Annotated in this window: 44 protein-coding genes and 2 pseudogenes (1 of these 46 running past the window's edge); 24 read left to right on the top strand and 22 right to left on the bottom strand. The window is 69.8% G+C overall.

From position 1 onward, the window contains the following. The 4 genes in view from ACWDO5_RS05925 to ACWDO5_RS05910 are tightly spaced (at most 19 nt apart) and all read right to left on the bottom strand, a layout consistent with a single transcriptional unit that may run on beyond the window. On the bottom strand, positions 1 to 645 hold the 5' portion of the coding sequence (locus ACWDO5_RS05925) for an epoxide hydrolase family protein (RefSeq protein ID WP_450528753.1). 558 nt of this gene lie to the left of the window's left edge; only the first 645 of its 1203 coding nucleotides appear in the window; the start codon lies at positions 643 to 645; its stop codon lies beyond the left edge, outside the window. Next, on the bottom strand, positions 629 to 1087 hold the full coding sequence (locus ACWDO5_RS05920; protein ID WP_450528752.1) for a hypothetical protein: 459 nt from the start codon (positions 1085 to 1087) through the stop codon (positions 629 to 631). Before ACWDO5_RS05920 ends, ACWDO5_RS05925 begins: the two co-directional genes overlap by 17 nt. 19 nt (positions 1088 to 1106) lie before the next feature. Further along, positions 1107 to 5372: a DUF6531 domain-containing protein gene (locus ACWDO5_RS05915; protein WP_450528750.1), complete on the bottom strand. Its 4266-nt coding sequence runs from the start codon at positions 5370 to 5372 to the stop codon at positions 1107 to 1109. Further along, positions 5369 to 5737: a hypothetical protein gene (locus ACWDO5_RS05910; RefSeq protein ID WP_450528748.1), complete on the bottom strand. Its 369-nt coding sequence runs from the start codon at positions 5735 to 5737 to the stop codon at positions 5369 to 5371. Before ACWDO5_RS05910 ends, ACWDO5_RS05915 begins: the two co-directional genes overlap by 4 nt. Before the next feature lie 238 nt (positions 5738 to 5975). Here ACWDO5_RS05910 and ACWDO5_RS05905 point away from each other — a divergent pair. Further along, positions 5976 to 6068, top strand: a pseudogene (locus ACWDO5_RS05905) (SAM-dependent methyltransferase); the annotation flags it as partial. A gap of 270 nt (positions 6069 to 6338) precedes the next feature. Here the strand turns inward: ACWDO5_RS05905 and ACWDO5_RS05900 are convergent. Both ACWDO5_RS05900 and ACWDO5_RS05895 read right to left on the bottom strand, forming a co-directional pair. Then, positions 6339 to 6578: a hypothetical protein gene (locus tag ACWDO5_RS05900; RefSeq protein ID WP_450528808.1), complete on the bottom strand. Its 240-nt coding sequence runs from the start codon at positions 6576 to 6578 to the stop codon at positions 6339 to 6341. Further along, positions 6575 to 6970 carry a hypothetical protein gene (locus tag ACWDO5_RS05895; RefSeq protein ID WP_450528747.1) on the bottom strand — a complete coding sequence of 132 codons (396 nt, stop codon included), beginning with the start codon at positions 6968 to 6970 and terminating at the stop codon, positions 6575 to 6577. The genes ACWDO5_RS05900 and ACWDO5_RS05895 overlap by 4 nt, the downstream gene beginning before the upstream one ends. Positions 6971 to 7110: 140 nt before the next feature. Between ACWDO5_RS05895 and ACWDO5_RS05890 the strand changes: the two genes are divergently transcribed. The 3 genes from ACWDO5_RS05890 (at position 7111) to ACWDO5_RS05880 (ending at position 16950) form a co-directional block, all read left to right on the top strand. Then, entirely contained in the window at positions 7111 to 7575 is a 465-nt protein-coding gene (locus tag ACWDO5_RS05890) for an ATP-binding protein (protein WP_450528745.1), read from the top strand. A gap of 277 nt (positions 7576 to 7852) precedes the next feature. Then, positions 7853 to 14704, top strand: a complete 6852-nt coding sequence (locus ACWDO5_RS05885; protein WP_450528743.1) for a DEAD/DEAH box helicase — start codon at positions 7853 to 7855, stop codon at positions 14702 to 14704. Beyond that, positions 14701 to 16950, top strand: coding sequence for a UvrD-helicase domain-containing protein (locus ACWDO5_RS05880; protein ID WP_450528741.1), 2250 nt, complete (start codon positions 14701 to 14703; stop codon positions 16948 to 16950). The genes ACWDO5_RS05885 and ACWDO5_RS05880 overlap by 4 nt, the downstream gene beginning before the upstream one ends. Positions 16951 to 17319: 369 nt before the next feature. Here the strand turns inward: ACWDO5_RS05880 and ACWDO5_RS05875 are convergent, their stop codons facing one another. The 7 genes and pseudogenes from ACWDO5_RS05875 to ACWDO5_RS05845 form a co-directional block, all read right to left on the bottom strand. Next, complete coding sequence (locus ACWDO5_RS05875; RefSeq protein ID WP_450528740.1) at positions 17320 to 18621, bottom strand: IPT/TIG domain-containing protein; 1302 nt, start codon at positions 18619 to 18621, stop codon at positions 17320 to 17322. 166 nt (positions 18622 to 18787) lie between these two features. Next, positions 18788 to 19534 (bottom strand): IPT/TIG domain-containing protein, encoded by a 747-nt coding sequence (locus tag ACWDO5_RS05870; protein ID WP_450528738.1) that lies wholly within the window; start codon positions 19532 to 19534, stop codon positions 18788 to 18790. An 832-nt stretch (positions 19535 to 20366) separates the two neighbouring features. Continuing rightward, positions 20367 to 20657 carry a hypothetical protein gene (locus tag ACWDO5_RS05865; protein ID WP_450528736.1) on the bottom strand — a complete coding sequence of 97 codons (291 nt, stop codon included), beginning with the start codon at positions 20655 to 20657 and terminating at the stop codon, positions 20367 to 20369. A gap of 457 nt (positions 20658 to 21114) precedes the next feature. Further along, a pseudogene (locus ACWDO5_RS05860) lies at positions 21115 to 21786 on the bottom strand (M20/M25/M40 family metallo-hydrolase); the annotation flags it as partial. Next, positions 21740 to 22777, bottom strand: coding sequence for a fibronectin type III domain-containing protein (locus ACWDO5_RS05855; protein ID WP_450528734.1), 1038 nt, complete (start codon positions 22775 to 22777; stop codon positions 21740 to 21742). The pseudogene ACWDO5_RS05860 and the gene ACWDO5_RS05855, both read right to left, overlap by 47 nt. Positions 22778 to 22949: 172 nt before the next feature. Further along, positions 22950 to 23384, bottom strand: a complete 435-nt coding sequence (locus ACWDO5_RS05850) for a DUF5959 family protein (protein ID WP_450528733.1) — start codon at positions 23382 to 23384, stop codon at positions 22950 to 22952. Positions 23385 to 23463: 79 nt separating this feature from the next. Next, entirely contained in the window at positions 23464 to 25728 is a 2265-nt protein-coding gene (locus ACWDO5_RS05845) for a hypothetical protein (RefSeq protein WP_450528731.1), read from the bottom strand. A 126-nt stretch (positions 25729 to 25854) separates the two neighbouring features. Here ACWDO5_RS05845 and ACWDO5_RS05840 point away from each other — a divergent pair, with 126 nt between their 5' ends. From ACWDO5_RS05840 to ACWDO5_RS05830, 3 genes are all read left to right on the top strand, one after another. Then, on the top strand, positions 25855 to 26457 hold the full coding sequence (locus tag ACWDO5_RS05840) for a TIGR03086 family metal-binding protein (RefSeq protein ID WP_450528729.1): 603 nt from the start codon (positions 25855 to 25857) through the stop codon (positions 26455 to 26457). Positions 26458 to 26585: 128 nt separating this feature from the next. Next, positions 26586 to 27680, top strand: a complete 1095-nt coding sequence (locus tag ACWDO5_RS05835) for a PP2C family protein-serine/threonine phosphatase (RefSeq protein ID WP_450528727.1) — start codon at positions 26586 to 26588, stop codon at positions 27678 to 27680. A gap of 528 nt (positions 27681 to 28208) precedes the next feature. Then, on the top strand, positions 28209 to 31130 hold the full coding sequence (locus ACWDO5_RS05830) for a SpoIIE family protein phosphatase (protein WP_450528725.1): 2922 nt from the start codon (positions 28209 to 28211) through the stop codon (positions 31128 to 31130). A 137-nt stretch (positions 31131 to 31267) separates the two neighbouring features. Here the strand turns inward: ACWDO5_RS05830 and ACWDO5_RS05825 are convergent, their stop codons facing one another. Further along, complete coding sequence (locus ACWDO5_RS05825) at positions 31268 to 32266, bottom strand: GlxA family transcriptional regulator (protein ID WP_450528724.1); 999 nt, start codon at positions 32264 to 32266, stop codon at positions 31268 to 31270. Further along, positions 32254 to 32901, bottom strand: coding sequence for an HD domain-containing protein (locus ACWDO5_RS05820; RefSeq protein ID WP_450528722.1), 648 nt, complete (start codon positions 32899 to 32901; stop codon positions 32254 to 32256). Before ACWDO5_RS05820 ends, ACWDO5_RS05825 begins: the two co-directional genes overlap by 13 nt. 242 nt (positions 32902 to 33143) lie before the next feature. Here ACWDO5_RS05820 and ACWDO5_RS05815 point away from each other — a divergent pair, with 242 nt between their 5' ends. Then, complete coding sequence (locus ACWDO5_RS05815) at positions 33144 to 33317, top strand: hypothetical protein (protein ID WP_450528721.1); 174 nt, start codon at positions 33144 to 33146, stop codon at positions 33315 to 33317. 75 nt (positions 33318 to 33392) lie between these two features. Here the strand turns inward: ACWDO5_RS05815 and ACWDO5_RS05810 are convergent, their stop codons facing one another. The 5 genes from ACWDO5_RS05810 to uraD all read right to left on the bottom strand — a co-directional run bounded on the left by ACWDO5_RS05810 (position 33393) and on the right by uraD (position 38508). Next, positions 33393 to 34796 carry a nucleobase:cation symporter-2 family protein gene (locus ACWDO5_RS05810; protein WP_450528719.1) on the bottom strand — a complete coding sequence of 468 codons (1404 nt, stop codon included), beginning with the start codon at positions 34794 to 34796 and terminating at the stop codon, positions 33393 to 33395. Positions 34797 to 35020: 224 nt separating this feature from the next. Next, positions 35021 to 36397 carry an 8-oxoguanine deaminase gene (locus ACWDO5_RS05805; RefSeq protein WP_450528717.1) on the bottom strand — a complete coding sequence of 459 codons (1377 nt, stop codon included), beginning with the start codon at positions 36395 to 36397 and terminating at the stop codon, positions 35021 to 35023. 230 nt (positions 36398 to 36627) lie between these two features. Continuing rightward, a complete protein-coding gene (gene pucL, locus ACWDO5_RS05800; RefSeq protein ID WP_450528715.1) occupies positions 36628 to 37560 on the bottom strand; it encodes a factor-independent urate hydroxylase in 933 nt (310 codons plus the stop codon). Between the two features lie 5 nt (positions 37561 to 37565). Beyond that, positions 37566 to 37964, bottom strand: a complete 399-nt coding sequence (uraH, locus tag ACWDO5_RS05795) for a hydroxyisourate hydrolase (protein WP_450528713.1) — start codon at positions 37962 to 37964, stop codon at positions 37566 to 37568. A 4-nt stretch (positions 37965 to 37968) separates the two neighbouring features. Next, positions 37969 to 38508 carry a 2-oxo-4-hydroxy-4-carboxy-5-ureidoimidazoline decarboxylase gene (gene uraD, locus ACWDO5_RS05790; RefSeq protein WP_450528711.1) on the bottom strand — a complete coding sequence of 180 codons (540 nt, stop codon included), beginning with the start codon at positions 38506 to 38508 and terminating at the stop codon, positions 37969 to 37971. 714 nt (positions 38509 to 39222) lie between these two features. Between uraD and ACWDO5_RS05785 the strand changes: the two genes are divergently transcribed. The 3 genes from ACWDO5_RS05785 (at position 39223) to ACWDO5_RS05775 (ending at position 43112) form a co-directional block, all read left to right on the top strand. Then, positions 39223 to 40968, top strand: coding sequence for an amidohydrolase (locus tag ACWDO5_RS05785; RefSeq protein ID WP_450528710.1), 1746 nt, complete (start codon positions 39223 to 39225; stop codon positions 40966 to 40968). 258 nt (positions 40969 to 41226) lie between these two features. Continuing rightward, complete coding sequence (locus ACWDO5_RS05780; RefSeq protein WP_450528708.1) at positions 41227 to 41529, top strand: hypothetical protein; 303 nt, start codon at positions 41227 to 41229, stop codon at positions 41527 to 41529. Then, a complete protein-coding gene (locus ACWDO5_RS05775; RefSeq protein WP_450528707.1) occupies positions 41526 to 43112 on the top strand; it encodes an amidase in 1587 nt (528 codons plus the stop codon). The genes ACWDO5_RS05780 and ACWDO5_RS05775 overlap by 4 nt, the downstream gene beginning before the upstream one ends. 318 nt (positions 43113 to 43430) lie before the next feature. Here the strand turns inward: ACWDO5_RS05775 and ACWDO5_RS05770 are convergent, their stop codons facing one another. Both ACWDO5_RS05770 and ACWDO5_RS05765 read right to left on the bottom strand, forming a co-directional pair. Beyond that, complete coding sequence (locus ACWDO5_RS05770) at positions 43431 to 43808, bottom strand: helix-turn-helix domain-containing protein (protein WP_450528706.1); 378 nt, start codon at positions 43806 to 43808, stop codon at positions 43431 to 43433. Then, a complete protein-coding gene (locus ACWDO5_RS05765) occupies positions 43805 to 44059 on the bottom strand; it encodes a thiamine-binding protein (RefSeq protein ID WP_450528705.1) in 255 nt (84 codons plus the stop codon). The genes ACWDO5_RS05770 and ACWDO5_RS05765 overlap by 4 nt, the downstream gene beginning before the upstream one ends. 161 nt (positions 44060 to 44220) lie before the next feature. On the opposite strand from ACWDO5_RS05765, the gene ACWDO5_RS05760 reads away from it, so the two are divergent. The 13 genes from ACWDO5_RS05760 (at position 44221) to ACWDO5_RS05700 (ending at position 57379) form a co-directional block, all read left to right on the top strand. Next, positions 44221 to 45306, top strand: a complete 1086-nt coding sequence (locus tag ACWDO5_RS05760) for a lytic murein transglycosylase (RefSeq protein ID WP_450528703.1) — start codon at positions 44221 to 44223, stop codon at positions 45304 to 45306. A gap of 52 nt (positions 45307 to 45358) precedes the next feature. Further along, on the top strand, positions 45359 to 46405 hold the full coding sequence (locus tag ACWDO5_RS05755) for an RNA polymerase sigma factor (RefSeq protein ID WP_450528701.1): 1047 nt from the start codon (positions 45359 to 45361) through the stop codon (positions 46403 to 46405). Between the two features lie 101 nt (positions 46406 to 46506). Beyond that, entirely contained in the window at positions 46507 to 47451 is a 945-nt protein-coding gene (locus tag ACWDO5_RS05750; RefSeq protein WP_450528699.1) for an ABC transporter ATP-binding protein, read from the top strand. Next, on the top strand, positions 47448 to 48218 hold the full coding sequence (locus tag ACWDO5_RS05745; RefSeq protein WP_450528697.1) for an MlaE family ABC transporter permease: 771 nt from the start codon (positions 47448 to 47450) through the stop codon (positions 48216 to 48218). The genes ACWDO5_RS05750 and ACWDO5_RS05745 overlap by 4 nt, the downstream gene beginning before the upstream one ends. A gap of 3 nt (positions 48219 to 48221) precedes the next feature. Continuing rightward, entirely contained in the window at positions 48222 to 49040 is an 819-nt protein-coding gene (locus ACWDO5_RS05740; protein WP_450528695.1) for an MlaE family ABC transporter permease, read from the top strand. Positions 49041 to 49047: 7 nt separating this feature from the next. Further along, positions 49048 to 50313: an MCE family protein gene (locus ACWDO5_RS05735; RefSeq protein WP_450528693.1), complete on the top strand. Its 1266-nt coding sequence runs from the start codon at positions 49048 to 49050 to the stop codon at positions 50311 to 50313. Then, a complete protein-coding gene (locus tag ACWDO5_RS05730) occupies positions 50310 to 51362 on the top strand; it encodes an MCE family protein (protein ID WP_450528691.1) in 1053 nt (350 codons plus the stop codon). The genes ACWDO5_RS05735 and ACWDO5_RS05730 overlap by 4 nt, the downstream gene beginning before the upstream one ends. Continuing rightward, positions 51359 to 52339, top strand: a complete 981-nt coding sequence (locus tag ACWDO5_RS05725; RefSeq protein ID WP_450528690.1) for an MCE family protein — start codon at positions 51359 to 51361, stop codon at positions 52337 to 52339. The genes ACWDO5_RS05730 and ACWDO5_RS05725 overlap by 4 nt, the downstream gene beginning before the upstream one ends. Positions 52340 to 52353: 14 nt before the next feature. Further along, positions 52354 to 53478 carry an MCE family protein gene (locus ACWDO5_RS05720; protein ID WP_450528688.1) on the top strand — a complete coding sequence of 375 codons (1125 nt, stop codon included), beginning with the start codon at positions 52354 to 52356 and terminating at the stop codon, positions 53476 to 53478. Continuing rightward, positions 53475 to 54758 carry an MCE family protein gene (locus ACWDO5_RS05715; protein WP_450528687.1) on the top strand — a complete coding sequence of 428 codons (1284 nt, stop codon included), beginning with the start codon at positions 53475 to 53477 and terminating at the stop codon, positions 54756 to 54758. The genes ACWDO5_RS05720 and ACWDO5_RS05715 overlap by 4 nt, the downstream gene beginning before the upstream one ends. After that, a complete protein-coding gene (locus tag ACWDO5_RS05710; protein WP_450528685.1) occupies positions 54755 to 56035 on the top strand; it encodes an MCE family protein in 1281 nt (426 codons plus the stop codon). Before ACWDO5_RS05715 ends, ACWDO5_RS05710 begins: the two co-directional genes overlap by 4 nt. After that, positions 56008 to 56583, top strand: a complete 576-nt coding sequence (locus ACWDO5_RS05705) for a hypothetical protein (protein WP_450528683.1) — start codon at positions 56008 to 56010, stop codon at positions 56581 to 56583. Before ACWDO5_RS05710 ends, ACWDO5_RS05705 begins: the two co-directional genes overlap by 28 nt. 100 nt (positions 56584 to 56683) lie before the next feature. Beyond that, positions 56684 to 57379, top strand: coding sequence for a hypothetical protein (locus ACWDO5_RS05700; protein WP_450528681.1), 696 nt, complete (start codon positions 56684 to 56686; stop codon positions 57377 to 57379). Positions 57380 to 57671: the final 292 nt, after the last annotated feature.

Below are 57671 nucleotides of genomic sequence, written 5' to 3'. Positions count from 1 at the left end.
CTCTGTCTGGGCCGCGTTCGGCAGCAGGTTCAGGTGCACGCCGATGACCCTGTCCGGCCGGGTGCGGCCGAGCTCGCGGGAGATGGCCGCTCCCCAGTCGCCGCCCTGGACCCCGTACCGCTCGTAGCCAAGCCGCTCCATCAGATGGGCGAACGCGGCGGCCACGCGCCGGAACTCCCAGCCTGTCTCTCTGGTCGGGCCGGAGAGCCCGAACCCGGGGATGCTCGGAAGTACCAAATGGAATGCGTCGGCCGGGTCGCCTCCATGCGCTCGCGGGTCGGTGAGCGGGCCGACGACCTCGGCGAATTCGACGATCGAGCCCGGCCAGCCATGGGTCATCATCAGTGGCGTCGCGTCCGGTTCGGGTGACCGGATGTGTGCGAAGTGGATGTTCGCCCGGTCGATCGTGGTGGTGAACTGCGGCCACTCGTTCAGTCCGGCTTCCGCAACCCGCCAGTCGTACTCGTGCCGCCAGTAGTGCACAAGCTCCTTGAGGTAGTCGCGCGGGATGCCGTATGCCCAGCCCACTCCGGGCAGCTCGTCCGGCCAGCGGGTGCGGTCAAGGCGCTCGTGGAGATCGTCCACGTCGTCTTGGTGGATGCCGATACGGAACGGATGGATGCTCTCGTCAGCCAACGTCGTCATGCCCGTCGACGCCCGCCAGGCTTGTGAAAGACACGATCGGACCGTCCACCGTGTCGGTCGCCTGTACGTCAAAGCTCCGTTGCGGAAATGCCTGCCCGAGAGAGAGACGCCACGAGGTCGCGATCTCCTGAGCCAGCGCGAAGGCATTGGCCTCGGATTCGGCATCTTCGTCGATATCGATGTATTGCCACATCCTGAATTGATTCAGGGTCGCTTCGATCGAGACAACATCCCCCTTCAATGTGTTGTGCCACATCCGAAAATTGTCGGGATCGTACGAGCGATCCCACAACACGCATCCCTCCACCTCGACGAACTCCGGCAGGAACACGCGCGACAGGGCGATCCATTCGGACAGCCCTACGTGCTGGGAGAGGAAGTCCAGGTAATCGAGGTCGACACCAGCGCCTTCCGTCCATCTCTTGATCTGCGGGTCCTTCATGGGGTCCATTCGATGTCCCTTATTGCGGCAATTCATCAGGCCTGGCTGCTCTCGGCATTTTATCCCAAGTGAGGAATACCTGGCCCGTTTTGGGGTTCACGTTCTTATGTGTTTCCAGTACGTGGGGTGCCGGTACCCCTCCGTGCGGCTTGGAGTCAGGGTCCACATCGACCCGCTTCAGCGGGAGCCCATCCTCGTCGTACACAGCGTAGGCAGTCACGCTCCCGTCCTCTTTGCGGCGCACCAGGACTTCGCCCGGATCGGCAGACTTGGGGAAACGCCCGCTGTGGGGAGTCGCATTCGAAAGGTCTATCCCGCACTTGGGCACCAGACCGAGCGGGTCGGTCCAGCCCAAGGCGTTCAAGACATAGGCGTGGTGGTTGTCTGCCGGTTCCAGGCCCAGCGGGTCCGGGCTGATGTACCGCGCGGTTTCGGGGTCGTAATAGCGGAAGTAGTTATAGTTCAGGCCGGTTTCGGGGTCTGAGTATTGGCCCGGGAAGCGGAGTGGGCAGTCCACGGACCCGGTGTCCGTCGGGGCGGGGAAGCTCGTGCCCCACAGGGTGGTGCGGCGCTGCCAGGCCAGTTCGCCGTCAGGCGTGAACAGTTCGGCCGGCGTGCCGAGTGAATCCGTGATGACGGCGTGAAAGCGGGTGCCGTAGTCGGTCGAGGTGTCCTCGGCCAGTTGGGAAAGCAGCGACGTGCCAGGCTCCCGGACCAGCGGCCTGTGGTCGGTCTGGGTGAGCGGGCGGTGGGTGCCCGGCGCGTAGTCCCAGGTGGTGACCCTGCCGTCGGGCATCTTCTGCTCGGCCAGGCGGGTGTCGTCCCAGGTGAATTCCGTGCGGTCGGCATTCGAGCCGTCATCTGCCAGGCGCTCCTTGGATATTCGGCGGCCCAGCGGGTCGTACGCGTAGCGCCAGTGCTCGTCGTCCGGCGTCACCGCCTCGGTCAGGCGGTCCTCCGCGTTCCAGGCGTACGTCCAGGTTCGTTGCTGCCCGTTGAGGAGTTTGCGGGTCTTGCGGATCAGGCGGCCCTGGGCATCGTGTTCGTACGTCGTGCGGCCGGCGCTGCTGATGAGGGTGCCGTTGAATTCACGATCACCGGAGGTTTCGTGTGCGGGAGCCGTGGCATGGGTGAGGTTGCCCGCGGTGTCGTAGGCGTACGTCTCGGTCCAGCCGTGCGCCCCTACACCCGTGACACGGCCCATGCGGTCGAGGTCGAACCGGCGAGTACCCGAAGTCAGTTCACGTATCTCGGTGAGGTAGCCGTCCTCGCGATAGGCGTAAGTACGGTGCTGGAGGAGGCGGTCCACCTCGTTCGAACGGCGTGAAAGGGACTGCTCGGTAAGGCGGTGGGCCGCGTCCCAGGCCTGAGTGAGCATGACGCCGTCGCCGAGGCGCCGCTGGGTCTCGCGGCCCGCGGCGTCGTACGCGAAGGTCAACGAGCCGGCCTCGGTGCCGATTCCCGCGGGCCGGCCTGTCGGGTCGTAGGTCCATTCCGAGCTCAGCCCGGAGGGGGTCGTTCGTCGGCTGATGCGGCCGAGGACGTCGTACGTATAGGCAGTCGCGCGGCCATTGACGGTTTCCGTGAGCGTACGTCCGAGCGCGTCACGCTCGATGACGACCTCTGCGTCCGCATTGGCCGTGTGGATCAGTGCTCCCGCCGTGCCGTACGCGTACGTGGTGACATCACCCGCGTCGGTGCGCTGCTCCGTGATACGATCGAGCGCATCGCGCGTGAAACGGATGGTCTCGCCCGCGCCGTTCGTACGGGACACCAGGCCGCCCGCCGCGTCATGCGTGTATGCCAGCGTCCGGCCGTTGAAGTCGGTCTCCGCGATCAGACGACCCGCCTCGTCGTACGCGTATGACCAGGTCAGCCCCTGCGGGTTGGCGACTTCCGTCAGTCGCAGCTCGGTGTCGTACGCGAAGGCGTAAGCCGTGCCGTCCGGGTCCGTCCGCGTGGCGGGGACGTCGAAGTGGGTGGCGGTGTGGCGGGTGGTATTGCCTGCAGGGTCAGTGTGGGTGAGGAGGTTGCCCTCGGGGTCCCAGATCCATGACTCCCGGGTGCCGTCCGCGTACTCGCGCCATGACGGCTTGCCCTCGGTCGTCCAGCCCATACGGGTGGCATGGCCCAGCGGGTCGGTCACCTCCATGACCCGCCCGAAGGTGTCACGGCGCGCCACCGTGATGTGTCCGAGCTCGTCGGTGACCGCGGCAGGCAGCCCGGCTGCGTCCGACGTGACGCTGCGCGTGTGGCCCAGGGCGTCAGTGACAGTGGACAGATGGCCCGACTCGTCGTAGCTGTAGTGCGTTTCGGTGCCGAGAGGATCGGTCGTGGTGAGCAGATTGCCGAGCTCGTCGTATGCGTGCCGCCAAGTCGCACCGCCGGGCTCGATGACCTCGGTAAGCCTGCCGAGGGTGTTGTACGTGGCCCGGGCGACGGACTGGTCCGGCAGGGTGACCGCGGTCAGGTTGCCGATGTCGTCGTACGTGTAGCGCGTCGTACGGCCCAGCGGGTCCGTGACCGAGAGGGGTTTGTCACCCCTCGCGTCCCACTCGGTGCGGGTGGTGTGGCCGAGCGGATCGGTCTCCTCGATGACCTGGCCCTCGGAGTTGTAGCGGTGTGTGGAGGAGCGGCCGAGGGAGTCGGTGTACTTGGTCGTGCGCGAGGCCTCGTCGTATGCGAGGGCCCCGGAGAGGAAGCCGTCGCTGCCCTCGGTGCGCTCGACGCGGCCACGAGCGTCGTAGAAGTACGCGAAAGAGGTGCCGTTCCGGTCCGTCCAGCTGGTGACCCGGCCCAGCGCGTCGTTGGTGAACCGGAGCGGCTCGCCGCTGGAGTTGATGACCTCGGTGAGGTTGCCTGCGTCGTCGTAGCCGTACCGCATCACGACCGCACCGCTGGCGGTGGACTCCGACGGTTCGTACCGTGACGGGGCCTCATCCAGCAGGCGCAGGGCCGTGATGCGCGGCCCCTGGGTTTCGACGGCCAGGTAGTAGCCGCCGGAATGGCGCAGCGCGGTGGGGATGCCGTCAGCCGTGCGTTCCACGTCGATGCGGGCGCCGTTGCGGTCGTGCCAGCTGTCCAGGGGGAGATGGACGACACCCAATGTGTCCGAGGGCACGGGGTTGCTGAAGCTTCGTACGACCCCTGAGACCGGATCGGTGATGGTCATGACACCGTCGGGCTTGCCGTCCCACTCGAGCGGCCACAGGGCGCCCTTCACCGGCAGGACGGGCTCGCTGGGCTGCGGCACCGGGTAGACCATGCGCATGCCGTCGGCTGCGGCGAAGACCACTCCTTCAGAGTCGAGTTGGATGCATTCGTCGAGGGTGGACACCCAGGTGGGGCCGAAACACATGCCCGCGCGGTACGTGGACAGGTGGGTGCGCTCGAAGACCAGCGGGAGGGAGGCCGGCAGCGTGAGATCGGTCTGCGTCATCAGCATGGCGCCGGTCGCCACGTCGATCGGCTCCCCGACGCACGGGGTTTTCTTCGCGTGCCGGGCAGCTGGTCCGAGTTCGACCAAGTCGGGCCGGAGGGTCGACGGCCGCAGCATCAGCGGCACCTCGTTGAACTTCCCGAACAGGTTCCCCTCGACGCCGGCCTTCGCCACGCCGCCGGCCGCGCCGAAGGCCCCGCCGTAGATCATGCCGTCCTTGGCCGCCTGATTGATCTCGTCCAGGCTGAAGCCCTGCTGCATGCCGGTGGCGATCTTCAGGGGCTGGGCGACAGCCACGTCGATGGTCACCGACTCCACGCTCCCGAAGGCCGCAGCAACGAGGGTGCCTGCGGCGATTTCGGCGACGGTGGTGGTGACTGCGATACCCATCGCGGCACCGAATTCAATGAGGGCCTCGGTGGCCAGAGCAGCAGCGCCCGCAGCGGCACCCGCGGTGAAGAAGGCCAGCGCGATGCCGCCCACGATGATGGCGGCGTCGATGCCAATCTGTGTCCACAGCTTGTTGATGGCGTCATCGACAGCATCGGCGAACTTGTCCAACGCCTCGGCCATCTTGCGGGACGCCTTCGCGATATCGCTCAGCCAGCCCGCATCCTTGCCCTTGGCGTAACGCCCCCAGAACACCTCGAACGCATCGATCGCCTCACCCGTGTTGTTGTGGATGAGCGAGGATGCCGCGTTATGGACAGGGGTCCGCACGTCATCGACGGCATCGGCGAACGTCCGCCAGGCATCGGCGGCGCTGCGCAGCGTGCCGGAGTTCGCATCCGGCCACCACATGCCCAGCTTGAGCAGAAGCTCCTTGGCCTCGTCCTCAATGCTCACTGGGCATCCCTGCCGTTGCCACCATCGATCTTCGCCTTCACCTTGGTGAACATCCCGGCGATCAACTCGTCGTTGTCGACATGCCCGTCCGCCATGTCCGCCATCGCCTCGTGAATGCTGATCAGACCGAGGACGAGGGTGCCGGCGGCCCGCTCGATCACCTTCTGCTGGGGGCGATAGGCCTCGCCGAACGCCTTACCCTGCTCGTCATCACCCCACGGTGAGCCGAGCCCGTCCAGGGTGGTGACAAGCGTCGTCAGCGCCGAGCTCAGGTTCTTGCCCTGTGTGTGGAAGATCGGCGCCGTCAACTTGATGTCGGCCGTGTTGATTTCCAGGACCTTGCCACTGTCCTTGCCCTTGCCCACGCGAAGCCCCCGTTATCCATTGCGAATCCCGACCCTAGGGGGTTCGGTTCAAGAGATCGCAAAGTGCTTGCCATACGTGGGCAACGGATCGTGTGAGGTGCGCTTCGCCTTCGACCGCACCCCTTCGACCTTCGCGGGAAACCGGTTCCAAGCCCAGTGCCTCGGCGATCTGCCTGCAGTTCATCGGGCTGCCGCCCGACGCCCGTGGCCGACCAGGATGTTCGTGATCCGCTGGTGCGGGAAGTTCTCCATCGCCTATCTGATCTTCAACACGATCACGAACCTGACGACACAGGCGGCCCAGGTGGCCTGCTTCCGCAACGTCGCGGCGGGGGCGACAACGCGGGCCGCGGCAGGAACTGGACCGGTCGCCTCCTCGAACTCGTCTGCTCCGAACTGCACGCGCGGCGAGCCGGGATCGTCTGACGGGCCGGGGCTGCCTGGTGCCCGCGGACTGGCTCAGCCCGCCGGGGCCGGTTCCGGCTCCCTCCACTTCGTCCGCCCGCGGCCCGCGGCACGGCGGAGAGGGCCGCACAGGGGCCGCCGCTGTGTTGCGTCACCGGAGATGGCCGCGACCCCAACTCGCAACCCTGCGGGTCGGTTACTGTACGGCAGCGGCCACGCATCCGGCGCACCAGCCACCCTCACTCAGCAGTTCGCGGTCCTCCTCGAAGAACTTCAGGACGACCGCGCGCTCGTGAACTGTGCACAGCAACGCGTGCTCGTCCACCTCTCGATGCCGGAGGTACTGGGCGTGGTGTTGCGGCTTGTCGTAGAGCACATCCCAACCAGGCAGTACCGAGGGACCGACTGAGGCACGCGTTCGTCGTGACGTAGTCATGCCTCCATCCTGCCGCCTCGGGCGGCAGGATGGAGATCCGTTCGTCGCCGCCCACCAGCCGAGGCCCGCCCGCCCGGAATGACGGTCTGGGCCTCAGTGGATTTTCTTCTCTGATCGCGATGAGTGGCGGGCAGCGCCGGCCTGTCGTCGTCGACCACATGGGTCTTCGCTGTCGCGCCCTTCGGGAAGAACACCCGTGCCACCCGCTCCCGGTTCCGGGTGCGGATCGCCCCGAGCGCGGACAGCAAGACGGCCGGCGCCACCCGCGGAACCACCCGCTCCAACGCGGAGACGACGGCGCGGGCGCCGTCGTCATCCCCCTCGCCGATGAGGCGCAGCAGGTGATCGAGGCGGCGGACGCCCGGCCGCCGCTCGGCGGTCCGGCGGAGCACATGCGGTGTCAGCAGGCCGCCCGCTCATGAAGTGACCGGCACCACGGCCGCGTACACCCCCCTCACGTGCGCGTACACCGCGTGTCCGTCCGCGCGTCACCACTGGTCAACGGTGATGGCGAGGCGAAAGCGTTGGCGGCATGAAACCGGCAACCACCCCGCCTGCGGGGCTCGTTCATGACCCGGCGACCATCCACGAGTTCACGATGCAGTTCACTTCGACACCGCGGGGCGCACGGCTCGCCCGGCGGCTCGTCTCGCACCGGCTGCACGAGTGGGGCCACCCGTACGACTCCACCGCCAACGAGACGGTAACGCTGATCACGGCCGAGCTCGTCGCCAACGCCGTGCGCCACGGGCACGTACCCGGCAGGGACTTCCACCTGCGCCTCGCGGCGACCCCGACCGCGCTGCGGATCGACGTCACCGACACCCGCACCGAGAAGCGCCCCTGCCGCGAGCCCAGACGCCCTGCCCCTGACGAGGAGTCGGGCCGCGGCCTCATCCTCGTCGACGCGCTCGCCACCCGCTGGGGCATCACCCCGCGCAGTGCCGCTCCCGGCAAGACGGTGTGGGCGGTGGTCGACGCGCCCGTGCCCCGTTGACTCTCCACGCAGGCCTCGCTCGAGGCGTCGGCGGTCACGCGCTCCGTGCGCGGTGGTCGCCAATCGTGCATCCGTTGACTCGACCATCGCAGCTCCCCCCAGAGCTCTGCGTCGTATCGCCCCTGGCCGCAGGGCGAAGTGTGATGTTTAATCGCGAAAGCGTATTAACGGTCAGGGATCATATCCCGTCATCACGGATACGGACCACGATGTCGGGGGTCGGATATACGGTTGATCCAGTTCACCCGCATGCCGCAGGACACCCAGGGAGCACGACGTGAGGCCGACGCTGGCCGCCGCGCAGTTGCGGGGCAGTCTGACCCAGTACCTCACGACGACGTACGCACTGGCCGACGAGGACACCCGGCTCGCGTTGGAGCGTTTCCTCGGGCATCCGGAGAGCGGGATCTTCCGGGGGCCGTATCTGCGGATCAGGACGCCGTTCCACACCGCGGACGACGGGTGGCAGCGCCATCTCGACTGGGTGCCCGCCTTCGCTCCGTACCGGCATCAGGCCAAGGCGTGGGAGCGGCTGAGCACGCTGCACGGGCCCGCGCGGCCGACGCTGATCACTACGGGGACGGGGTCGGGAAAGACAGAGTCGTTCCTGGTGCCCGTGCTCGATCACTGCCGCAGGCAGAAGGCGCTCGGGCGCGGCGGGATCAAGGCCGTGCTGCTGTACCCGATGAACGCGCTGGCGACCGACCAGGCAGGGCGTATCGGCGAGTATCTGGCACAGCCGGAGCTGGCGCAGGTGACGGCCGGGCTGTACATCGGCGACCGGCCGGACACCGACTTCCGGCGGGTGATGACGCGGCGCGAGGAGATGCGGGTCTCTCCTCCGGACGTGCTGATCACGAACTACAAGATGCTCGACCTGCTGCTGCAGCGCGGCGAGGACCTGCCGCTGTGGCAGGACGCCGACATCACGTATGTGGTGCTGGACGAGTTCCACACGTACGACGGCGCGCAGGGCACGGACGTGGCGATGCTGCTGCGACGGCTCGCCGCGGCGACCGGGCAAAGTCGGCCGGGGCGGCCACTCGGCGGGATATGTCCGGTGGCGACGTCGGCCACCCTCGGCGAGGGACGGAGCGACGGCGGGGGCACGGGGATACTCGACGTCGCGACGCAGGTGTTCGGGGTGGAGTTCGGGCCGGACGCGGTGGTCGGCGAGGAGCGGATGACCGCCGAGCAGTTCGCCGGTGAGGTCGACTATGAACTGCCCGAGCCGCCCGGGCCGAAGGAAGTCATCGAAGCGTCCGGCGGGCCGGGAGTGGAAGCCCACCCCGACCTGCTGGACCTCGACGGGCTCGCGGCGCGGCTGCTGGACCGGCATGGGTTGGACGCCTTCCAGATCGGCAGGCTGCTGGGGCGCCACGACTTCACGCACAAGGTGCTGTCCCTGCTCGACGGTGAGCCGCGCGGTGAGTGGGAGTTGCGGGACCTGCTGGGCAGTCTCGGCTACGCGTGGGGGCGCACCGCCCGGGAGAATCCGAGGCTCGCGCTCCAGGCGCTGTCCCGGTTCGTGGCGCTGCTGTCCGCCGCACGCGACCCCGAGTCGAGCGAGAAGCGGCCGAGGCCGCTGCTGCACATCGAGGCGCATCTGTGGGTGCGGCCGGTGACGCGGGTGCTGCGCGGGGTCGGGCGAGCGCCGGAGTTCCGGTGGTACGAGGACGACCGCACGGCCAGGCGGGCCGCGCTCGCCGCCGCGCCGCCCGCGGGTGGCGAGAGCGAGGATTCGGGCAGCCGACCGGCCGACTCGCGACGGCCGCAGGCCGTCCCGGGGACAGACACGGCGCGGCGGCCGGCGACGGTCACGCTGCCCGCCGTGTACTGCCGCAACTGCGGACGTTCGGGCTGGGCGGCGCTGTCGCCGGAGGCCGATCCGCAGCAACTCGTCATGGCACAGGACAAGGTGTGGCGGGCGGGGCTCGGCCGGGACAAGCGGCGTATCCGCTACTTCATCGCCGCCACCCCGGCGGAGGCCGAGGCCGCGCTGAACGCCCTGACGGGCGCGAAGCCGAAGTCCGGCGGCACCGATCCGCTGTCCGTGGTGGTGCTCGACGGGGCCCAGGGAACGTACCGGCTGCCGGCGTTGAGCGATGCCGAGGAGTTGCAGGACGCCTGGTTCGCACTCGCCATCACGGACAAGAAGTCGGCGGACAAGGCCGCTTCGGACGACCGCTGCCCGGCATGCAACACGGACAACGGCATCCGGTTCCTCGGCACCGCGCCGGCCGCGCTCGCCTCGGCGACCGTCACCCAGCTGTTCACGGGCGGGGACATCGCGCTCGCGCCGGAAGAGCGCAAGACGCTGCTGTTCAACGACTCGACGCAGGACGCGGCGCACCGGGCCGGATATGTGGCCAACGCGTCGTACAAGTTCTCGCTGCGCTCGCTGCTGGCGCACAACCTGGACGAGTCCGGTGCCCCGGTCGCACTCAACGACCTCATCGGCAACGTGCTGGATTCGGTGGACGACCCGCAGGCACTGGCCGCCGTAGTACCGCCGGACCTGCACGACGAACCGGGCGTGGACCGGCTGCTGTCCGGGCGGGGCACGGGCGACGCGCGGACCTGGAAGCTCATCGGCGAGCGGCTGGCGTTCGCCACGGTGATGGAGTTCGGACTGCGCTCACGCCAGGGGCGCACCCTGGAGCTGACGCGGACAGCCGCGGCCGAAGTCGTCATCGACAAGCCCGAGCGGATCGCCGCGCTCGCCCGGGACCTGCACCTGTCGCTGCCGGGGCAGCTGGTCGTGATGGGCGGGCTGCCGACGCCGGAGCGGTATCTCGCCTATGTACGCGGCCTGTTGGAGCGCATTCGGATCAGGGGCGGTGTGCGGCACCGGTGGCTGGAGCCGTGGATCAAGGACGCGGGTGTGGCCCGCTTCAAAATCTGGGGCGGCCGTCCCGACGGCATGCCCGCGTTCCCCGACGGGGTGGCCGCGCCACGGTTCCTGCTGGACGGGCAGAAGGACCGGTCGGTGTTCGACGCGGTGACGGGGCGGCTCGGCTGGTACCAGGACTGGACGAGGCGGTGCCTCGGCCTGGACGCGGCCGGGGCGACGGAGTATCTGCGCAGGCTCCTGCCCGTCCTGGTGGAGGAGCACGCCCTGTCGGTGCGTACCGCGCAGGACCGCACGACCAGGGTCTACGGCCTTCAGCCCGGCCATGTCGAGGTGCGGCTGCTGGACGACAACGTGGTCAACAAGGCGTTCGTGAGCTGCGCGGACTGCGGCTGGCAGCAGGTTGTGCCGCCGGAGCGCCGCACCCGCTGGTACGGGCACCCCTGCCCGCGCTACCGGTGCCAGGGCATGCTGCTGGCCCCGCAGGCCGACCTGAGCTCCACGGGCTCCGGGTCGGGCGGCTTCGGCGGGACGCGCGCCCGCGACTACCGCGACGACTACTACCGGCGCCTGTACCTGACCGGCGGGACCTTCCGCGTCGTCACCGCCGAGCACACGGGGATGCTGACCCGCCCCCAGCGCGAGCGCGTGGAGCGCACCTTCCGGTCGGGTACGCACTACACCGATCCCAATGTGCTGTCCTGCACGCCCACGCTGGAACTCGGCATCGACATCGGCGACCTGTCGGCCGTACTGCTGGGGTCGCTGCCCAAGGGCCCGGCCAACTACGTCCAGCGGGCCGGCCGTGCCGGCCGCAGGACGGGCAACGCGCTGATCATCGCCTTCGGCGGCCGCCGGGCCCGCGATCTGTACTACCTCGACGATCCGCGCGAGATGATCGCGGGCGACATCGTGCCGCCGGGCTGCTACCTCTCCGCGGTGGAGATCCTGCGCCGCCAGTACACGGCGCACCTGCTGGACCTGGCCGCCCGCGGCGCACTTACCACCTCCGACGGCGAGCGGCTGATGCCAGTGCCCCGGCTGGTGTCCGCGCTGTTCGGGTCCTCCGGCTGGTGCCAGGATCTCGCCGACGCCGCTGTCACCCACGGGGCCCGTCTGGTGGAGGAGTTCCTGTCGCTGTTCCCGGCCGGGGGTGCGGACGACGGTGAGGGCGTCACCCCCCATGCCGCCGGCGAGCTGCGGGCGTACGCGACCGGCGACATCGTGCGCGTCCTGCAGGAGGCGGAGGAGGACTGGACCGGGCGGCGCGAGGAGCTGCGGCGGCGCATCGCCGCCATCGACGAGGCCATGGTCGGGCTGGTGCGCGGCTACGACGAACAAGACCGCGAGTACCGCGAGCTGCTGGCCGAGCGCCGTACCACCGGCGACCTGCTGCGCGAGCTCAGCCGGGCCGGCGCTCATGGCGCCCTGGTCGACCTGGGTCTGCTGCCCAACTACAGCCTCGCGGACACCACCACCCAGCTGGAGGCCACCCTCTACTGGACCGAGGAGCCCACAGGAACCGACGCAGCGGAGGGCCGGAAGACCTACCGCAGCGAGGTGCGCGACTACGAGCGCTCACGGCGGCTCGCCCTCGCCGAACTCGCCCCCGGCAACAGCTTCTACGTCAACGGCTACCGCCACCAGGTGCGCGCACTCGACATCGGCAGTCCCGACCGCCGCGCCTGGTCCGTATGGCGGCTGTGCCCGGCCTGCGGCTACGTCCGTACGGACAACGCCCAGGCCGATGCCTCGCCCTGCCCACGCTGCGGCGGGCGGGAGATCGCGGACGCCGGGTGTGTGCAGTACGTGCTCCAGCCCAGGCGGGTCATCGCCCGCGACAAACGCGACGACGCCCGGGTACGGGACGACAAGGACGAGCGCGACCGGCGGCGGTACGCCATGCTCACCACTGTTGACATCGACCCCGTGCATCTCGCGTCGGGCTCCTGGCGGCACGAAACGGCCACATTCGGCGTCGACTTCACCCGGCGGGCGGTCATCCGCACCCTGAATCTGGGCGTCGACCGGCAGGACGGCAGCAGCACGGTCCCGCTCGCGGGCGACGACGTACGCATCAACCCCTTCTATGTGTGCGCGAGTTGCGGCGGCGCCACCGCCGACGGGCGGCCGGTGGCCGACAAGCCGCAGGAGGCGCTCACCGACTCGCTCGCCTCCAGCACCAAGGCCAGCGCCCACCATCTGCTGTGGTGTCCGCGCCGCAGGACGAAGGGCGGTGGCGAGGAGCAGGGCAAGGGGCAGGACCTTCCGCTGCTGCTCGCGCACGAGCTGACCACGGAGGCGGTGCGGATTCTCCTGCCCGCGTCCGTCGCCCGGGCCAAGGAGCGGCTCGCTTCCTTCACGGCCGCTCTGTTCGCGGGTATCGCGGCCCGTTACGGCGGCGACCCGGACCACATCGACATCGCGTCCGCGTCCATGCCCGACCGGGGTGACTCGGACTGGACCCGGCGCTTCCTCGTCGTGTACGACCGGCTGCCCGGCGGCACCGGGTATCTGCACCGGCTGGCGTCGGCGGACGGCTTTCGCGAGGTACTCCTCAAGGCCCGCGAGGTCATCGAGAGCTGCCCCTGCATCGAAAAGGGGCAGGACGGCTGCCACCGCTGTCTGCTGCGCCGCGTGCCGGCCGGCGACTACGACCGGGTCAGCCGCAACGAAGTCCGGCAGATGCTGGACGAGTTGCTCGGCAAGGACGGCGAGGCGTGGAAGACAGCGCGGGTCGGCACCACCCAGCACATTCCGCTGGAGCGGCAGGCCGAGAGCGACCTCGAGGTCATGTACGTCGAGACGCTGAAGGAGTGGGCGGAGCAACCCGACGCCAAGGCCGCCGCCGACGCCTACACGACGGCTGCCGGGACGTACTCCCTGGACCTGCGCCTGACCGGCGCTGACGGCACCACGGTCAGGTGGCGGGTATCCCAGCAGCGGACCCTGGACGGGACGCGCCCCGACGTGCTCTTCGAGCGCCTCGACGCCCCCGGACCGCGACTGGCCCTCTATCTGGACGGCTACGAGTTCCACGCCGGCCCCCGGCACAACCGGCTGGCCGACGACGCCGTCAAGCGCGCCCGGCTGCGCGCCGACGGCGTGCGCGTGTTCCAGCTGACGTACTACGACGTGAAGGAGTGGCGCACCCGCGTGCGCGAGACGGGCTACTCCCCCGCCGCCGCTGCCGACCCCGTGTGGCGGCCGTACGGCGAGCAGGCCCTCGCCCAGGCACGCGCCTACTACGCGAAGGTGCGGCGCGGTCTGCCCGGCGAACTCGCCGAGACGGTGTGGCTCAACCCGGCCGAGCTGCTCATCGCCTATCTGCGCGCGCCGGACGCCGACGGCTGGATGGCACGCGCGGAGGCCGCTGTGGCGGGGCTGACCGGGGCGCAGGCCGCGGCCGCCGTCGTCGGCGAGGGCTCGGTGGGCGCCCAGATCGAGGCCGCGCTGCGCGGCACACCTCCGAAGGCGGAGGCGGGCAAGCTGCGGCTGCTTGCCGCGACCGACGGCTCCGGCTGCCCGGTGGTCGCCGTGGCCGACGGCCGGGTGACACCGCCGGTGTGGTCCGCTATCACGGTGCTCGACGACAGCGACGCGGCCGTCGCAGAGGACGAACGTCATAAGCGGCGCTGGCGGGCGTGGCTGTACTGGAGCAACCTGCTGCAGTTCCTCGAGCGTGGCGGCGGCGACAGCGCCCAGCTCACCACGAGCCTGCTCGACGGGTTCTCGGCTCAGGAGTTCTCCGTCGCGGGCGGCGCGGGCTGGTTGGAGTCCACCCGTACCACGCTCGTCGAGGATGCCGCCCCTGCGCAGCCACCGGCGGCCACGGAACCGCCTCTGGTCGCGGCCCCGGTGGAGCCGGTCGTGGCAGGGGTGCCGGCCGGGGCGCGGGACGGCGGCTGGGGGTCCGTGCTGGAGCTGCTCGACCCCGACGAGCCGGGTCTCGAACTGCTGGCGGTCGCGCTCGCCTCCTTCGGCGCTCCCGCGCCGAGGGACGGCTACGAGCTCGACGACCGCGGCTGGATGGCCGAACTGGCCTGGCCCGACGCGAAGGTCGGGGTGGTCCTGGCCCCCAAGCCGGTCAACGGAGAACCCGACGCGGAGGCGGAGGACCGGGACCGGGCCTTCGCCGCGGCGGGCTGGGAGGTGCGCCCGGCCGGGGCCTGGTCGGCGAAGGAGCTGGCCGACCAGCTCGGTGTGCGAGGCGGCGGCGCGGCCGGACATCGTGATCAGCGCAACGACGGAACGACCCAGGGGAGATCCCACCGATGAGCGCGAGTGTGACTCTGCGTCTGCTGGACAAGGCCGACAAGGAGATCCTGAGACTCCCCCGTACGGTCAAGGGCGCGATCTACGACTTCCAGCACAAGTTCAAGGCCAACCCGAACGCCTCCGGGCTGCGGCTGAAGCAGCTGCGCGGCGACAACCGGCTGTGGTCCGCGCGGGTCAGCGACGACTACCGCGCGCTGCTGCTGCGCCTCGACTCCGACGACTGGCTGATCGTCTCGGTCAGGCACCGCAAGGACGTGTACGACCGGGTCGCCTACGGCGTCAACCCGGTCACCGGTGGCATCGAGTACGTCGATCTCCAGGTCGTCGAGGAGTCTCTCGCCAAGCGGCTGCTGCCGAGGACACCTCCTCCTGCCCAGGCCGAACCGGCACCGCCCGCTCAGGCCGAACCGGCACCGCCTGCCGCGCCTGTCGCGTTGTTCACCCATGTCACGGACGAGCAGCTCACTGAGCTCGGCGTGGCCGAGCCCCTCTTGCCGGTGGTGCGCACCCTCACCACGGAAGACCAGCTGCTCGGCCTCGTCGAGTACGCGCCGCAGCTGACCGGCGAGGTGCTGCTCTCCCTCTTCGACGGCAAGCCGTACCAGGAGGTCCTGGAGTACGTCACGGCCCCGGTCGCCGCGCCGGAACCGGTGGACACCGACGACTTCCAGGCAGCCGCCGAGCGTCCGGCGACCATGGTCACCACCACGGACGACTCGCTGCGCGAGGCCCTGGAGGGCGGCAACTTCGGCCGCTGGAAGGTCTTCCTGCACCCCACACAGGCCAAGCTGGTGGAGCGGAACTACTCCGGTCCGACGCGCGTGGGCGGCGGCCCTGGCACGGGCAAGACCATCGTCGCGCTCCACCGCGTCAGGCACCTGGTGTCACAACTGCCGCCCGGGCGCACCAAGCCCGTGCTGCTGACCACGTACAACAAGAACCTGGCGGCGGACCTGCGGGCCCGGCTGCTGGAGCTGGGCGGGGAAGAACTGCTCGCCCGGGTGGAGATCAGCCATGTCGACCAGCTCGCCCTGCGGGTGGTGCGCGAGGCGGAGCCGGGCAGCAGCAAGCAGACCATCGACGACAACCAGGCGCTGCGCGAGTGGCGGTCGATGCTCGACGAGCTGGACGAGACTGGCTGGGACGCGGAGTTCCTGCACGACGAGTGGAAGCAGGTGATCCTCGGCCAGGCCGTCGCGTCCCGTACGGATTACTTCCGCGCCCGCCGGGCCGGCCGCGGCCGGAACGTCACCCGGCCGGAGCGTGCCGAGATCTGGCAGCTGACGGAGCGGTTCGCCCAGCGTCTGGACCGGCTGGGCAGGCAGACCTGGGCGCAGGTCGCCGAGCGCGCGGCCCGGCTGGAGCTGGAGCGCGAGCAGCGCATCCAGGCCGTGGAGCGGCAGCGCGAGGAGGCGGGCGGCCTCGACAACATCCATCTGCAGGACACTTCCGCGGGCTGGCTGCGCTATCGCTACCGGCACATCGTGGTCGACGAGGCACAGGACCTGCAGCCGGGCCACTGGAAGATGCTCCGCGCGATGGTCGCCCGGGACCGCAATGACATCTTCCTCGTCGGCGACACGCACCAGCGCATCTACAGCAACCAGGTGACGCTGGGCAGCCTCGGCATCAACATCCGCGGCCGGTCGGCCAGGCTCTCGCTGAGCTACCGCACCACGCGCCAGATCCTCGGCTCCGCGCTGGAGGTGCTGCGCGGGGAGTCCTTCGACGACCTGGACGGCAACGAGGAAAACCTCGGGGGCTACCGGTCCGTGTTGAGCGGAGGCCGGCCGGCGTTCCACCCGAACACGGACTGGGAGTCGGAGCGGGAGGACATCGCCGCGCTGATCGCCGAGTGGGACGACATTCCGCCGGAGCAGATCGGCATCTGTGTTCCGACCAACACGATGGCGCAGGAAGTGGCCTATTCCCTCGCGCAGTTCGGCATTCGCGCGGTCGAAATCGGCCCCGACGGGCCACGCGGCGACGAGGGCGTACACATTGGCACGATGTTCCGCTTCAAGGGGCTCGAGTACCAGCGGATGATCATCGCCGGTGTGACGCAGGGGCTCGTGCCACGTGAGAACGTCCTGCGCCTGAGGACCGTCGATGCCCTGCGGCACCGCCGGGAGTTGCAGCGGGCCCGGTCGCTGCTCTTCGTCGCCGCGACGCGGGCACGCGACAGTCTCGACATCTTCTGGCACGGCAGCCCGAGCCAGTTCCTGCAGCCGCTGCTGTCAGCCTGAGGTGACGGGGGCCAACTTCGGGCGGAGCCGGACGCGACCGAGCTCCGCCACCTCCTGTCAGAGGGCGAGGTCCTCTCGCATCCGGACCAGGTCGGCGCGGCCGGGTGCGAGGACCGCGGCCACCGGTGGTGAGAGTCGCGATCACCTCCTCGGTGTCCGTCCGAACCACGACGCGGGTTGCTACCGCAGTCGTCGAACGGCCTCGGGCGTACCAGTGGGCTTGACGAGCGGCTGTGGGCCGCACGCCACCGCACAAGCGGCAAGCTGACGAGCTCAACGACCAGTCTGCGCGCCGCCCGCGCCGGAGGGAGTCCGGGCGAGCGGTGGAGCGTCGACAGCCGGGAGTTCGTCGACGCTCCATCGCCGGCATCAGATCCCGGGCGGGAGGAGCCGGGTGTAGCCGACACCGGCACTGCTGCCGCCCGGAGTTACCACCGTGATGTTCACTGTCCCGGGGAGGCCGGGCGGAACGACGGCGGTGACCATGGTGTCGGAGACCACACCGAACGCCGCCGTCAGGGTGCCGAAGCGCACCTCGGCGGTCTCGGCCAGGCCGGTCCCGGTGAGGGTGACCGTGTTGCCGCCCAGCGGACCCTGGTTCGGCGCCACCGCGCTGAGCGTGGGGGCGTTCAGGTAGCTGTACCAGCCGGGGTCGCTCGTACCGCCGGGCGATGTGACGGTGACGGCGACCGTCCCGGCGGTCCCGGCTGGTACCACCGCGCTGATCTCGAGGTCGGAGACCACCGTGAAGGCGGTGGCCGTTGCGCCGCCGAAGTCGACCGCGGTGGCCGCGACGAGGCGGGAGCCGGTCAGGATCACGGCGTTGGCTCCGGCCGTCGGCCCGGAGCCGGGGGTGATCGCGGTGATCAGCGGCACGCCGAGGTAGTGGTAGTAGACGTCGACGGTTGAGGTGCCGCCCGGTGTGGTGACGGTGACCGGGACGCCACCGGCGGTGGCGGGGGGCACGGTCGCGCTGATCTCGGTCGGCGACACCACGGTGAACGGGGCTGACACGGTGCCGAACCGCACCTGACTGGCGCCGGTGAGACCGGTCCCGGTCAGGGTGACGGTATCGCCGCCAGCCAGCGGACCCTGATCCGGTGTCACGGCGGTGAGGTCCGGCGCAAGGATGTAGGTGTAGGGGACGCCGGCGCTCGTGCCGCCGGGGGTGGTGATCGTGACACTCACCGTTCCGGCGGCACCGGCCGGCGCGACCGCGGTGACCTGGCTCGCCGACACCACGGTGAACGAAGCGGCTGCCGCGCCGAACCGGACCTGGCTGGCACCGTCGAGCCAACTGCCCGTCAGGGTGACGGTGTTGCCGCCGACGACCGGCCCCTGATCAGGCACCAGTGCGCTGATCACCGGGGTGGCGACCCGATAGGTGAAGTTGACGCCATTGCTGGTGCCGCCCGCGGCGGTTACCACGATCTGCACGGTTCCCGCGCCGGCCGGGGCCACCGCGGTGATCCGGGTGGCGGAGACCACCGTGTACGAGGTGGCCGGCACGCCACCGAAGGTGACCGCGGTCACCCCGGTGAAACCGCTGCCGTTCACGGTGACCGTGGTCCCCGCGAAGCCGGTGGAGGGGCTGATCAGGGCGATCGTGGGGGCGGCCAGGACCGCCGACCGCCGGGTGGGGTTGGGCGGTGAGCTGGCGGCGGTGTGCACAACGGTTCTCCTCACGGGACATTGCTCGGTCCGGTGACGCCTGCCGGAACACGGCGTCGGCACTTCGTTGACGGCGTCGCGGGTGATGTGTCCGCCCGGCGGTGAGCCGCACTCTCCCGCCGGGCGGACGGTCATACCCGGTGCGTGACCGGGTGGCCGGCGTGGATCAGACGCCGGGGGCGGCCACGTAGGTGAAGCCGCCCGTTTCGGTGTCGGTGCCGGCCGGGTTGGTGACGGTGACGTCGGCCGCGCCGACGGTTCCCGGCGGGGTCACGGCCGACACCGTGGTGGCGTTGACGACCGAGAACGGTGCCGGTGCGCCTCCGACGGTCACCTGGGTGGTGCTGGTCAGGTTGGTGCCGGTGATGGTGACCCCGGTGCCACCGGAGGTCGGGCCGGAGCCCGGAGCGACCGTGGTGATGGTGGGGACAGCGATGTAGGTGTACGACAACCCGTTGTTGGCGCCCCCAGCAGTGGTCACGCTGACCCCCACCGGCCCGGCCGCCGCGCCCCCGGGCACCACGGCGGTGATCTGGGTGTCCGAGACGACGGTCGGCGTGACCGAGTTGGCACCGAAGGCCACGCTGGTGGCGGTGGACAGCCCGGTCCCGTTGATGGTGACAGTGTTGCCGCCCGCGAGCGGGCCGGCGACCGCGCTCAGGCCGGACTTGAATGGAGCGCCGACGTAGAAGAACGGCGTCGGGTTGCTGGTTCCGCCGGGGGTGGCCACGGTCACGTCGACCGTGCCGGTGCCCGACGGAGAGATGGCGGTGACCTCGGTGGGCGAGACGTTGGTGACGGCGGTAGCCGGCCTGGTTCCGAAGTTCACCGCCGTGGTGCCGGTGAGATTGGTGCCGGTGATGGTGACGGGGGTCCCACCTCCGGTGGATCCCTGGTTCGGACTGATTGGCATGATCCTTCTCCTTTGCGTCACTTGAGGGGTGGCACGATCTGGCGCCGGTGGGGTGTGTTCGCGGTGGACGGGGCCGGCGGCCCGCCGCTCGGGTAACGGCTCACAGCGGTGGACCGACCGTCGGCGCGCCAGTGACGTCGTGTGATGGTGACGTCCTGGGGCGCCGGCTCGCTCGCGGCGGGAACGCCGCGTCGCGTGCCGTGGTGGCGGAGGCCGCGGTTGTGAGCGGGGGAGAGACCGAAGTACGCGTATGCCGCGCGCACCGCCTCATCGGGAGGCGGCGAGGGCCGCACACCGGCCGGCACCGACAGGCGACGGCGGCTGGTGGATCCATGTCCTCTTCGGGGTGCCCATCGCGACAGACGGCGCGTGACGCTGCCTGATCCCTGCGAGCAAGGACGGTCAGCGAGCAGGCTGTTGCCGCGCTCCCCGGAGAGGGATGGGCGGCCCACCGGTTCGTATGAATTCAGTGACCCATACAGGGGTAAGGCCCACAATCCCTTGGACAGCCTGTCACTCGAAAGGCGGAGCGCAGGCGCACGCCACCGTGCATATTCCCAGGCCAGCGCACGTGCGGGTACGCCCGCGGTTCCGGTATCCGCCGGGTGCAATCGCGGCCGGTTGGAGGCGGGCGACGGCCGCCCCCGGGCCGTACGCGATCCCCCAGGATCGCGCATGCGGCCGGTGCGGGCACCCGGCCGGCCACGTTCTTCGCACCCCCCGGCGGTGCCGGGGCCGGGCACGGCTTCGCCCCCGTCCACGAACGGAAGGGTCCGTGGACGGGGGCGGAGGGGCGGGAGGACTCCTGCTCGTTGATCGGTTCGGTGCGGTGTTATCCGTGCAGACCGTCGGACTCGGCATGGGCCGCGCGCCTTCTGCGGATGCCCAGCATGACCAGGCCACCCACCACGAGCAGTCCGGCAGCCGCGCCACCCAGTTGAGCGGCGAGGTCGTCGGGGCGGCCAGTGTCCGCCAGATGGCCGGCGCGCTGCTCCTTGTCGCCGGATTCCTCAGGCCTGTGCGCCCAGGGCCTGCCCCCGCTGTCCCCGCTGTCCCCGCTGTCCCCGCCAGGATCCTGGCCCCAACCGCCCGGAGGACCGGGCGGACCGCTCGGGCCGGGCACCCCCTGAGCACCAGGGAGACCACTCGGGCCGGTTGCTCCGGCCGCTCCGGACGGTCCCCTCGGGCCGGGCTCTCCCTGAGTACCGGGCTCTCCTGGCTCCCCTTGCGCGCCCTGTTCCCCAGCAGGACCCTGTTCCCCGGCAGCACCTTGCGGACCGGGCGGACCCACTGGTCCGAAGATGCCGGTCTGTGTGATCACGTTGCTGTCGAGCGTCACCACGCCGGTGCGTGCGAGCGCCCGGCCGGCGATCCGGGCTCCGTTGCCCGCCGTGTGGTTCGAGGGCGACACGGCGGTGAACGGCGGCGGTAATCGTGATTCTTGGGTGCCGTCGTCCGTGAGGGGGCAAGGACATGGACCGGGTCAACGGGACCCGGTCCGGCAACAACACACACTCATATGATCACCAGCAGTGGGTGCTTCCCGGGAGGCGAAAGAGTGGTGTCCCGCAGTGCACCGGTCAGCGACGGTCCGGTTCGGTGCCGGGCACCCTGCGCGCGTTCACCAGTCCAGCAACAAGGTTCGCCCGCTCGGCCATGGCTTCGATCACCAGGTACTCGTGGTCGGCGTGGGCACCGCCCCCGACTGCTCCAAGGCCATCAAGTGTTGGCACCCCCAGTGCGGCCGTGAAGTTGCCGTCGCTTCCGCCGCCGACTGTCTTGCCTTCGAGGTCAGGAAGCAGCTGCTTTGCCACCGCAAAGAGCTCGGCCGACGCCGACTCAGGCATCGGGGGTCGGCTGATAGCTCCCTGAACCGCGATCTCCGCCTCATCGAGATGCGGAGCCAGTGCTGCGAAGGCAGATTCGATTCGTTCCTTCTCGCCGGCCGACTCGACCCGGACGTCGACGATGACGGTCGCCTCTGCGGGAACGACGTTGTCCAGGGTTCCTGCGGACGCGACGGTCGGGGTAACAGTCGTGCCAATATCGGGTCGACCAAGCGCTGCGATATCCAGGACCTGGTGTGATGCTTCGATCAGGGCGTTGACCCCGGCTGCGGGCTCAAGGCCTGCGTGCGACGCCCGGCCCGCGACAGAGACTTGGAACGTGCCGCAGCCTTTACGGCCGGTCTTCAGGGCTCCGCCATCAGCGGCGCCCTCGAGTACAAGTACAGCGCCGCAAGCAAGGGGCCGACACCGATGACGGGATCCGCCCGGGCGTGACGACGACGCGCTGGCCGATCACGACCGTGCGCTGCGCGGAGAAGTCGCCCCACTTTCCGTCGGGCAGCTTCGCCCGGAGTTTGACGCTGTAGCGGGTGCCGGGCTTGTCCGTGACCATGAAGGTGTACGCCGCCGTCCCGGCGGGAGGCTCGGCGCCCCAGACGATCGTCGTCGCCAACTTCCCGTTGAGGAAGAGCTGATGCTCCTTGACTGGCCGGCCCGTCTTCGGCGGCGTCCAGGTGAGATCGACGTTCCCCTTTCGGGCCGTCGCCTTGAGATCGGTCGGCGCGGTGCTGGGACCCTTGCCCGGTGCCGAAGCCGTCGTGAGATCCACGGCGTTGCTGTCCGGTGAGGAGTTCTCGGCGGCGTCACGGGCCCGCACGGTGAAGGTGTACACGGTGCCGGGCCGCAGACCGGTGATGCGGGCAGTGGTTTCGCTCCCGCGCACGCTGTGGATGCGGGAGTCCTCCTGGTAGATGTCGTACGAGGTGACGCCTACGTTGTCGGCGGCGCGCCCCCAGGACAGGGTTGCCGCCCGGCTCCCGTCGGCCCGGACGAGCAGCTTCTGCGGCCGCGAGGGCGCCTTGTGGTCCTCCGGCGTCGGGGCGGGTGTGGTCACAGGCACGGTGGAGCTGGGCGCGGAGAGGTTGCCCGCGGCATCGCGGGCGCGGACGGTGAAGGTGTACGCGGTCGACGGGGACAGCCGGTCGATGTCGACCATGTGCTTGGTCCCCGGCAGCGTCTTGACCTTGGCGCCCTGCTGGAACACCTCGTACCCGGTGACCGCCTTGTTGTCGGTGGCCTGCTCCCACATGACGTGCACGGAGGTGGCGCTGCCTGCCTGCGCGGTCACGCCGACGGGAGTAGTGGGGCTCTCGGTGTCGTTGTTATCGCCTCCGCAGGCGGTGAGGAGGAGGGCGGCCGCGCAGGCCAACGCAGGCAGTGTGGGGGGACGTTGCACGGTCGGACCTCCACGGACGGACGGCGATGGTCCAGACCTATATGACACAGCCGTCGGCCGACTTCAAGACCTCGCACGCGGAGCCGCCTCGCGCTGCCCGGCCTGCCCACCCCTTCGGGCACGCGCCGGTCATCCGCGCTTTCTCCTTATTGCGGCGGGCGCGCGGGCAGTTTCAGGCGCCTTCCAACGGCCAGGTCTGCAGAACCTGGTCCAGGCGGTGGTAGGCGTCGTCGAACCAGGCGTCGGCCAGAACGACAGTGACCGTCACGGTCGTAAGCGACATCGAGCGGTCCGCGATGGTGACGTGGGCCCGCTCGCCGTCCGGGTCGAGGTTGATGAGCACCTCGGTCGCGCGCTTGCCCTCACGCCACACGATGTCCTCCCCGCAATCGAGCGCGTCCAGGACTTCCTGCCACTCCGTCAGGTCCTCCGGGAAGATCCAGGTTGCGATGCTTCCGCGTACGAAAGCGGTGTCGACGAGGATTTCTCCGACCAGCGCGTCGGTGCGGGGCGGGTCCTGGGCGGACTGCCTCCCGGTGATCCGTACGATCACGCTGTTGCCCTCGCCCTCCAGACTGATCAGGTCGATCGGACCCTCGGACGCCATCGCTGCTCCCACCCTCCCAGGTCTTTGTGCCCGGAACCATAGCCGACGGCGCGGGCTGCTTCCCGGGCGCCTTCAGGCACTACGGTCTGGAAGCGAACCCATGCCCGCTTCCCGCTCCGGCGGACTTCGTCTTGGCCGCCTTCGCCGTGCGGGACGCCAGTGCCGCCACCCGAGAGTCCGGGTGGCCGGCGCCCAGTTGCTCCAGCACCGTGAACGATGTGGGGGGATGGGCTTCGGCGAGGGCCGGGATGAGGGAGGTGGCTCCGCCCGGCCAGGTCGACGCGGCCGCGTCGAAGGCATCGGGGAGGACCCAGGGTGCGTTCGACGCGGCCGCGTCGAAGGCATCGGGGAGGACCCAGGGTGCGGCGGCCAGGTCCGGATCTTCTTCCTCCGTCGTGACGCGCGCGTACATACGCACATCCTCGGTCCAGCGAGCGTCCAGTTCTTCGAGGATCAGCACCGCACTGGCGCTCTGCGGGACGCGTTCGGCGTCCGAGGGAGCGGCCTCGCCGCGGGCGTGCAGCAGGCGGTGTGCGTATGCGCCGGTCACGGAGTGGGTGAGGGCGGAGCGGAGGGCCTCGGCGGGGACGGCGGCGAGGTCGAGGTATGCGAAGAGGGTCGATGTGCGGATGCCGGTGAAGTCCGTGCGCTTCGCGATGTCGAGGGCGTTCAGCAGCTCGCTCCAGGATCGGCTGCCGTGGCCGGCTGTCCACTCCGCGAGTGTGCGGGCCGCTGTCTTCGGCGGCCAGTTCTGGACGGCGGTGATGACCTCGACGGCATCCCACGCGGCGACGGTTTCCTCGTCGGGGGCGGCGACGTGGCCCGCGGCCAGTACGTGACGCAGGACAGCGTTGCCGAGCGGGGTGAGGCCATAGGAGTCACCGGCGCGGAAGACGCAGCCGGTCTCGGCCAGTTGGTCGACCACATCTGCCAGTGCGCGGGCAGGGCCGTCGAGTTCGGCCCGTTCCTCCTCGCCCAGGCCGGGGATGCCGAGCAGGGCGGACAGCTCGTCCGGTGACGGCGTCACATAGTCGGCGGGGGCGGTGTCGGGGACCGGTACTGGCGCGTCCTCGAGCGAGGGGTCGACCCGCCAGGAGCCGTGTTCGGCGGCCTTCCGTGCCACGGAGTCGGCGGTGCCGCCGCGCTCGTACAACGCGTAGAGGAGATGCGCCGCGTCCAGGGCGTAGTCCTGGTCGTCGTCGTAGGCGTCGTGGTGGGCGTCTTCGCGGGCGTCGTGGTGGGCGGGCTCCTCGTCCGCGTCAGGCGCGGCGGCCGCGATGCGCTCCACGACCGCCGCCAGGATGTCCGCGCCCAGTTCGGTCAGCTCTTGCGGGGTACCCCGGGTCCAGACATCGGTGGCGGGCCCGGGGAATCCGCACTGTTCGGCGAGTTCGCGCAGGTCGTCGGAGCCTGCCGCGAGAGCCGCCGGGAGCGGGGCGCGATGCAGCAGTCCGCGGATGTCCTCGGGGGCGGGGAGGGCAGGCGGCGGTGGCACCGGGGTGCCCGAATAGCCGTAGTAGTCGAGGTGGTCGTCGAGCAGGCGGTCAGCGAGGGCAACGTGCGGCAGCGACTCCGGTCCGGGCGCGAGGCCGGCGTACGGTCCGGCGAGGGCGTCGCTCAGGCCCGCGGCCGTCCAGCGGTCGATCAGCGCACCCGCGATCCGCTCCAGCTCCTCCCCCAGCGCCTCGTCCGGGCGGTCGGCGTCCAGCGGCGGAGGGGGCAGCAGGGGCCCGGCCGGTGAGGGGCCTTCGACGTCGTGGGCGAAGGCGGCGAGCAGTGTCTCGGTGAGCTGGACGCGGACAGCGAAGGTGCGGGCCGCGACGTCGGAGCGGTGCAGTGGGTCGGGGAGGGCCGGCCGGTCGGCGTGGGGTGCGCGTTCGTGGGCGGCGAGCCATTCCCGTACGGCGGCGGGGTCGTCGGGGTCGACACCGTCGGCGCGCAGCAGCGACGCGTACCACCCCGGCCAGGTCAGGTTCCGGGGATCGGCGATCGCCCGCCGGAACTCCGGCATGGCGTCGTCGATCGCGGTGAGCAGACGCGTGTGGCGCTTCGCGTTCAGTCTTCCCGCGGCCCGGACGCAGTCGGCGAGAGCGGTGAGTACGCCGGGTACGGCGGCGAGTTCCGTCGGGGTGGCGCAGAGCAATGGGGGCAGGTCCTCGTGCAGTACGCGGCGCAGGAGCTGCGGGGTCGGCTCGGGCACGCCCGCTCTGCGGTCCGCGCCGCCCACGGCCAGCAGCGTCAGTACGGCGTCCGCGACGCGCACGGGCAACGGGGCCCCGCGCTCTTTTTCCGCCCAGGCGAGGAAGTCGTCAAGTCCGGTGTTCAGGTCAGTGGTACGAGTCACTCGGGGAGCGTATGGCCCCGGGGCGGGTCGGGCGGTCCGCCCGCGTCCGGATGCCCCGATCAGGCGATCGTTTCTGTGTCCGGGCGGGGAGCGATGAGTTTCGGCTGCCGGTCCGGTCCTGTGTGTATGGACTCCACTACGCAGAACTCCTCCCCCGACCTCCACCCCGCCGCCCGCGCCGTGGCGCAGCTGCTCGACGCCATCGGCGACGAGCGGCTCGCTGACCCGACGCCCTGCCCGAAGTACGCCGTACGGGAGCTGCTGGGCCATCTCGTCGGCCTGTCCACCGCGTTCCGGGACGCCGCGCGGAAGGACTTCGGGCCGACTACCAGTACCGACCCGGGGTCGGTAGTGCCGGTCCTCGACGACGACTGGCGTGCTGTGCTTCCGCAGCGGCTGAACGAGCTGGCGGAGGCCTGGCAGAAGCCCGGGGCGTGGGACGGCGACACCCAGGCGGGCGGCATCACCTTCCCGGCCGCGATCGCCGGACGGGTCGCCCTGAACGAACTCGTGATCCACGGCTGGGATCTGGCCCGGGCGACGGGTCAGGAGTACGCCCCTGGCGACGCGAGCCTGCGGGTGTCGTACGAACTGCTGAAGCCGGCCGGTGACGACCCGAGCCGGGAGGGCATGTTCGGCCCGGTGGTGGAGGTGCCCGAGAACGCGCCGCTGATCGACCGGGTGGTGGGCTTCAGCGGCCGCCGGCCCGACTGGCAGCCGGGGGACTGAGCCGAGGGGACTGCGCGGGGCAAAGGACGTGCGGCTCGGGCTGCCCGTACGGCCCTCGCACCTGGCGCGGGTATCCGTCACCGCCGTGATGTGCGAGTCTGAGATGGCCCTATCAAGGAAGTTCCAGCATGTGCCCTCGGCTGCGAGGGGGGAGGACCGGCAGCAGGACCCTGTTCTTGGCCCTGCTCGGCTACCTCGTCCTGTTCACCGCCGCGGACGCCGCGACCCCCGACCACTTCCTTCGGCTCGCACCCTTCACGGCGCTCGCGCCATTCGTGGCAAGTGCACTGCTCAGTCTGCGGCAGACAGCGGTTGTCGCTGTGCTCTGTGTAGCCCTCATCACCGTCGAATACACCTTCGTGATAGCCGACATCAGCCCGGCCAACCGGTGGGTGATCTTGCTGTACACCCCGGTGGCGGGTGCGATAAGCCTCATCATCTGCCGAGGCCGCCTGGAACGCGAGGAGCACGTGAGGGCCACTTCCGAGGCGGCACAGCGGCTGCTGCTGCGAGAGCTGCCCTTGCGCGCTGACGATGTCGTGGTGAGTGGCTTCTACATCACCTCTGACCATGGGGCGCTGATCGGCGGTGACATCTACGAAGTGCTGTCCACGCCCTTCGGGACGCGTGCGGTGATCGGCGATGTGCAGGGCAAGGGGCTGCCCGCGATGGGTGCGGGCTCGGCAGTCCTGACAGCGTTCCGCGAAAGCGCCTACCAGGAGCCGAAGCTCCGGACGGTTGTGGAGCGCATGGAGCAAGGGTTGATGCGGTACGGGAAACGTATCCAGAACGATGAGCTCTTCGTCACCGCCCTCGTCCTGGAGATCTCATGTCCGGAGGCTATACGGATCATCGACTGCGGCCACGTAGCTCCGTTCATCATTGGGGACGGCGACGTCAAGGAGGTGCTGATCGAGGAGCCCGGGTTGCCGCTGGGGATGAGCGACCTCGTCGATGAACAGCGGCGGGAGCTGGATCTGAAGGTGACCAGCGGCGGTCGGCTGCTGGCCTGCACCGACGGCGTGAGCGAGGCCCGGGATTCAGCCGGCGCCTTCTACCCACTGGCCGACCGGCTACGCCGCTGGCCGCGCCTGTCGACCGATCGGATGCTGGCACAGCTGCGCGCGGACCTCGAAAGCCACAGCCCGGGTGAGCTGAGCGACGACGTGGCGGTTCTCGTCGTCGATCGTGGAGGGGCAACGGCCGCAGCCCCGGACAGCTGAGCTACGACGTGGCGGTTTTGACCGGGGGCCGGTGGTCGCAATAGCCGGCGGACAGAGCGGTGAAGAAGGCTGATGCCACTTAAGCGTCAGGCACGCCTTTACGCTCACCCCTCGTACTGCGTGCAGATCTGCGTATCACGCGGGATCTTGGCCGCCGACCCCACCACGTTTCGGCAGAGTAGGTCTGCCCCTTGCTCACGACTCCCCTTTGGGCGTGCACCCAGCCACACCCCGCTGTGTGACGAGCGCTTTTTGTGCCAGTACTCGACCACGGCCCCGATGCGGCGGCCGACCTTGGACTGCGGGTCGCACTTGCGGACCCGCTGGTCTACGTAGTCCTGCCGCCGCGGCCGGGGCGGCAGACGACAGCGCGGCGGCAGGAAAGCCGGCCACCACGACGAGTACGGCGACCAGGGCAAACAGCCCGAGACTGCCGGCCTCACCGCTGACAACTCCGCCACTGCGAAACCGAGAGGCAGCCAGCTGCCCGGAATACGTAGAATTATCGTGTTAGGTGGCGATTGTGTGATGTCTACCGGAGAAGCCCGGAAGCGGACCAACCCGGCCCCTGGTGCCGACCGTCTGCAGATGCTCGCCGCCGCCGGGGACGGTCTGGAGGACACCGAAGTACTGCTGACCGCCCTGCAGCACGCGACGGCCGAGCTCGGCGGACTGGGCGGGATGGCCCATCTGCGGGCCAAGTCCACCGCCTGGGATCTGCGTCTGGTGGTGAGCAGCGGACTGCCCCGGGCCTTCACCACGGTCTGGCGCAATGTCCGCGAGGACGGGTCGTCGGCCCCTACGGTGGCCACGCGGAAGGACGGCTACGTCTGGCTCCCGGGCATCCGGGCTCCCGAACAGCGGTCCAGCGGTGCGCCCGATCCGGCCCGGCTCTCCGGGGTGCCCGCGGGCGCCGGGATGGCTGCGGTGCCGCTGCCCGGGCCGCAGGGGCCGCTCGGGGTGCTGTCGGTGCTGACGGCCCCGCGCGGTGAACCCAGCCCGGCACAGCGGGAGTTCCTCGAGAAGGTGGCCCTGTGGGCGGCCGGGCGGCTGCGGCTGCCCCAGCCCCCCTCCGGGGGCCCGTCCCCCGCCCTGCTGGAGGAGCCGGAACGGGGTCCGGCTCGCCCGCCGCCGCCACGCGCGGAGTCGCTGGGGGCCTGGGAGTGGGACGTACGGACCGGTGCCCTCTCCTTCGAGCAACAGGTCCTGGACCGGCTCGGCATCGACTGGGAGCGGTTCGACCGGCGGGTGGAGAGCTGGGTCGATCTCATGCACCCCGACGACCAGCCCTGGGTTCTGGCGGAGACCGACGAGGGGCTGCGCACCCGGGGGTGGTACGAGGTCGAGTACCGACTTCGCCGGGCGGACGGGTCGTACGGCTGGCTGCGGACCCGTGGTGAGGCGGTCGTCGAGGACGGTGAAACGGTCCGGGTGACCGGGACCTCGTGGAACACCACGGAGACCCACGCCGCCCTGGAGTCGGTAGGCCGCGCCCTGCGGCACACCAGTGACGGCTTCCTGTCCACACGCGGTGACTGGCAGATCGAGTTCGTCAACGCCGCGGCCGAACGCCTCCTCGGCTCCTCGTCCGACCTGACCGGCAGGCTGCTGTGGGACGTACCCGCCGCACGCAGCGTCCCCGGCCTGGAGGAGCGGTGCCGCAGGGCGGTCGCGGACGGCGAGCCGACGGGGTTCGACGTCCTGTGGCCGGACACCGAGCGGTGGTACCACCTGAGGGTGCTGCCGCTCCCCGGCGGCCTCACGCTCTACATCACCGACATCACCGAGAAGCGGCTGCGGATGGCCGCGGAACGGGCCACCGCCGACCGTGCCGTCCTGGTCGCCCAGCTCACCCGGCATCTCGCCGAGGCCGTTACGGCCACGGACGTGGTCAGCGCGGTCGCCGACAGCGTCCTGCCCTCCTTCCGTGCCGCGGGACTCGTGGTGATGGCCGTGGAGGACGACCGGCTGCACGTCGTCGGCTCGGTCGGCTACCCGCGCGGATTCCCCGACCGCGTGCACGGCCTGCCCCTCGCGGCGATCACCCCGGCGGGCGAGACGCTGCGCACCGGCACGCCGCAGTTCATCGAGTCGGCGGACGAGTACCTCGCCCGCTACCCCGGGACGGCCCATCTGGCGGCGGCCGGGCACAAGAAGGCCTGGGCGTTCCTCCCGCTGACCGTCTCGGGGCGGGCCCTCGGCGCCTGCGTCGTCTCCTTCGACCGGCCGCGGCGGCTCAGCGAAGACGAGCGCACCCTGCTCACCGCCGTGAGCGGGCTGATCGCACAGGCCCTGGAACGGGCGAGCCTGTACGACGACGCCATGACCCGGGCCCGGGAACTCCAGCGCGCCCTGTTGCCCCAGGCGCTGCCCTCGCTGCCTGCCGTCACCACCGCAGCCTGCTATCTGCCCGCCGGCCACGGCACCGACATCGGCGGCGACTGGTACGACGTCCTGCCGCTCTCCGCCGACCGGGTCGCGCTCGTCATCGGCGATGTGATGGGCCACGGCATGTCCGAGGCCGCCGTGATGGGCCGCCTGCGCACGGCCGTACGTACCCTCTCCGACCTGGAACTGCCGCCCGGGGAGATCCTCGCGCACCTCAACGACATCGTCATCGACCTCGGCACGGACCGCTTCGCCACCTGTCTGTACGGCATCTACGACCCCGTCAGTGGCGAGTTCCAGTACGCCAGCGCCGGACAGCTGCCCCCCGCCACAGACCGCCCCGATGCCACCGTCGGCTTCCCGGCGCACGGCCCCGACCCGCCCCTCGGCGTCGCGGCACCTCCCCTCGAAACCGTCCGCACCCAACTGCCCGAGGGGACCCTGCTCGCCCTCTACACCGACGGCCTGGTCGAGTCCCATGGCCGGGACATCGACGACGGGATGGCCCATCTCGCCCGGATCCTCGCCCATGCCCCGCGCCGCGAGCAGGCCGGCGACCTGGACCGGCTGTGCGAGACCCTCACCTCCGCCCTGCTGCCCACGGACCACCAGCCCCGGGACGACGCCGCGGTACTCATCGCCCGGACTCACCGGCTGGCGCCCGGCAATGTCGCCACCTGGCCGCTGCCGGAGGACCCCATCGCGGCGGGCCAGGCCCGCGGCCATGTCCGCGAGCAACTCGCCGCCTGGCACCTGGAGCAGCTCGAGATGACCACCGAACTGCTCGTCAGCGAGCTGGTCGGCAATGTCATCCGGCACGCGAAGGGCCCCATCCTGCTGAGGCTGCTCCGCAGCCGCACCCTGATCTGCGAGGTGTCGGACACCAGCCTCACCACCCCGCACATCCGCCACGCGTCCATCGTCGACGAGGGCGGCCGCGGGCTCCAGCTCGTCGCGGCCATGTCCCAGCGCTGGGGCACCCGCTACACACCCGAGGGCAAATGCATCTGGACCGAGCAGCTCATCCCCGCGGAAGCGTCCCCGATGCCCGCTGAGCCCTGAGCCGGCCCCGGAGAGCCGCCTCAGGGCACGCAGGGACTCAGCCCAGCCCCCCAGATCGATCGACCGCCCGGCCGCCGTCCCTGCTCACACACCGACAGAGCTCCCGCGCCCCGGCCCGCCACACCTCACTGCGGTACTCATGCGTGGATGGCGGCTGCGGTGGTGCGAAAACGTGCCCGGTAGGCGGTCGGAGCGACGCCCAAGGTGTGCTGGAAGATGCGGCGCATTGTTTCCGATGAACCGAAGCCGGACTCCTGAGCCACCGTGTCGACAGAGTCGTTGCTCGCCTCGAGGAGAGCCTGGGCGGCCTCGAGCCGCACTGATTCAAGGTACTGACCCGGAGTTGTCCCGGTCTCGCTGCGGAAGAGTCTGCTGAGGTGGCGGGCGCTGACGCCCACTTCACGGGCCAGGGACTCCAGGCTGTGCGGGGCGGCCGGGTCGGCCCCGACGGTGTCCATCACCCGCCGCACGGCCGGGTGCTTCGCCTCACGCGGGGCCAGGCGGGCACTGAACTGGGACTGTCCCCCGGGGCGGGCCATGAAGACGACCAGCTCACGTGCGACATCACGCGCCGTGTCGGCGCCGTGGTCGTCCTCGACCAGGGACAGGGCGAGGTCGATGCCCGCGGTGACACCGGCGGAGGTAACGACGTCGCCGTCCTTGACGAACACCGGGTCCGCCTCAACCTTCACCTGGGGGTACGCGATCGCCAGCTGCCCGGCAAGCCGCCAGTGCGTGGCCGCTCGCCGCCCGTTCAGCGCGCCCGTCTGGGCCAGGACGAAAGCTCCGGCGCACACCGAGGTGATCCGTCGTGAGCGCCGGACAAGCTCCTCGACGAGGACGAGCAGACTCCGGTCGGTGACGGCCCGCTGCCAGTCCCGCTGACCGGGCACGACGAGCGTGTCCAGCCGCGCGGGCAGACTGGGCAGCGCGCCGTCCACGCCGACCCGCACGCCCGAAGAGGTGCGTACATCGGTGCCGGTCGGCGAGACGATCCGCACGTCGTAGCGGGCCCCGAAGGTGTTGGCCGTGGTGAACACCTCGGCGGGGCCCGTCACGTCCAGCAGCTGAACCCCGTCGAAGGCGACCACAGCGACCACGGGGTCCGGCTGCCGGCGGGTGGCTACTCGGCCCATGGGGAATCCAGGATGGTGCGCACGAAGTCCCCTCGCTCGAAGCCGGGCACGTAGTGCGCGAGCACATCGGCCTTGACGTTGCCGAACGTGGTCTGCGGCTTGGGCCGGACCCCGTCGGTGAATGCCTCCAGGATGCGCTCCTTGAAGCCGGGGCGCGGGTGCAGAGCGACGACAGCGGCGCGGTCCGCCTCGTCGATGTCGTGGTAGCCGATGCCTAGGACGTCGTACTCGACGCCTGCGGTCACCAGCGCCACCTCCGGCTCCATGAACTCGGGGACGCCGGGGGTGGTGTGCAGCGCGATGGCGGTCCACACCCGGCGAATGCTGTCCTCCGGCACCTGATGGGCCTGCAGAAAGCGGCGGGCCTCATTTGCGCTGTCCACTTCGAAGCGTCGCCCGCTGCTGTGGAAGGTTTCGTTCAGGCCCAAGTCGTGGAACATGGCCCCGATGTAGAGCAGTTCGGGGTCGAAGCTGAGATCCCGGTTGCGCCCCTGGAGGCTGCCGAAGAAGTACACACGGCGCGAGTGGTCGTAGATCAGCTCACTCGTGCTGTCCCGTACGAGCTCGGTCGCCTCCCGCGCGAGCTTCGAGTCCGGCACACGCACCCCAGCCGGTGCGGAGAATTCGTCTGTCATCGCAATCACCTGATCCTTCGGTCTGCCGGTCCCTCCGGCGGACCCCTCCAGTCTCCGAACCAGCAGATCACCGCGCCATGGCTGTAAGGCTACATAACCCACAGATCCAGACACGTCACGAGACGCTGCGGCCGGTGCGGGGGCTGCGGACATTCGGGACCAACCCGATCGAGCAGTGACATCACCACCCGCAGGTCGCGCTCGGTAAGTGCACGCCGCCACGCGTCCCACAGTCCGTCGATGTGCGGGCGGACGGCACGTCGATCACGCCCTGGCGCACCCGTGAGGAGCATCGGCCGATCGGCGAGATCCAGCGGGTCCGCGAGGAGGTGTACCGCCGCTCGTCCATCGAGCGGCACCGCCTCAACGGGCAGCCGCGGGTGGAGCCGGCGAGCAGTGCGGAACTCCTGGGCTGAGACTCGCGTCGCACGAGCAGGCCCGAACTCCGGTACGGAGAAGGGCTGTACGCCTGCCTGGATTCGCTGCCCTGATCAGTGGACCGCTACCGTCTCCGAGCCGGTAGCGGTGACCACCGAAGGCTCTGGACGCCGCTTCTTCCCCAGGTGGTTGAAGACCAGGTTGAGGACGATCGCCACGATGCAGCCGGTGGAGATGCCCGAGTCGAGGACGACGAGCGCGTCCTTCGGAAAGGCGTGGTAAAACTCCGGCGCGGCGATCGGGATGAGCCCGATGCCGACGGCGGCCGCGACGATCAGCGCGTTCTCGCCCTTCTCCAGAGCGGCGGTGGCCAGCGTCTGGATGCCGCTGGCGGCGACCGAACCGAAGAGCACGATGCCCGCGCCGCCGAGGACCGGCAGCGGTACGAGTGCGATCACCGAGGCGGCGACCGGACACAGCCCCAGCAGGATCAGGATCCCGCCGCCCGCGGCGACGACGAACCGGCTGCGCACCTTCGTCATCGCGACCAGGCCGATGTTCTGGGCGAAGGCGCTGCACATGAAGCCGTTGAAGAGAGGGCTGATCGCGCTGCCGAGGGTGTCGGCGCGCAGTCCGCCCTCGATGGTCCGCTCGTCCGCGGGCCGGTCGACGATCCTGCCGAGCGCGAGCATGTCGGCGGTGGACTCGGTCATGCAGACCAGCATCACGATGCACATCGAGACGATCGCGGCGATCTCGAACTGCGGGACGCCGAAGTGGAACGGCGTCGGGAACCCGACCACGTCGGCGTTCTTCATGGCGTCCAGGCTGGTCATCCCCATCGGGACGGCGATGACGGTGCCGACGACGAGACCGAGGAGGATCGCGATCTGCTGGAGGAAGCCGCGCAGCAGTTTGCGCAGGGCGAGCACGATCACGAGAGTCAGGGCCGCCATGCCGATTTTCTTCATCGAACCGTAGTCGGCGGCGGCGGAGTTGCCGCCCTGCGACCAGTTGAAGGCCACCGGCAGCAGCGAGACACCGATCAGCGTGATGACGGTGCCGGTGACGACGGGCGGAAAGAAGCGGACGAGCTTCGAGAAGTACGGCGTGAGGACGAAGCCCAGCAAGCTCGCGACAATGATCGCGCCGAAGATGACGGTGATGCCGTCGGCTCCTCGGTCCTTGCCGATGGCGATCATCGGGGTCACACCCGCGAAGGAGACTCCGTTGACGAACGGGAGCCGGGCGCCGACCTTCCAGAAGCCGAGGGTCTGCAGCAGGGTGGCTATGCCGGCCGTGAAGAGGCTCGCCCCCATCAGGAAGGCGGTCTCCTTGGCGCTCAGGCCCACAGCGGGCCCCACGATCATGGGCGGGGCCACCACGCCCGCGTACATCGCGGCCACATGCTGAAGGCCGCTGGTGAGCATCTTGACGGGCGGAAGCGTCTCGTCGACCGGGTGCTTCCGGTCGGGTGCGGCGCCTGCATCGTTGTGAAACCTGGGCTGTGCGGCCACGGGGTTCCTCCGGTCGGTTACACGTCGGCGGTGACGCGGGTGTCAGGGAGGTGGTGCGAACGCGAAGTGTGCATGCCTTCTGGGGTGGTGAAGACACGAGTCACCGCCCCGGGGAGTGCGCACCGATTGCGGTGCGCACCCCGCCGGGCACGGCCGCCATGGACCCCGCTCGGGTCCACGGCCGCCGGCCGAGGACCGTCCCCCTCGACCGGACTTCCTTCGGGTCAGGCCTGCGCGGCGATCCGCGCGAGGCGCTGTGCCTCGTCCCGCGCGGAGCGGGCGATGGCGTACTCGTCCACCGTGGTGAGGTGGTTGTCCTCGACGACGGTCTTGCCGTTGACGAGGGAGAGCGTGACGGGGGCGGCCGCGCCGAAGACGAGCGCGGTCACCGGGTCGGCGATGGAGGAGTGGGCGAGCGTGTCCATCTGCCAGAGCACCAGGTCGGCGAGCTTGCCGGCCTCGATAGAGCCGATCTGGTCGGCGCGGCCGAGGACCTGGGCGCCGCCGTACGTACCGAGGCGCAGCGCCTGGCGGGCACCCAGTGCCGCCTCGCGGTGGGCCCCGAGCCGGTTGATGAGGAGCGCGTTGCGCAGCTCGGTGTGCAGCTCGCCCGACTCGTTGGAGGCAGTGCCGTCAACACCGAGGCCGACCGGGACGCCGGCCTTCAGCATGTCGGGGACCCGGGCGATACCGGCGGCGAGGCGGGCGTTGGACGACGGGCAGTGCGCGACGCCCGTGCCGGTACGGGCGAAGGCGGCGATGTCCGAGTCGTTCATGTGGACGCAGTGGGCCATCCACACGTCCTGGCCGAGCCAGCCGGTCGACTCGAAGTAGTCAGTCGGGCCCATCCCGAAGAGCTCCTTGCAGAACTCCTCCTCCTGGACGGTCTCCGAGCCGTGGGTGTGCAGCCGGACGCCCTTGCGGCGGGCCAGCTCGGCGCCCTGGCACAGCAGTTCGGTGGAGACGGAGAAGGGCGAGCAGGGCGCGACGGCAATCTGGGTCATCGCGTCGAAGGAGGCGTCGTGGTGCTTGTCGATGGTCGCCTCGGTGGCGGCGAGCGCGCCTTCGAGGGACTCGACGGCGAAGTCCGGCGGCAGGCCGCCGTCCGACTTGCCGCGGTCCATGGAGCCGCGGGCGAGGGTGAAGCGGACCCCCATCTCACTCGCCGCGCCGATGATCGCGCCGGACAGGTCGCCCGACCCCCGCGGGTAGACGTAGTGGTGGTCCATCGCGGTGGTGACACCGCCGCGGGCCATCATCGCGAGGGAGCCCCGCGCCGCCGCGCGCGCCATCGGCTCGTCGATGCGCGCCCACGTCGGGTAGAGCGCGACCAGCCAGTTGAAGAGGTTGTGGTCGGTGGCCAGACCCCGGGTGATCCACTGGTAGAAGTGGTGGTGGGTGTTGACCAGGCCGGGCGTGACGAGGTGCCCGGTGCCGTCGATGCGGCGGGCCACGTCCTCGAGCCCCTCGGGGGCCTTGCCGGCGCCCACCGACTCGATCTTGTTGCCGGCGACGACCACATGACCCGAGGCGTACTCGGTGTCGTTGGCGTCCACGGTCGCGATGGCGCAGTTCTCGATGACGATGCGCGAAGCCGCCATGGCGGTTCCTCGTTTCTTCCCGCGGGCTTGCGCCCGGCTCGTACGGACTCGGGGGTCGAGCGGGGTGACGAGGCGAGTCCGTGATGCGCGTACCACCGCATCTTTACGGTCGTGCGCGCGGGTGGTGCGCAGATGCCCCCGCTCCCCTTCGGGCCCCCGGGAGCCGGAAAAGTCTCCCGGGGGTCGACGCCGGCGCGCGCGTCAAGGGTGTTGAGGCGCTCCGACCGAGGTCAGAGGTTGGTCATGTCGACCGGGATCTGCGGTTCGACGCCGTCCCGCAGGATGGTGGCCTCGATAAGCCCGTAGGGGCGGTCCGCCGCGAAGTAGACCGAGTTGTCGTTGTTTTCGTTCTTGAGGCCGAACGGCTCGAGGTCGACCAGGAAGTGGTGCTTGTTCGGCAGCGAGAAGCGGATCTCGTCGATCTCGCTGCGGCTGTTGATGACGCGCGAACCCATTTGGTACAGGGTCTGCTGGAGCGAGAGGGAGTACGTCTCAGCGAAGGCATGGAGTATGTGCTTCTTGGCTCGCTCGTAGGACTCCTCCCAGTTCGGCATCCGCTCCTCGTCGGACGACCAGCTGTAGCGCCACTTGGCGGACACCTGGGTCGCGAGGATGCGGTCGTACGCCTCCGGGAGCGTCGTGTACTTGTCCTTGACGTAACCCCAGAACTCGGAGTTCGTCGAGTTCATCACAGTGAGGTCCTTCAGACCGGAGATGACCTGCCACTTCTCACCGTCGAAGGTGATCTGGGCGACGCGGGTCTCCTGGCCCTTGCGGACGAAGGAGTGCTTGACCTCGTCGGCTCCGATGAGCTTGGAGTTGTTGTCCGAGGTCTCGATGCGCTCCCAGGCGTACTCCTCGATGCGGATGCGCGCCTGGTGGATCGGCTCCTGGCTGGTCACGAAGTGACGGGCCAGGTGGATGCCGAACTGTTCGGCGGACTCGATGCCGTACTCCTTGGCGAACGCGTACACCGTGTTCTTGGAGGTGTCGGTCGGCAGGACATTGGCGTTGGAGCCGGAGTAGTGGACGTCGTCCATGTCGCCGGAGAGGGCGACCGAGACGTTCAGGTCCTTGATGTGGTGGGTGTCGCCGTCCCGCGTGATCTTGACGACGCGGTTCTCTGCTTTGCCGTACTGGTTCTGGCCGAGAATCGTGGGCATGTCTGCTAGCTCCCTCGGTAAACGGAGTAGCCGAACGGGTTGAGCAGCAGCGGTACGTGGTAGTGCTCGCCCGGCTCGACGGCGAAAGTGATCGCCACCTCCGGGAAGAACGCACCGCTGTCCCTTACGCGGGGGGCGTCCTGCTGCGCCTCGGCTTGCTTGGTGGGCTGGTTGGCGAAGTACGCCTCGGTCTCGAAGTCGAGACGTACGTGGGTCGTTGTCTCCGGCAGCGCCGGCAGGTCCTTGCAGCGCCCGTCCGCGTCGGTCTTCGATCCGCCGAGCGTCACCCACTCCGCGTCGAGGCCGCTGCGGGCCGCGAGGGAGATGGCGACGCCCCCGGCGGGGCGTCCGACGCTGGTGTCCAGGATGTGCGTGGACACCGATGCGGTGGTCTCGGTGCTCAAGACATCACTCTCCTTCTGCTACGAGGCGGGTCAGCCGGATGCGGTTGATCTTGCCCAGCTCGGTGCGGACGATTTCCCGCTCCTGCCCGGGCGAGTTACCGATCCGCTCGCGGACCGCGTCACGCATCTGCTCACCGGTGCGGCCGGTGGCGCAGATCAGAAAGACATGTCCGAACCTCTCCTGGTAGGCCAGGTTCAGTTCCAGCATTTCAGCCTTGAGCTCCTCACCGGCCCCGGCCATCCCGCTCTGTTCGCGGGATGAGGTGGGGTCCCCGGGCTTCGGCCGGCCGATCGGCGGGTGCCCCGCCATCGCCTCGGCCAGGTCCTCGGCACTCAGCTCGGCCATGGCGGCGTCGCTTGCGTCGAAGAGTGCCTCCACCGTGGCGTACGGACGCTGGGCAAGCAGCTTGCTCCCCCACGCCGAACTGGCGCACACCTCGTGCAGGGCGGCCAGGGCCGCGCTGTCCTGCGAGGTGTTGAACCGGACGAGGCCCGCCGGGGGTCCGGGGGCCACCCCGGGCAAGCGCTGTGGTCCTGAAGTCACGGGAGCCTCCGTGGCTGTTTTTCGCTGTGCGTTCGGACGGGCTGCGGATAGCTAACGCCCTCGGCAACACGACGTCAACACTTTGTTGAAAATTCGGCATCATGCACCGCCCACTACGTCCGCATGACTCCACCGCCAAGCCACCCGGTGCGTACTACATCCATAGTGCGGACGATCCCCCGGCTTTGCCGACAGGAGATCGTCGGCCATACAGGCGGGCCCGCGCCGGACCGCGGCCATCCCGACCGACTCCCCGATCCGACTCTCCGATCCGGGTCGCCGATCCCGGGTCGCCGAGGCGACGGCGCGTGACGACACGCGGGGACTCGGAGGGACGAGGTGACAGGGCGGGCGCGGAGCCGGCCGGCGAGCAGGATGCTTGCAAGATCGCGGTCTGCCTGCCTCGCCCGGGCTCGCGTTTGACGTGCTCATCGCAGCCGCGGCCGCCGCCGGAGCGGCATCGATGACCGCCGGGGCGCCGGTGCACCCCGTCACGACGTCGGCAAGACCGTGAAACGCGAACTGTCCGTCGAGGCACACCGCAACCGCACTCGTTGAAGAACACGCTCAGAACGCCCAGCAGCGCATCGGCACACTGTTGGGGTTCGGTAACTCTCCCGTGATTCAACAATCTTGACACAGTAACAATCCAGGGCCAAGGTGCAGATCGTTTGGGAGAAACCCCTTTCTACGCACTCATCCCCGGAGGCGCGCGTGTGCGACCTGCACGATCACCACGACCATGACCATGACCACGACGGGGCAGCACTCGCCAGCGGATTGAGCCGCCGCCAGATCATCGCCATGCTCGGCGCGGTCGGCGTGACAACCGCGGCGACGGTGGCCGCGGCGGACCCGGCAATGGCTGCGGCGACGGATACCGCCGAGGCCACGGTTGCCGGCTACACCGCCCCGACCAACCTCGCGCAGGACTCCCCGGCCAAGACCACCGCCCTGCAGTGGATCGCCGCCGGCGCAAAGGACATCACCGGCCTCGACGACGAGGTCTGGGAGAACGCCGAGCTGTCGCTGCGGGAGTGGAAGTCCTCCCTGGCGCATGCCGACTTCCTCGAGGCCAACGGCTTCACCGTGGAGTTCGGCACGGCGGGCTTTCCGACGGCCTTCACCGCGACATTCCGGCAGGGCAAGGGCGGCCCGGTGCTGGGCTTCAGCGGCGAGTACGACGCACTGCCCGGTCTGTCGCAGAAGAAGGGCGTCGGACAGCACGACCCTCTCGAGTACATCCACGACCCGTACGCCCCGAGCTACGGCCCCGGCCACGGCTGCGGCCACAGCGCGCTCGGCACGGCAGCCTCAGCCGCCGCCGTCGCCGTGGCCAAGGCCGTCCGCAAGCACGGCATCGACGCCACCGTGAAGTTCTTCGGCTCCACTGCCGAGGAGGCGCTGATCGGCAAGTCGTATGCGGTCAGCAAGGGCGTGTACGACGGGCTGGACGCCTTCCTCGACTGGCACCCCTCCGTCTCGAACGCCACTGGTTGGGGCAGCAACTCCGCGATGACGGCGGTGACCTTCACCTTCCTCGGCGTCTCCGGGCACGGCGGCACCCCGCTCGGCAACAAGAGCGCGCTGGACGCCGCGGTCATGATGGCAACGATGTCGGAGTTCCTCCGGGAGGAGAACCTCGCGCCGTCCGGTCGCCTCCACTGGGTCATCAACAACGGCGGCGACATACCCAACGTCACGCCAGAGGTGGCCGAGATCTCGTACTACGTACGCGAAGGCAGCCCGGCCCGAGTCCAGGTGTTGCTGGACAAGGTGATCGCCGTCTCCGAGGCGGCGGCGAAGGCCAGTCAGACGTCAGTACAGCACCGGATCACCTCTTCCTGCTGGAACCAGCTGCCGAGCAAGTCCTTCGCCGAGCTGATGCACGACAACATGCGGCAGATCGGCCCGCCGACGTACTCCGAGGCCGCGCAGACCCTCGCCAAGGAGATCCAGGCATCCCTGGGCCTGCCCCAACGGGGCCTGCACAGCGAGATCGCCGCCCTCACTGCCCCCAACCCGGTCTTCCTGGGCGGCGGCTCAACCGATGTCGCCGACATCAGCTGGCGGGTGCCGACCGTCTCCATGGGCGCCGCCCTTGCCCCCATCGGGTGCAAGATGCACAGCTGGGCGACGGCCGCTTGCGCCGCCGCGGACCCCGGTCACGCCGCAGTACTCGCCGCCGCGAAGTACTTGGCCGCCACTGCAGTGGATCTGCTGACCCAGCCGGAGCGGCTCAAGGCCATCAAGGACGAGTTCGCGACGCGTACGAAGGGCGTGCAGTGGAAGACCGCACTGCCCGACGGCTATGAGCCGCCGATGTACGAGCCGCCTGCGTGGTTCTTGACGCGGACCAAGCAGAGCTGGCCGCCGAAGAACATCACCTGGCCGCCGAAGCGGATCGTCGCCCGCGAGAAGTTCGCCTCACTGGGCCCCGACCTCGCACCGCAGACCTGATGATGCTGCCGCTCACCGCCCGCTGTCCCGTACAGCCGGCGGTGGGCGGCAGCCCAACAAGCACCGAAACCCGATCCGGACCCGAAGAGATCGTGGCCCTGCTTGTCCCGGAGGCGGCCATGCATCCCGTTCTGTTCAGAAAATGGCGGAACTTGGCCGGTAGTACGGGTGCGGCATGTAACGCCGCCGCATCACTTGGTCAATGAACTTGACATAAAAAACTGGTTGATTGCGGCACAAGTGATCATTGGAGGATCCGTGAGCGAGCCGCAGCAGCCAACCGACGAGCAACTGGACACGTACATACGCGCCAGACTCGCGCTGGCCGGAGTCGACCTCAACCAGCTCCCCGTAAGCAGCGATTCGAAGACGGGCGCGCCAACTCGGGCGCAAGCCCTGGCATCGCTGCGTACGTTCGTCAAAAGCACCCCGCCCGCCATCGCCAACTGGACGCCGGCCGTGAGCGGCGCCTGGGCGCCCGCGTACGCGCAGCAGGCCTCGCCGCCGCTGGAGTACCCGTCGATCACCGAGGCCTGGACCGGAGAGGCGGACGGACGATGAGCCGCGAGGTCAACCGCCGGGCGTTCCTGGCCCGTTCCACCGCGATTGCCGCGGGTGTCACCCTGGCCGCGCAGGCCGTTCCCGCCTCCGCCACGACCCGCACGCCGACGGTCACCGTACCGAACGTGCCGGTACGTGATGCGGCACGCAAGGACCCGACCGAGGCAACCCTCGCCGAGGCAGCCGTCCTCATGCGGCGGGGACAGCTGAAGGCCGTCGACCTCGTGCAGGCACACCTGGACCGGATCAACGAGTACGACGGGACCTACCAGGCGTTCGCCGCCGTGCTCGGTGACCAGGCCCTCGCCGAGGCACGCAAGGTCGACCGTGGACAGGGCAAGCGCGGACCACTCGCCGGTATCCCGCTGTGCATCAAGGACAACTACTTCACGAACGGCGTTGCGACCCGCGCCAATTCGTTCATCTTCGCGGACTTCGTGCCGGGCGAGGACGCCACCGCGGTCGCCCGGCTCAAGGCAGCGGGCGGCATCGTGCTCGGCAAGGGCCAGATGGGCCCGCTCGCGACCACCCGCGCGACCACTCCGAACGGCACGATCACCACGGTCAACGCCTGGACGCCCAACGACCCGTCCACCGACCCCGGAGGGTCGTCCACCGGCCCCGCGTGTGCTGTCGCCGCCCGCATGGCGACATCCTCGATCGGCACCCAGACCGGCGGCAGCATCACCATGCCGTCCAACCAGCAGAACCTGACCGGGCTGAAGCCCACCATGGGCCGCACCTCCATCCACGGCATCATCCCGCTGTCCTACACCCGCGACCACAGCGGGCCGCTCGCCCGCGACGCGATGGACGCGGCCATCATGACGGCGGTCCTCGCCGGGCCGGACCCGAAGGACCCGCGCACCCTCGGACTGCCCGCCCTGCCCGATCTCGTACGCTCCGCCACCCCCGTCGTCTCGGGCGGCGGAAAGGTCCGGCTGCGCCGGGCGACGCGGATCGGCGTCCCCGCCGACTTCCTTGGCAGCGCGTCCGGTGACGTGCTGTCCATACGCAAGACCTTCCTCGACAAGCTCGCCGGGATCTCCGGCGCCACGATCGTCGATGTCACCTACCCCGACGACTGGGAACTGCTCACTGGCACCTTCAACGCCATTCGGCTCAGCGAACGTACCGAGCCGTTCCGCCACTGGCTGCGCACGGATCCCACGGCCTTCGGCGTCTCGCTGCTCACCTGGCTGCAGGGGCTCATGCTCTCCGGTGATGAGTGGATCACCGGCCAGCGCGCCAAGAACCACCTCCTGCGGGAGGTGCTGGACGGCGTCATGGACCGCTGCGACGTGGTCCTCCAGACCAGCCCGGTGCCCTTCGACATCCTCGGCCTGCCGGAGATCGCCTTCCCGATCGGGTTCGACAGCGCCCAGGTACCCGTGGGCGCGACCCTCGGCGCCGGCCCGTACGAGGAGGACCGGCTCCTGGAAGTCGCCGCTGCCTACCAGGCGGTGACGGACTGGCATCTGCGCCGTCCCACGGACCCGGCCACCACGAAGCTCCGCTCCCTGATGGCTGAGCCGAACCGGCCCAGGATCACGGCAGAGGAGGCAGCGGCGACCTCGTCGTAGTTCCGGTTCTGCCGTCCCGACGGTACGCAGAGCCCCGCCGAGTTGGAGGAAACCTCCAGGCCGGCGGGGTTCTGCCGGTCGCGGAACCGGCTCACTCGACCAGCCGCCCATACCGCTTCGGCGGCTCCGTCGGGACCACTGTGCCGCGCGGCGAGCATCGGCGAGGACGCGCGGGTCCGGCAGCAGCGAGCGGACGGCCGCCGGAGTATGCAGGTGGTGGGCCCCGGAGCGCTCGGGCCTCATCGAGTCCGACAACGGCGATGCCGGCCCGGTCCGCGAGGCCGCGCAGGGTGTCGCCGGGCGGCAGTGAGCGCCGCCCTAGCTGTCCTTCTCGGCGTTCTCCCTGTTGAGGTAGTTGTAGACGGTGAAGCGGCTGACGCCCAGGGCGCCGGCCACCGTCTCCACTCCGTGCCGTACTGAAAAGGCGCCGCGCGCCTCCAGCGTCCGTACGACCAGCTGCTTCGTCTTCCGGTCCAGCTCGGACAGCGGCATGCCGTGCCGACGCTCCATGGCGGCCAGAATGTGGTCGAGTGAGTCCGACAGCTGCGGCAGCCGCACGGCCAGCACGTCCTCGCCCTCCCAGGCCAGCACCACATCGTCGGAACCGGCCTGCTCGGGGCTCAGTATCTCGGCACCCAGCGCGTCGACGAGCGGCTTCACAGCGCTGACGAGGGGGTGATCTCCCGGCTGGGTCACTTCTCGCCCTCCCCGATCACATTGATCTGCAACGAGACACGAGTGGCGCCGGCCTCCAGGGTCCGGCGCAGCAGCGCGTCGACCGCGTTCAGCACCTCGTTGGCGCCGCCCTCCGCCGTATTGCCGAACGGGCCGACGTCCACGGCGTCCAGCTCGGCCGCCTGGATGACCTCGCGGGCGACCACCGCATGGGCCGGCGCTTCATCGAGGTCGAAGGGTTCGGTGGTGAACTCCACCCGCAATCGCTCCATGCGCCCACGTTAGCGGTGCCCTCCGCCGCCGTCGGCGCCGTCCCGACCGGGAAAAGGCGCAGCTGCGCGCGACGAACCCGCGATGTCCCCGCGTAGAGCAGGTGACGCAAACCGCGCCGGGCCTCATCTCCGGCTCGGCGGCACTGGGAGGGGTCCGCATCATGACAGGGCGCAAGATGACAGGGCGCACGCGCAGGGGTGTCAAGGCAACAGCGGTCGCGACGGCGGCCATGGCGGCGCTGACCGCCTCACGGGCGCCGGGGCCGGCGGCCCACGCCTCGGCCCCGGCTCAGCGTCCGACGCCACCGCCGGGGCAGAGCGTCTCCGGCGACACCCCGTACCGCACCGAGCTTCCGCCGCTGCGGGCCCGCGAGACGGGACGGGGCACGGACAGCTCCGCCGCCCCGGCCGGCGGCGCGCTGCCGGCCACGATACTGGCCGCGTACCGGCAGGCCGAGTCGGATCTCGCACGCAGCGCGCCGGGCTGCCGTCTGCGCCGGCAACTGCTGGCCGCGATCGGCCAGGTGGAGTCCGGGCAGGCGCGCAGCGGCCGGGTGGCCGCGGACGGCACGACCGTCGCACCGATCCTCGGCCCCCGGCTGGACGGCAACGGGTTCGCTCTCATCAGGGACACCGACGGCGGGGTGCACGACGGGGACACGGCGTACGACCGCGCCGTCGGTCCTATGCAGTTCATCCCGTCGACGTGGGCCACCTGGGGCTCCGACGGCAATGGCGACCAACGCAGCGATCCGGGCAACGTCTACGACGCGGCACTCGCGGCCGGCCGCTACCTGTGCGCGGGCGGGCGGGATCTCTCCGACCCGCACGACCTGGACCTCGCAATCCTCGGCTACAACCACTCCGCCGCGTACCTGCGCACGGTCAAGGCATGGTTCGGGTACTTCCTCGAAGGACATCGGATGGTGCCGGACCTCGGCGGATCCGCCATCCCCCCGGCTCCGGCGTCGTCCCGTCCGGCGCGACCGAAGCCGTCGGCCTCCACGGCTCCCGTACGCCCGGCCGGCCCGCGTGTCGCATCCCCCGAGCCGTCCTCGCGCACGCCCTCACCGTCGAAGACCGCGCCGGGCGGCGGCGTGGAGTCCGCAAAGCCCGTGCTTCCCGTCCCCACAAGCGGTGTCGAGCTGCCCGGCGACGGTGTCCTGCCCGGCACAGGTCCGCTGGCCAGCAACGGTAAGGACTCGATGAGCGCCACCCCCTCCCCAACTCCGGATACCCGGCGGTAATGTCGCCATCCGCCGGACAGCCGAACCGGCGGGTGAGCGCAAAGGGGCCCTCATGGCGACGGACATGCCTGCGTACTCGGGCGGGCGGGCGGACACCGCCGCCCACGAGCGATGGCAGCACGCGTGGAGCCACCGCGAGCAGTTGCTCAAGGTGGCCCGCCGCCGCTCCATGAGCGTGGAGGACGCCGAGGACGCCGTGCACGAGGCCATGCTGCGCGCTGCCGAGAACCCGCACCTGGACGACGAGCGGCTCGGCGCGTGGCTGACGACAGTGACCATGCGGCTGTGTGTCGACCGGTACCGGCAGGTCAACCGCGAGGCCGAGGTGCGCAGCAGCGCGACGCTCGTACCGCCGGGCCCGGTGCCCGTCGACGAGGTGGTCTGTGACCGGGCCGAGGCCAAGTGGCTCGCCGTGCGCACCGACGAACTGCCCGCCCGGCAGGCTCAGGCGCTCCGGCTGAGGTCCGAGGACCTCGACGTCGGGCAGGTCGCCCACGAGATGGGGCTGAGCTACCGGACGGTCGAGTCGCTGCTGGCGCGGGCCCGGCGGACGCTGCGCAATACGCTGGCCGGCACGCTGGGGCTGGCCCTGTGGCTGTGCGGTCGAAACCGGCCGCGCACGGGCGTGAACGCGCATGCGGTGGCCGCGGCCTCGACGGCGGCGACGCTGGTCGTCGCCGGGTTCGTTCTGCCGTACGCTCATGACTGGGGCGGGTCTGGTGCCAGCCCCTCGAAGCCCTCGGGCGTGCAGACACCGGACCACGGCCGTGCGGAGCCGCCCGCCGCCCGCACCCCCGCGAGGACGGCGTCGGGAACCGCCACGAGCGGGACGGACGCGACCGGAGGCCGGTTGCCCCCACTGCCGTCCCTGCCGAAGGTCACCCTGCCGCCACTGCCCGCCCCGGACGTCCCCGAAGTGCCGGACGTCCCTGAAGTGCCGGACGTGCCCCTTATAACGGACGCAACCAGGATGACCGTGCCCTCCGTGCCGCCGGCCACGCCGCCGGTGCCGGAGCCCCCGGCCACGCCGTCCGCCCCGGCACCTCTGCCGCCCCCGTCGCTGCCCGCGGCCACCTCGCACGCCGGCGTTCACCCCTGATTTCGCGCCCGTAAAAAATTTCGTGCTTCGGCGCGACGGACGGGCCGCCCTTCCCCGTAGAGCAGATGTCGGAGCTGCTCCACTGCTGAAGGGTGAACCGGATGGGTGTCGAGATCTGTGTGGAAGGGCTGACCAAGTCCTTCGGCCACCAGGTCATCTGGCAGGACGTTTCGCTGACGCTGCCCGCCGGCGAGGTTTCGGTCATGCTCGGCCCCTCGGGCACGGGCAAATCCGTCTTCCTCAAGACGCTGGTCGGGCTGCTCAAGCCGGACACCGGCGCCATCCGGATCGCGGGCACGGACATCACCAAGCTGCGTGAACACGACCTGTACGAGGTGCGCAAGCAGTTCGGCGTGCTGTTCCAGGACGGCGCGCTGTTCGGGTCGATGAACCTTTACGACAACATCGCCTTCCCGCTGCGTGAGCACACCCGCAAGTCGGAGAGCGCGATCCGGCAGATCGTGCTCGAGAAGATGGACATGGTCGGGCTCATCGGCGCCGAGGAGAAGCTGCCCGGCGAGATATCCGGCGGCATGCGCAAACGGGCCGGCCTGGCGCGGGCCCTGGTGCTCGATCCGGAGATCATCCTCTTCGACGAGCCGGACTCGGGTCTCGACCCGGTGCGCGTGGCGTATCTCAATCAGCTGATCGTCGATCTCAACGCGCAGATCGACGCGACCTTCCTGATCGTGACGCACGACATCGCGTCGGCCCGGCAGGTCCCGGACAACATCGGGCTGCTCTTCCGTCGCGAGCTGGTGATGTTCGGCCCCCGGGAAGAGCTGCTGACCAGCGACCAGCCGGTCGTACGGCAGTTCCTGAACGGCCGGATGCAGGGGCCGATCGGCATGGCGGAGGAGAAGGACGCCGCCCAGGTCGAGCAGGAGCTGGCGCGGCTCGGCGACGGGGACCTGCGCGCTCCCAAGGGCGCCGACGAGATGACGCCCCGCCTGCTGCCGAGCCCCGGGATCACCCGGCCGCCCCGCTGGGAGGCGATCGCCCGGCGCGAAGCGGCGCCGAACAAGGTGGAGGTGGCGGACGCATGAGCCTGTCCCCGGTAGGCGCGTTGAGACATTCCGGCAGCCTGTTCGCGATGGCCCTGGACGTCGTACGGACCTTCCCCAGACGTCCGTTCCAGGTGCGGGAGTTCATCCAGCAGGCCTGGTTCATCGCGAGCGTCACCATCCTGCCCACCGCCCTGGTCTCCATCCCGTTCGGGGCGGTCATCGCCCTGCAGATCGGCAGTCTGACCCGCCAGCTCGGCGCGCAGTCGTTCTCGGGCGCGGCCTCGGTGCTGGCGGTGCTGCGGGAGGCCTCGCCGATCGTCACCGCGCTGCTGATCGCGGGCGCGGGCGGCACCGCGATCTGCGCGGACCTCGGGGCGCGCAAGATCCGTGAGGAGATCGACGCGATGCAAGTGCTGGGCATCGACCCGATCCACCGCCTGGTCGTGCCGCGGGTGCTGGCCTCGATGGTGGTGGCCGTGCTGCTCAACGGCCTTGTGTCGGTGGTCGGGGTGGCCGGTGGCTACTTCTTCAACGTGATCCTGCAAAACGGTACGCCCGGCGCGTATCTGGCCTCCTTCACCACCCTCGCCCAACTGTCCGATCTATGGGCGGCCGAGCTGAAGGCCCTGGTGTTCGGCGCCATCGCGGCGATCGTCGCCTCGTACAAGGGACTGACCGCGAAGGGCGGGTCGAAGGGCGTGGGCGACGCCGTGAACCAGTCGGTGGTGATCACTTTCATGCTGCTTTTCGTGACGAACTTCGTGATGACCGCGGTGTACTTCCAGGTCGTTCCGCAGAGGGGTTGACCGATGCCGCTGATGAATCGTCTGCTGCTGGACCGGCTCGAGGAGCTGGGCGGCCAACTGTCCTTCTACGGACGCTCGCTGGCCTGGACGGGCCGCACCCTGCGCCGCTACAAGAAGGAGATCCTGCGTCTGCTCGCCGAGGTGAGCTTCGGTCGCGGGGCGCTGGCAGTCGTCGGCGGGACGGTCGGCGTCATCGCCTTCCTGTCCTTCTTCACCGGCACCGAGGTCGGCCTGCAGGGCTACGCCGCGCTCAACCAGCTGGGCACCTCCAACTTCGTGGCATTCCTGTCCGCGTACTTCAACACCCGTGAGATCGCCCCGCTGGTGGCCGGTCTCGCCCTCTCGGCGACGGTCGGGGCCGGGTTCACCGCCCAGCTCGGAGCCATGCGGATCAGCGAGGAGACCGACGCGCTTGAGGTGATGGGCGTCCCCTCGCTGCCGTTCCTGGTGACCACCCGGATGATCGCCGGCTTTGTCGCCGTGATCCCGCTGTATGTGATCGGGCTGCTGTCCTCGTACTTCGCGGCGCGCACCATCACGACGGGCTACTACGGGCAGTCCGCGGGCACCTACGACCACTACTTCCAGCAGTATCTGCCGCCGGTCGACGTCCTGTGGTCCTTCGGCAAGGTGATCGTCTTCGCCGTCGTGATCATCCTGGTCCACTGCTACTACGGCTACTACGCGAGCGGCGGCCCGGCCGGTGTCGGGGTCGCGGTCGGCCGTGCCGTGCGGACCTCCATCGTCGCCATCAATCTCCTGGACTTCTTCCTCAGCCTGGCGATCTGGGGCGCCAACACGACCGTACGGATAGCGGGGTAGAAGATCCATGCGCATTCCGATTCCCGTCCCGACGCACGGCGCGCGACTGCGGGTGTACGGCATCGTCTTCATCGCGGTCATCGCGCTTTTGCTGTCGCTGTCCGTCGCCGTCTACCAGCAGATGTTCGTCTCGGTCGTACGGATCACGCTGGAGGCCGACACCCTGGGCAACCAACTGGACCCGCGGGCCGACGTCAAGCTGCGCGGGCTGCTGGTCGGCGAGGTGCGCGCGGTCCGCGCGGACGGCGAGAAGGCAACGCTCGACATCGCTCTCAAGCCGGAGCACGTCTCCCGCATCCCGGCCGATGTGCACGCCCGGCTGCTGCCCAAGACGCTGTTCGGCGAGAAGTACGTCGATCTGGTCGCGCCGAGCGGCTCCGCCGGGCGGCACATCCGCGCCGGGGACGTCATCACCCAGGACCGCACCGAGGCCGGCATCGAGCTCCAGCATCTGATGAACGATCTGCTGCCGCTGCTGCGGACCGTGCGGCCCTCCGAACTCAACGCCACGCTGTCGGCGTTCGCCACCGCGCTCGACGGGCGCGGCGACCGGATCGGTGCCAACCTCACCCGTTTCGAGCGCTATCTGAGCCGGCTCAACCCGCACATGCCGTCCATCAAGGAAGACATCTCGCGGTTCGCCGATGTGGCCGCGGTGTACGGGGACGCGGCGCCCGATCTGCTGAGGATCCTGCGGAACACCGTCACCACCAGCCGCACCGTCGTCGAGCAGCGGGACCAGCTGGCCTCCGCGCTCACCGCAACCGCCGACGCCGCCGGCACCGCGAACGGGTTCCTCGACGAGAACGAGGGCCGGCTGATCACCCTCGGCCGCGTCTCGCGCCCCACCCTGGCCCTGTTCGCCCGCTACGCGCCGGTCTACCCCTGCCTCCTGGACGGCCTGGTGAAACAGACAGCGGCATCCGAAGAAGCCTTCAAGGGCGGGGAGATGCGCATCACCCTCGAATTCGTCCGCCCCCGACCCGCGTACCAACCCGGTGAGGAACCGCGTTATGCAGATCGTTCAGGGCCCGATTGCAGAGGGCTGCCCAGCCCCCGGGTTCCCGCACCGCACACCAAGCTCAATGACGGTACGTCGGAGCCCGGCCCGGGAGGCGGCACGCCTGGTGCTGTGTCCGCCACCAAGGCCGAGCAGCGTGCGGTCGGCTCACTCGTGGCACCCGTCATGGGAGTTCCGGCCGACGAGGTGCCGGCGGTCGCGACGCTGCTCTTCGGCCCGATGGCCCGCGGAACGGCGGTGAGCGTCGCATGACCAAGTCAGGAGCCACCCAGACCGCGGCCCCGCTGATCAAGTTCAGTCTCTTCGCCGTGGTGACGGTGCTGGTGACGGCGATGCTCGCGGTCACCATCGTCAACCTCTCCTTCACCCCGCAGGAGACGTACCGCGCGGTGTTCAGCGACGTCACCAGCCTGGAGGAGGGCGACGACATCAGGGTCGCCGGAGTGCGGGTCGGCGAGGTCGAGGACATCAGGATCAAGGGCGGCAGCATCAAGGACCGCACGCTGGCGGAAGTCACCTTCACCGTCGACCGGAACCGTCCGCTGCTCTCCAGCACCGGCGCCGTCATCCGCTACCGGAATCTGGTCGGACAGCGGTACATCGCGCTGACGGAGGGCGCGGGTGACGGGACGCCACTGGCGCCCGGCGCCCGGATCCCGCTGGCCAGGACCCAGCCGGCGCTCGATCTCAACGCGCTGCTGAACGGATTCAAGCCGCTCTTCGCCGCGCTGAGCCCGGACGACATGAACCAGCTCGCCACCGAGATCATCAAGACGCTGCAGGGAGAGGGCGGGACGGTGAAGAGCCTGCTCGCTCACACCGCCTCGCTGACCACCACACTCGCCGACCGGGACAAGCTCGTCGGGTCCGTGATCGACAACCTCAATGAGGTGCTGCAGACGCTGGACAAGCGCGGCGCCCGCTTCTCCGGGCTGCTCAAGCAGTTGCAGCGGCTGATCTCCGGGCTGTCCGCCGACCGCAAGCCCATCGGCGAGTCGCTGACCAACATCGGCCAACTGACCGAGGCCACTTCGGGCCTGATCGAGGACGCCCGCCCGCCGCTGCGCGACGACATCGCCGAGCTTACCGACCTCACTGGAACGCTGAACAAGAACGAGAAAACCGTGGAGGGCGTGCTGAAACGGCTGCCGACCAAGCTGAACAAGTTGACGGGGACGGCGTCGTACGGCTCCTGGTTCAACTTCTACCTCTGTGACTTCGACGGCCGGATCGTGCTGCCGAAGACCAGGCAGGTGCTCACCCCTGAGCTCCATGTCGCGCGGGCGAGGTGCGGCCAGTGATCCCCTTCCGTGAGCGCAACCCCGTAGTGATCGGGGCCGTCGGCATCTCCACGCTCGCGCTGCTGGCCGTCGCGGCGTTCAACGCCGACAGCCTGCCGCTGATCGGCAACGGCGAGACGTACAGCGCGGCCTTCTCGGAAGCGGGCGGCCTCAAACCCGGCGACGAGGTGCGCATCGCCGGGGTCAAGGTAGGCAAGGTCGACGAGGTCGATCTGGACGGCGACCATGTGAAGGTGACCTTCCGGGTCAAGGGCGACCCGCAGTTCGGCACCAGCACCGGCGCGGCCATCCGGATCAAGACGATCCTGGGCGCCAAGTACCTCGCGGTGCAGCCGAAGGGGGCAGGACAGCTACGGCCGGGCAGCGAGATCCCGCTGAACCGTACGGTTCCGGCGTACGACGTCGTAACGGCGTTCAGTGATCTGACCACCACGACGGAGAAGGTCGACACGGACCAGCTGGCGAAGGCCCTGGACACCATCTCCGGCACCTTCAAGGACTCGCCGGCCGACGTGCAGGCATCCATCAAGGGGCTTTCGAGGATCTCCCGTACGGTGGCGTCCCGCGACGAGGCCCTGCGCGAACTCCTGGATCACGCCAACGGGGTCACGGGCGTCCTCTCCGAGCGTTCCGGCGACTTCTCCCGGGTGATCAAGGACGGCGACAAGCTGTTCCAGGAGATCTCCAGGCGGCGTGCGGCGATCCATGCGCTGCTCAAGAGCTCGGCCGCGCTGGGCATCCAGCTCTCCGGCCTCGTCGAGGACAACCGCAAGGAGATCGGCCCGGCGCTCAAGGGACTGAACACGGTGGTCAGCATGCTCGAACGCAATCAGGCCTCCCTCGACCGCAGCGTCAAGCTGCTCGCCCCCTATGTACGGGTGTTCACCAACACGCTCGGCAACGGCCGCTGGTTCGACAGCTATATCCAGAACATCGTCGCCGCTCCGGTGGTTCCGCGGACGGGAGGCTCGCGATGATGGGGGGGTTCCCGATGAAACGACGACTGGCTCTGGTCACCGCGCTGGTGCTGGTCGCCACCTCCGGGGCGATCGTGCTCTGGCCGCGCTCGTCGCCGGTCAAGGTCACGGCGTACTTCCCGCGCACGGTCGGCATCTACCCCGGCTCGGACGTACGCGTCCTCGGTGTCCGCATCGGCGAGGTCAAGAAGATCACTCCGAGCGGCAGCAAGGTGCGGGTGGAGCTGGAGTACGAGGCCGGGCGCAAGGTCCCCGCCGACGCCAAGGCAGCGATCATCAACTCCTCGGTGGTCAGCGACCGTTACGTACAGCTGCTGCCGGTGTACCGAAGCGGGCCGGCGCTGAAGGACGGCGCCGTCATCCCCGAGAACCGGACGGCCGTCCCGGTCGAACTGGACCGCGTCTTCGACAGCCTCCACACGACGGCCGAGGCGCTCGGTCCGCGCGGAGCCAACGCGGACGGTTCGCTGTCCCGGCTCCTCGGGGTGAGCGCGGACAACCTCCAGGGCCAGGGGAAGCAGCTGCATCAGACGGTGGAGGATCTGTCGCTGGCGGTCAGCACCTTGTCCGACGGCCGGAAGGACCTGTTCGGCACCGTACGGAATCTGCAGGTGTTCACGGCTGTCCTGGCGGCCGACGACGACAGTGTCCGTTCCTTCAACGACAACCTCGCCAAGGTGGCCGACCAGCTGGCCGGGGAGCGCAAGGACCTCGCGGCGGCACTGCGGTATCTGGGGGTGGCGCTGCGCGATGTGACGGAGTTCGTCAAGGCGAACAAGAAGACGCTGACGGCCGATGTGAAGGGCCTCAGCAAGGTCACCAAGGTGCTCGTCACCCAGCGGGCGGCGCTGGCCGAACTGCTGGAGGTCGCCCCCGCCGGACTGTCCAACCTGCAGAACGCCTACAACCCGTCCTCCGGCACCCTCGACACCCGTAACAACCCGGACCATCCCCAGGACCCGGCCGCGCTGCTGTGCTCGCTGCTGAAGACGACCGGTGACACCGGCGGGAAGAACCCCGACTGCCAGGAGCTGGAGAAGCTGTTCGGCTCCCTTCCGAAGCTGTCGTCGAACGTGCCGGCCGCGGGCACGGGACCGGTGGACAAGACCCTCGGCGGAATCCTGGAGGCCCGTGCATGAGCGCGCTGCGCAAGGGGAGGGCAGCCGTCTGGGCGGCCGTCGGCTCGCTGTTGCTTTCCGGCTGCGACATCAACGGCTGGTACGACGTACCGCTGCCCGGGGGCGCCGCCTCGGACGGCAACGCCTTCCGGGTCACCGTCGAGTTCAGGGACGTCCTCGATCTGGTTCCGCAGTCGTCCGTGAAGGTCAACAACGTCACCGTGGGCGCCGTCGAGCAGGTGGAGCTGGCCGACTGGCACGCCCGGGTGCGGCTGCGGGTGGCCGATTCGGTGAAACTGCCCGCCAACGCGGTGGCCGAGCTGCGGCAGACCAGCATGCTCGGTGAGAAGTACGTGGCGCTGTCCGCCCCGGCGGGTACCGCGCCCGTCGGCAGGCTCACCGACGGCGCCCGGATCCCGCTGTCCCGCAGCGGCCGCAACCCGGAGATCGAAGAGGTGCTGGCCGCCCTGTCGGCTCTGCTCAACGGCGGCGGAGTGGCGCAGCTCAAGACCATCACCACGGAGCTGAACGAGGCCCTGGCGGGCCGGGAGAACCGGGTCAAGTCCCTGCTCACGGAGCTGGACACCTTCCTCGGCGGTCTCGACAGCCAGCGCGCGGAAATCATCCGCGCGCTGAACGGCATCGACCGGCTGGCGAAGCGACTCGCCAAGGAGAAGACGACGGTCGCCCAGGCCGTCGACACCATGCCGCCCGCCCTGAAGGTGCTGGCCGACCAGCGCCGGAATCTGACAAAGATGCTCACCTCCTTGTCGAAGCTGGGCACGACAGGCACTCGCGTGATCAAGGCCTCGCGGGACGATGTGATCGCGAATCTGACGAGCCTGCGGCCGATCCTGGAGCAGCTGAACAAGGCGGGCAACGATCTGCCCAATGCCCTGGAGCTCATGACGACGTATCCGTTCCCGCGCAATGCTTCGGACGCCATCAAGGGCGACTACGTCAATCTCAAGATCACCGCCGATCTCGACCTGGCAAGCATCTACGGCAACCTCGCCGACGGGACCGAGAAGCCCAAGGCCCCGGGGAAGCCCGGGGTTCCGGCACTCCCGGGCGTCCCGGAGGTCCCCGAGGTTCCAGGAGTTCCCGGCCTGCCGCAGCCCTCCAAACCGACGTCGCCACAGGTTCCGGGCTCTCCGGGCGATCCGCCGGCCCCTGGCGATCCGCTGTGTCCGCCGGTGTGCACCAGCGGCTACGCCTCGTACGACGAACACGGCGACGGCTACCCGCCCGGAGTCGATCTCGCTCTCGCGGAGCTCATGCTGAAGGGGATGCAGCCGTGATCACACGCAGCGTCAAGACGCAGTTGGTCGCCTTCGCCGCCGTGACCGCCGTCGGCGTGTCCTACGTCGGCTCCCAGTACACGGGGCTGTCCGAAGCGGTCTTCGACCGCGGGTACACCGTGCGGGCCGACTTCGCCGCGTCCGGAGGCATCTTCAAAGGCGCCGAGGTCACCTATCGCGGAGTGCCGGTGGGCCGGGTCGGCGAGCTGCGGCTGACCGGATCCGACGGCGTGTCGGTGGCGCTGGACATCGAGGACGAACAGCAAATACCCGCGGACACCCTGGCCGTGGTGGCGCACCGTTCGGCTGTCGGCGAGCAGTACGTCGATCTGCAGCCGCGCGTCACCGGCGGTCCCTATCTGCGGGACGGCAGCACCATCGCCCGCGGGGATACGCGGGTGCCGCTGCCGTCCACGGATCTCGTCCTGAGTGTGGACCGCCTGGTGAAATCCGTCGGCAAGGACGATCTGCGGATCACCGTCGACGAGCTGGGCAAGGCCTTCGCGGGCACCGGCCCGCACCTGAGCCGGCTGGTGGACTCGGGCAACCTGCTGGTCGAGTCGGCGTCCGACTCGCTCCCGCAGACCATCGCGCTGATCGAGGACTCGCGCAAGGCGCTCAAGACGCAGGCCGACAAGGGCTCGGCCATCAAGTCGTTCTCCCGCGACCTGGCTGACCTCACCGCCGAGTTGAAGTCCAGTGACGGTGACATCCGCAGACTGACCGGCGCGGGCGCGCCCGCGGCGAACGAGCTGAACTCGCTGCTGAAGGCCAACCGGACGCACCTTCCGGTGCTGTTGGGCAATCTGATCAGCGGCGGCCAGGTCACGGTGGCGAGGCTGCCTGGCGTGGAACAGGCCCTCGTCACCTTTCCCGTGGTGGTCGCGGGCAGCTTCACCGTGATCCCGGGCGACGGCACCACCCACTTCGGCATGGTCGTCAATGCCGACGAGCCGCCGGCGTGCCGGCAGGGCTACGGGACGCAGCGCCGCGACCCCGCGGACACGAGCGAGCGGCCGGCGAACACCGACGCACGCTGCACGGCCCCGCGCGGCAGCGAGACCTCGGTCCGCGGCGCCCAGAACGCGCCCGGCTCCTCGGGATCCGCCGCTGCGGGCGGCGCCGACCCGGCCGCGTTCATCACCCCGTACGACCCGGAGACCGGCACCGCAGCCGGTCCGGACGGATCGCTCGTCGAGATCGGCTCGACGGGCGGAGAACAGAATGTGTTCGGAAAGGACTCGTGGCAATGGCTGCTCGTCGGACCGATGGCATGACCGGCGGCCGCGTCGCGCGCGCGACACGGCGGCTGCGCGAGCTGGGCATCAGGCTGGTCGAGGCCGCACGGCGCGGGAGGGCACTGCCCGCGACGCTCGCCGTGGCGACAGCCGTGACGACCGCGCTGAGCGTGTGGCTGGCTGTCCAGCTGTACGAGCAGCGCACGCAGGAGCAGCGGCATCAGGCCATTCTGGCCGCGGCACGCCAGTCGGCGCTGAACTTCACCTCGCTCGACTACCGGCACTACGCACAGGACAGCGAGACCGTGCTGAAGGGCGCCGCCGGCGACTTCAAGGAACAGTTCGCGGCGCAGACCGCGGAACTCACGAAGCTGGTGGCCGCGAACAAGTCGGTCTCCGAGGGCCAGGTGCTGGAAGCGGGCATCACCCGGGCCGACGAGAAAACCGCCCGGGTCCTGGTGGTCGCCGACAGCAAGGTGACCAACACCGCAGCCCCCGAGGGTCAGGCCCGCACCTACCGGCTGCAGCTCGACCTTGTGCTAGAGAACGGTCGCTGGCTGACGTCCAACGTCGAGTTCGTCGGCTGACCGCGTCGCCCGGACACACCCCGTACCACCAGTGAGGAGAGACACCGTGGCGAACCCCAGCACGCGGAGCCGCCGCGCCGGCTCACCAGGAAGCCGGTCCATGGCCGCGGCCGCCCGCGCCGCAGCCAGACGCGCCAAGCGCACCGACCCCGACTCCGGTCTCGACGACATGCAGGTCCCGGCCCTGGTGGCCGCCGGGCGGGTCCTGCAGACGGAGGACCCGGTAGAGGAACCCGCTGAGGAGCCGGCCGCGGAAAAGGCCGACGACGGCCCCGCCCGGCCGTCGCGCGGGCGGCGGCGCGGACTCGTAACTGCTGCGCTCGCCGTCCTGGTCGTGGCAGGGCTGGTCGCGATCGCCGTGCTCGGGTGGAAGTACGAGGAAGCCCGACGCACGGACCGGGCGCGGGCACAGGCACTGACAACCGCGCAGAAGGCGGCTCCCGTGATCCTGTCGTACGACTACCGGCATCTGGACCGGGACTTCGCCGCGGCGCGCGGCCACCTCACGGGCTCCTTCCGCGACGAGTACCGGCGGACGACCACGACAGTGGTGGCCCCGACCGCCAAGAAGTACAAGGGCGTGGTCAAAGCGACGGTGGTGAAGCCGGCGGGCGGTGGCGCGTCGGCGGCATCGGTGGTGTCGGCCTCACCGGACCGGGCCGTCGTCCTGCTCTTCGTCAACCAGGTCACCAGCAGCACCCAGATTTCCGGCCCCCGCGTGGACCTGAACCGGGTACGGATGACCCTCACGCTCACTTCCGGGGGCTGGAAGGTGAGCGCGGTCGACGCCCTGTAGCGCCCGTGCCGGCCCCGCCCTCGCGGGCCGTAGCCACCCGAGACCCACCAAGTGCCTCCCGAGCCGGGGTCGCCGGAAGCCTGAGAAGGCCTTCCGCCCCCGCTCGGGAGGCTCTTTTTGTGGGCCCGCCCCTTGACAGCACTGCCGCCCACCAGGCAATCTTCCGTTAGGCAGAAACTGACTTCCGCAATACGGAACTCCTTTGCCGCCGGGTCGCCGCAGTCGAGCAGCCGGCCGAGGATCTCCTCCACGGATCCGGCGGCGTAACAGTCGTCGATCCACTCGCGGTGCC

The sequence above is a fragment of the Streptomyces sp. NPDC000880 genome (assembly GCF_053599675.1).
This window is presented reverse-complemented; position numbering and strand designations above follow the sequence as displayed.

Bases quoted from the DNA above. Each gene is read 5' to 3' on its own strand.
- ACWDO5_RS05920 (WP_450528752.1), bottom strand. From the start codon at position 1,087: ATGAAGGACCCGCAGATCAAGAGATGGACGGAAGGCGCTGGTGTCGAC.
- ACWDO5_RS05900 (WP_450528808.1), bottom strand. From the start codon at position 6,578: ATGACTACGTCACGACGAACGCGTGCCTCAGTCGGTCCCTCGGTACTG.
- ACWDO5_RS05890 (WP_450528745.1), top strand. From the start codon at position 7,111: ATGAAACCGGCAACCACCCCGCCTGCGGGGCTCGTTCATGACCCGGCG.
- ACWDO5_RS05880 (WP_450528741.1), top strand. From the start codon at position 14,701: ATGAGCGCGAGTGTGACTCTGCGTCTGCTGGACAAGGCCGACAAGGAG.
- ACWDO5_RS05870 (WP_450528738.1), bottom strand. From the start codon at position 19,534: ATGCCAATCAGTCCGAACCAGGGATCCACCGGAGGTGGGACCCCCGTC.
- ACWDO5_RS05850 (WP_450528733.1), bottom strand. From the start codon at position 23,384: ATGGCGTCCGAGGGTCCGATCGACCTGATCAGTCTGGAGGGCGAGGGC.
- ACWDO5_RS05840 (WP_450528729.1), top strand. From the start codon at position 25,855: ATGGACTCCACTACGCAGAACTCCTCCCCCGACCTCCACCCCGCCGCC.
- ACWDO5_RS05835 (WP_450528727.1), top strand. From the start codon at position 26,586: ATGTGCCCTCGGCTGCGAGGGGGGAGGACCGGCAGCAGGACCCTGTTC.
- ACWDO5_RS05830 (WP_450528725.1), top strand. From the start codon at position 28,209: ATGTCTACCGGAGAAGCCCGGAAGCGGACCAACCCGGCCCCTGGTGCC.
- ACWDO5_RS05825 (WP_450528724.1), bottom strand. From the start codon at position 32,266: ATGGGCCGAGTAGCCACCCGCCGGCAGCCGGACCCCGTGGTCGCTGTG.
- ACWDO5_RS05820 (WP_450528722.1), bottom strand. From the start codon at position 32,901: ATGACAGACGAATTCTCCGCACCGGCTGGGGTGCGTGTGCCGGACTCG.
- ACWDO5_RS05805 (WP_450528717.1), bottom strand. From the start codon at position 36,397: ATGGCGGCTTCGCGCATCGTCATCGAGAACTGCGCCATCGCGACCGTG.
- pucL (WP_450528715.1), bottom strand. From the start codon at position 37,560: ATGCCCACGATTCTCGGCCAGAACCAGTACGGCAAAGCAGAGAACCGC.
- ACWDO5_RS05775 (WP_450528707.1), top strand. From the start codon at position 41,526: ATGAGCCGCGAGGTCAACCGCCGGGCGTTCCTGGCCCGTTCCACCGCG.
- ACWDO5_RS05765 (WP_450528705.1), bottom strand. From the start codon at position 44,059: ATGGAGCGATTGCGGGTGGAGTTCACCACCGAACCCTTCGACCTCGAT.
- ACWDO5_RS05760 (WP_450528703.1), top strand. From the start codon at position 44,221: ATGACAGGGCGCAAGATGACAGGGCGCACGCGCAGGGGTGTCAAGGCA.
- ACWDO5_RS05755 (WP_450528701.1), top strand. From the start codon at position 45,359: ATGGCGACGGACATGCCTGCGTACTCGGGCGGGCGGGCGGACACCGCC.
- ACWDO5_RS05750 (WP_450528699.1), top strand. From the start codon at position 46,507: ATGGGTGTCGAGATCTGTGTGGAAGGGCTGACCAAGTCCTTCGGCCAC.
- ACWDO5_RS05745 (WP_450528697.1), top strand. From the start codon at position 47,448: ATGAGCCTGTCCCCGGTAGGCGCGTTGAGACATTCCGGCAGCCTGTTC.
- ACWDO5_RS05740 (WP_450528695.1), top strand. From the start codon at position 48,222: ATGCCGCTGATGAATCGTCTGCTGCTGGACCGGCTCGAGGAGCTGGGC.
- ACWDO5_RS05735 (WP_450528693.1), top strand. From the start codon at position 49,048: ATGCGCATTCCGATTCCCGTCCCGACGCACGGCGCGCGACTGCGGGTG.
- ACWDO5_RS05730 (WP_450528691.1), top strand. From the start codon at position 50,310: ATGACCAAGTCAGGAGCCACCCAGACCGCGGCCCCGCTGATCAAGTTC.
- ACWDO5_RS05720 (WP_450528688.1), top strand. From the start codon at position 52,354: ATGAAACGACGACTGGCTCTGGTCACCGCGCTGGTGCTGGTCGCCACC.
- ACWDO5_RS05715 (WP_450528687.1), top strand. From the start codon at position 53,475: ATGAGCGCGCTGCGCAAGGGGAGGGCAGCCGTCTGGGCGGCCGTCGGC.
- ACWDO5_RS05705 (WP_450528683.1), top strand. From the start codon at position 56,008: ATGGCTGCTCGTCGGACCGATGGCATGACCGGCGGCCGCGTCGCGCGC.
- ACWDO5_RS05700 (WP_450528681.1), top strand. From the start codon at position 56,684: ATGGCCGCGGCCGCCCGCGCCGCAGCCAGACGCGCCAAGCGCACCGAC.